The organism is Curtobacterium sp. YR515 (assembly GCF_900113095.1).
Lineage (GTDB): Bacteria > Actinomycetota > Actinomycetes > Actinomycetales > Microbacteriaceae > Curtobacterium.
Genome location: NZ_FOOD01000001.1, coordinates 968404 through 1022249 on the forward strand (window position 1 = coordinate 968404; position 53846 = coordinate 1022249).

The 53846-nt window shown below is 72.1% G+C and carries 56 protein-coding genes (1 of these 56 running past the window's edge); 21 read left to right on the top strand and 35 right to left on the bottom strand.

The features are described 5' to 3' along the window. Nucleotides 1–465 carry the 5' portion of a phosphatase PAP2 family protein gene (locus BM028_RS18440; RefSeq protein WP_175495985.1) on the bottom strand. 330 nt of this gene lie to the left of the window's left edge, so only the first 465 of its 795 coding nucleotides appear in the window; the start codon lies at nt 463–465; the stop codon falls past the left edge of the window. 340 nt (nt 466–805) lie between these two features. On the opposite strand from BM028_RS18440, the gene BM028_RS18445 reads away from it, so the two are divergent. Beyond that, entirely contained in the window at nt 806–1258 is a 453-nt protein-coding gene (locus tag BM028_RS18445; RefSeq protein WP_175473751.1) for a DUF4383 domain-containing protein, read from the top strand. Nucleotides 1259–1369: 111 nt separating this feature from the next. Here BM028_RS18445 and BM028_RS04475 read toward each other — a convergent pair whose 3' ends face one another. The 12 genes from BM028_RS04475 to BM028_RS04530 form a co-directional block, all read right to left on the bottom strand. After that, complete coding sequence (locus BM028_RS04475) at nt 1370–2692, bottom strand: ATP-dependent DNA helicase (protein ID WP_070417142.1); 1323 nt, start codon at nt 2690–2692, stop codon at nt 1370–1372. Continuing rightward, nucleotides 2689–4623 carry a bifunctional copper resistance protein CopD/cytochrome c oxidase assembly protein gene (locus tag BM028_RS04480; RefSeq protein WP_092384772.1) on the bottom strand — a complete coding sequence of 645 codons (1935 nt, stop codon included), beginning with the start codon at nt 4621–4623 and terminating at the stop codon, nt 2689–2691. Before BM028_RS04480 ends, BM028_RS04475 begins: the two co-directional genes overlap by 4 nt. 166 nt (nt 4624–4789) lie before the next feature. After that, nucleotides 4790–5077, bottom strand: a complete 288-nt coding sequence (locus BM028_RS04485; RefSeq protein ID WP_022908191.1) for an HU family DNA-binding protein — start codon at nt 5075–5077, stop codon at nt 4790–4792. Between the two features lie 288 nt (nt 5078–5365). Next, nucleotides 5366–5671: a 30S ribosomal protein S14 gene (rpsN, locus tag BM028_RS04490; protein ID WP_070417144.1), complete on the bottom strand. Its 306-nt coding sequence runs from the start codon at nt 5669–5671 to the stop codon at nt 5366–5368. Nucleotides 5672–5673: 2 nt separating this feature from the next. Next, on the bottom strand, nt 5674–5844 hold the full coding sequence (rpmG, locus tag BM028_RS04495; protein WP_022908193.1) for a 50S ribosomal protein L33: 171 nt from the start codon (nt 5842–5844) through the stop codon (nt 5674–5676). After that, nucleotides 5844–6080: a 50S ribosomal protein L28 gene (gene rpmB, locus BM028_RS04500; protein ID WP_022903747.1), complete on the bottom strand. Its 237-nt coding sequence runs from the start codon at nt 6078–6080 to the stop codon at nt 5844–5846. The genes rpmG and rpmB overlap by 1 nt, the downstream gene beginning before the upstream one ends. Before the next feature lie 425 nt (nt 6081–6505). Next, the gene (locus BM028_RS04505; protein WP_092384774.1) at nt 6506–7201 is read right to left on the bottom strand and encodes an alpha/beta fold hydrolase; all 696 of its coding nucleotides are present in this window, start codon (nt 7199–7201) and stop codon (nt 6506–6508) included. A 10-nt stretch (nt 7202–7211) separates the two neighbouring features. Next, on the bottom strand, nt 7212–7625 hold the full coding sequence (locus BM028_RS04510) for a Fur family transcriptional regulator (protein ID WP_070417146.1): 414 nt from the start codon (nt 7623–7625) through the stop codon (nt 7212–7214). Next, nucleotides 7622–8569: a metal ABC transporter permease gene (locus BM028_RS04515; protein ID WP_092384776.1), complete on the bottom strand. Its 948-nt coding sequence runs from the start codon at nt 8567–8569 to the stop codon at nt 7622–7624. The genes BM028_RS04510 and BM028_RS04515 overlap by 4 nt, the downstream gene beginning before the upstream one ends. Further along, complete coding sequence (locus BM028_RS04520) at nt 8569–9450, bottom strand: metal ABC transporter ATP-binding protein (RefSeq protein ID WP_092384778.1); 882 nt, start codon at nt 9448–9450, stop codon at nt 8569–8571. The genes BM028_RS04515 and BM028_RS04520 overlap by 1 nt, the downstream gene beginning before the upstream one ends. Continuing rightward, entirely contained in the window at nt 9447–10358 is a 912-nt protein-coding gene (locus BM028_RS04525; protein ID WP_071303397.1) for a metal ABC transporter solute-binding protein, Zn/Mn family, read from the bottom strand. Before BM028_RS04525 ends, BM028_RS04520 begins: the two co-directional genes overlap by 4 nt. Nucleotides 10359–10473: 115 nt before the next feature. Continuing rightward, complete coding sequence (locus tag BM028_RS04530) at nt 10474–11739, bottom strand: PTS transporter subunit EIIC (protein WP_070417148.1); 1266 nt, start codon at nt 11737–11739, stop codon at nt 10474–10476. A 178-nt stretch (nt 11740–11917) separates the two neighbouring features. On the opposite strand from BM028_RS04530, the gene BM028_RS04535 reads away from it, so the two are divergent. Both BM028_RS04535 and BM028_RS04540 read left to right on the top strand, forming a co-directional pair. Further along, the gene (locus BM028_RS04535; protein WP_022907163.1) at nt 11918–12154 is read left to right on the top strand and encodes a PTS sugar transporter subunit IIB; all 237 of its coding nucleotides are present in this window, start codon (nt 11918–11920) and stop codon (nt 12152–12154) included. After that, nucleotides 12151–12603 (top strand): PTS sugar transporter subunit IIA, encoded by a 453-nt coding sequence (locus tag BM028_RS04540; protein WP_071295527.1) that lies wholly within the window; start codon nt 12151–12153, stop codon nt 12601–12603. The genes BM028_RS04535 and BM028_RS04540 overlap by 4 nt, the downstream gene beginning before the upstream one ends. A gap of 81 nt (nt 12604–12684) precedes the next feature. Here BM028_RS04540 and BM028_RS04545 read toward each other — a convergent pair whose 3' ends face one another. Next, complete coding sequence (locus tag BM028_RS04545; RefSeq protein ID WP_092384780.1) at nt 12685–13431, bottom strand: GntR family transcriptional regulator; 747 nt, start codon at nt 13429–13431, stop codon at nt 12685–12687. Between the two features lie 115 nt (nt 13432–13546). Between BM028_RS04545 and BM028_RS04550 the strand changes: the two genes are divergently transcribed. From BM028_RS04550 to BM028_RS18450, 5 genes are all read left to right on the top strand, one after another. Further along, nucleotides 13547–14170, top strand: a complete 624-nt coding sequence (locus BM028_RS04550) for a response regulator transcription factor (RefSeq protein WP_217647220.1) — start codon at nt 13547–13549, stop codon at nt 14168–14170. Beyond that, nucleotides 14163–15365: a sensor histidine kinase gene (locus tag BM028_RS04555; RefSeq protein WP_092384782.1), complete on the top strand. Its 1203-nt coding sequence runs from the start codon at nt 14163–14165 to the stop codon at nt 15363–15365. The genes BM028_RS04550 and BM028_RS04555 overlap by 8 nt, the downstream gene beginning before the upstream one ends. 97 nt (nt 15366–15462) lie before the next feature. Beyond that, the gene (locus BM028_RS04560) at nt 15463–17502 is read left to right on the top strand and encodes a bifunctional lysylphosphatidylglycerol flippase/synthetase MprF (RefSeq protein WP_139219745.1); all 2040 of its coding nucleotides are present in this window, start codon (nt 15463–15465) and stop codon (nt 17500–17502) included. After that, a complete protein-coding gene (locus tag BM028_RS04565; protein ID WP_139219746.1) occupies nt 17499–18779 on the top strand; it encodes an alpha/beta hydrolase in 1281 nt (426 codons plus the stop codon). The genes BM028_RS04560 and BM028_RS04565 overlap by 4 nt, the downstream gene beginning before the upstream one ends. Then, nucleotides 18776–18937: a hypothetical protein gene (locus tag BM028_RS18450; protein ID WP_175495987.1), complete on the top strand. Its 162-nt coding sequence runs from the start codon at nt 18776–18778 to the stop codon at nt 18935–18937. Before BM028_RS04565 ends, BM028_RS18450 begins: the two co-directional genes overlap by 4 nt. Nucleotides 18938–18978: 41 nt before the next feature. Here the strand turns inward: BM028_RS18450 and BM028_RS04570 are convergent, their stop codons facing one another. The 5 genes from BM028_RS04570 to BM028_RS04590 form a co-directional block, all read right to left on the bottom strand. After that, entirely contained in the window at nt 18979–19554 is a 576-nt protein-coding gene (locus BM028_RS04570) for a GNAT family N-acetyltransferase (RefSeq protein ID WP_092384788.1), read from the bottom strand. Between the two features lie 79 nt (nt 19555–19633). Then, on the bottom strand, nt 19634–21223 hold the full coding sequence (locus tag BM028_RS04575) for a dihydrolipoamide acetyltransferase family protein (protein ID WP_092384790.1): 1590 nt from the start codon (nt 21221–21223) through the stop codon (nt 19634–19636). A gap of 41 nt (nt 21224–21264) precedes the next feature. Then, nucleotides 21265–22224 carry an alpha-ketoacid dehydrogenase subunit beta gene (locus BM028_RS04580; protein ID WP_070419276.1) on the bottom strand — a complete coding sequence of 320 codons (960 nt, stop codon included), beginning with the start codon at nt 22222–22224 and terminating at the stop codon, nt 21265–21267. Between the two features lie 86 nt (nt 22225–22310). Beyond that, on the bottom strand, nt 22311–23447 hold the full coding sequence (locus tag BM028_RS04585) for a thiamine pyrophosphate-dependent dehydrogenase E1 component subunit alpha (protein WP_071295537.1): 1137 nt from the start codon (nt 23445–23447) through the stop codon (nt 22311–22313). A gap of 23 nt (nt 23448–23470) precedes the next feature. Continuing rightward, nucleotides 23471–24550: a histidinol-phosphate transaminase gene (locus BM028_RS04590; protein WP_092384792.1), complete on the bottom strand. Its 1080-nt coding sequence runs from the start codon at nt 24548–24550 to the stop codon at nt 23471–23473. Nucleotides 24551–24600: 50 nt separating this feature from the next. Between BM028_RS04590 and BM028_RS04595 the strand changes: the two genes are divergently transcribed. From BM028_RS04595 to purB, 3 genes are all read left to right on the top strand, one after another. Continuing rightward, complete coding sequence (locus tag BM028_RS04595) at nt 24601–24999, top strand: phage holin family protein (RefSeq protein ID WP_070417157.1); 399 nt, start codon at nt 24601–24603, stop codon at nt 24997–24999. 119 nt (nt 25000–25118) lie between these two features. Continuing rightward, entirely contained in the window at nt 25119–25631 is a 513-nt protein-coding gene (locus tag BM028_RS04600; RefSeq protein WP_070419277.1) for a low molecular weight protein-tyrosine-phosphatase, read from the top strand. Further along, the gene (purB, locus tag BM028_RS04605; protein WP_070417158.1) at nt 25628–27013 is read left to right on the top strand and encodes an adenylosuccinate lyase; all 1386 of its coding nucleotides are present in this window, start codon (nt 25628–25630) and stop codon (nt 27011–27013) included. The genes BM028_RS04600 and purB overlap by 4 nt, the downstream gene beginning before the upstream one ends. A 121-nt stretch (nt 27014–27134) precedes the next feature. Here purB and BM028_RS04610 read toward each other — a convergent pair whose 3' ends face one another. Beyond that, complete coding sequence (locus tag BM028_RS04610; RefSeq protein ID WP_092384794.1) at nt 27135–28049, bottom strand: LysR family transcriptional regulator; 915 nt, start codon at nt 28047–28049, stop codon at nt 27135–27137. Between the two features lie 72 nt (nt 28050–28121). Between BM028_RS04610 and BM028_RS04615 the strand changes: the two genes are divergently transcribed. Next, nucleotides 28122–29219: an EamA family transporter gene (locus BM028_RS04615; RefSeq protein WP_092384796.1), complete on the top strand. Its 1098-nt coding sequence runs from the start codon at nt 28122–28124 to the stop codon at nt 29217–29219. Here BM028_RS04615 and BM028_RS04620 read toward each other — a convergent pair. After that, nucleotides 29188–30165: an epimerase gene (locus BM028_RS04620; protein ID WP_092384798.1), complete on the bottom strand. Its 978-nt coding sequence runs from the start codon at nt 30163–30165 to the stop codon at nt 29188–29190. The genes BM028_RS04615 and BM028_RS04620 overlap by 32 nt on opposite strands. A gap of 129 nt (nt 30166–30294) precedes the next feature. Further along, entirely contained in the window at nt 30295–30840 is a 546-nt protein-coding gene (locus BM028_RS04625) for a DUF4166 domain-containing protein (protein WP_092384800.1), read from the bottom strand. Nucleotides 30841–30887: 47 nt separating this feature from the next. Here BM028_RS04625 and BM028_RS04630 point away from each other — a divergent pair, with 47 nt between their 5' ends. Next, on the top strand, nt 30888–31808 hold the full coding sequence (locus BM028_RS04630) for a cation diffusion facilitator family transporter (protein WP_070419278.1): 921 nt from the start codon (nt 30888–30890) through the stop codon (nt 31806–31808). Between the two features lie 37 nt (nt 31809–31845). Here BM028_RS04630 and BM028_RS04635 read toward each other — a convergent pair whose 3' ends face one another. Both BM028_RS04635 and BM028_RS04640 read right to left on the bottom strand, forming a co-directional pair. Continuing rightward, nucleotides 31846–32457 carry a hypothetical protein gene (locus tag BM028_RS04635; RefSeq protein WP_092384802.1) on the bottom strand — a complete coding sequence of 204 codons (612 nt, stop codon included), beginning with the start codon at nt 32455–32457 and terminating at the stop codon, nt 31846–31848. A 156-nt stretch (nt 32458–32613) separates the two neighbouring features. Then, nucleotides 32614–33888, bottom strand: coding sequence for an MFS transporter (locus tag BM028_RS04640; protein WP_092384804.1), 1275 nt, complete (start codon nt 33886–33888; stop codon nt 32614–32616). A gap of 48 nt (nt 33889–33936) precedes the next feature. On the opposite strand from BM028_RS04640, the gene BM028_RS04645 reads away from it, so the two are divergent. Continuing rightward, the gene (locus tag BM028_RS04645; RefSeq protein ID WP_175495988.1) at nt 33937–34866 is read left to right on the top strand and encodes a LysR family transcriptional regulator; all 930 of its coding nucleotides are present in this window, start codon (nt 33937–33939) and stop codon (nt 34864–34866) included. A 73-nt stretch (nt 34867–34939) separates the two neighbouring features. Here BM028_RS04645 and BM028_RS04650 read toward each other — a convergent pair whose 3' ends face one another. The 7 genes from BM028_RS04650 to BM028_RS04680 all read right to left on the bottom strand — a co-directional run bounded on the left by BM028_RS04650 (nt 34940) and on the right by BM028_RS04680 (nt 42520). Continuing rightward, on the bottom strand, nt 34940–35701 hold the full coding sequence (locus BM028_RS04650; protein WP_139219747.1) for a superantigen-like protein SSL4: 762 nt from the start codon (nt 35699–35701) through the stop codon (nt 34940–34942). Then, entirely contained in the window at nt 35691–36230 is a 540-nt protein-coding gene (locus tag BM028_RS04655; protein ID WP_083403343.1) for an RNA polymerase sigma factor, read from the bottom strand. The genes BM028_RS04650 and BM028_RS04655 overlap by 11 nt, the downstream gene beginning before the upstream one ends. Nucleotides 36231–36334: 104 nt before the next feature. Beyond that, on the bottom strand, nt 36335–37831 hold the full coding sequence (locus BM028_RS04660; RefSeq protein WP_254789388.1) for a DHA2 family efflux MFS transporter permease subunit: 1497 nt from the start codon (nt 37829–37831) through the stop codon (nt 36335–36337). Beyond that, nucleotides 37803–38066: a hypothetical protein gene (locus BM028_RS04665; RefSeq protein WP_070417166.1), complete on the bottom strand. Its 264-nt coding sequence runs from the start codon at nt 38064–38066 to the stop codon at nt 37803–37805. Before BM028_RS04665 ends, BM028_RS04660 begins: the two co-directional genes overlap by 29 nt. Then, nucleotides 38063–38704: a DUF308 domain-containing protein gene (locus tag BM028_RS04670; protein WP_254789389.1), complete on the bottom strand. Its 642-nt coding sequence runs from the start codon at nt 38702–38704 to the stop codon at nt 38063–38065. Before BM028_RS04670 ends, BM028_RS04665 begins: the two co-directional genes overlap by 4 nt. Before the next feature lie 118 nt (nt 38705–38822). Continuing rightward, on the bottom strand, nt 38823–40784 hold the full coding sequence (locus tag BM028_RS04675) for a lectin-like domain-containing protein (protein WP_092384812.1): 1962 nt from the start codon (nt 40782–40784) through the stop codon (nt 38823–38825). Between the two features lie 98 nt (nt 40785–40882). Continuing rightward, on the bottom strand, nt 40883–42520 hold the full coding sequence (locus BM028_RS04680) for a glycoside hydrolase family 13 protein (RefSeq protein WP_092384814.1): 1638 nt from the start codon (nt 42518–42520) through the stop codon (nt 40883–40885). Nucleotides 42521–42623: 103 nt separating this feature from the next. Between BM028_RS04680 and BM028_RS04685 the strand changes: the two genes are divergently transcribed. The 5 genes from BM028_RS04685 (at nt 42624) to BM028_RS04705 (ending at nt 46444) form a co-directional block, all read left to right on the top strand. Further along, nucleotides 42624–43181, top strand: a complete 558-nt coding sequence (locus tag BM028_RS04685) for an NADPH-dependent FMN reductase (protein ID WP_070417170.1) — start codon at nt 42624–42626, stop codon at nt 43179–43181. Between the two features lie 138 nt (nt 43182–43319). Continuing rightward, nucleotides 43320–43832, top strand: a complete 513-nt coding sequence (locus tag BM028_RS04690) for a MarR family winged helix-turn-helix transcriptional regulator (protein ID WP_070417171.1) — start codon at nt 43320–43322, stop codon at nt 43830–43832. Between the two features lie 92 nt (nt 43833–43924). Continuing rightward, nucleotides 43925–44431: a Dps family protein gene (locus BM028_RS04695; RefSeq protein WP_070417172.1), complete on the top strand. Its 507-nt coding sequence runs from the start codon at nt 43925–43927 to the stop codon at nt 44429–44431. Between the two features lie 10 nt (nt 44432–44441). Beyond that, nucleotides 44442–45242 carry an SDR family NAD(P)-dependent oxidoreductase gene (locus tag BM028_RS04700; RefSeq protein WP_092384816.1) on the top strand — a complete coding sequence of 267 codons (801 nt, stop codon included), beginning with the start codon at nt 44442–44444 and terminating at the stop codon, nt 45240–45242. Nucleotides 45243–45250: 8 nt separating this feature from the next. After that, entirely contained in the window at nt 45251–46444 is a 1194-nt protein-coding gene (locus tag BM028_RS04705) for an NAD(P)/FAD-dependent oxidoreductase (protein ID WP_092384818.1), read from the top strand. Between the two features lie 92 nt (nt 46445–46536). On the opposite strand, the gene BM028_RS04710 is transcribed toward BM028_RS04705, so the two are convergent. The 4 genes from BM028_RS04710 to BM028_RS04725 all read right to left on the bottom strand — a co-directional run bounded on the left by BM028_RS04710 (nt 46537) and on the right by BM028_RS04725 (nt 50753). After that, on the bottom strand, nt 46537–47616 hold the full coding sequence (locus BM028_RS04710) for an alpha/beta fold hydrolase (protein ID WP_092384820.1): 1080 nt from the start codon (nt 47614–47616) through the stop codon (nt 46537–46539). 89 nt (nt 47617–47705) lie between these two features. Continuing rightward, entirely contained in the window at nt 47706–48581 is an 876-nt protein-coding gene (locus BM028_RS04715) for an SMP-30/gluconolactonase/LRE family protein (protein WP_092384822.1), read from the bottom strand. A 48-nt stretch (nt 48582–48629) separates the two neighbouring features. Further along, on the bottom strand, nt 48630–49463 hold the full coding sequence (locus BM028_RS04720; RefSeq protein ID WP_175495989.1) for a DUF1206 domain-containing protein: 834 nt from the start codon (nt 49461–49463) through the stop codon (nt 48630–48632). Nucleotides 49464–49586: 123 nt separating this feature from the next. Beyond that, nucleotides 49587–50753: an RtcB family protein gene (locus tag BM028_RS04725; protein ID WP_092384826.1), complete on the bottom strand. Its 1167-nt coding sequence runs from the start codon at nt 50751–50753 to the stop codon at nt 49587–49589. Between the two features lie 460 nt (nt 50754–51213). Here BM028_RS04725 and BM028_RS04730 point away from each other — a divergent pair, with 460 nt between their 5' ends. Together BM028_RS04730 and BM028_RS04735 are read left to right on the top strand one after the other, a co-directional pair. Next, a complete protein-coding gene (locus BM028_RS04730; RefSeq protein WP_092384828.1) occupies nt 51214–53043 on the top strand; it encodes a glycoside hydrolase family 15 protein in 1830 nt (609 codons plus the stop codon). A gap of 13 nt (nt 53044–53056) precedes the next feature. After that, nucleotides 53057–53659 (top strand): DnaJ family domain-containing protein, encoded by a 603-nt coding sequence (locus BM028_RS04735; RefSeq protein WP_092384830.1) that lies wholly within the window; start codon nt 53057–53059, stop codon nt 53657–53659. Nucleotides 53660–53846 lie beyond the last annotated feature (187 nt).

The following is a 53846-nucleotide window of genomic DNA, read 5'->3' on the forward strand; positions in this document are numbered from 1 at the left end:
GCCGATGATGTCGCTGACCCGGTGCCAGCCGTAGACCACGGTCTGGTTCGCGACGAAGACCGCGTAGGCTGCGCCGACGATCACGACGAGCGGGCGGAACCGACGCGGCGTGACCATGAGCACGGCGAACAGGGCGGCGAGGGCGATCGTGGCGTGACCGGACGGGAACGAGTTCGGCGTGGTCGACTGGGCGATCTCCGGGCGCTCGGCGATACGCTTGACGAGCGTCGAGGTGGCCGCCGAAGCGAGCACGACGACACCGGCTCCGAGCCCCACTGCGAGCCGGCGCCGCGCGAGCGCGACGGCGGCGATCACGACCACGAGCAACAGGATCACCGGTACCGAGATGACGTTCAGGGCAGTGTCCGACGAGAACAGGTCGGATTCCCGGACCCCGCCGAGTGCGGCGTCCTCGACCCGCTGCCCCACCGGCGTCAGCACCGCCACCGCGTAGACGAGAGGCACGATCACGAACCCCAGAGCCGACAACAGTCCCCACCGCAACCGCCGTGAGACGCTCGGTCCACGCGACTCGGGTGCGCTGCGTTCGGGCGTTCGGGTCACCGGGCTGGTCCTCCTCGGGGTGCTGTTCGTCGGTGTCGTGGCACGCCTGTTCACGCGCGTGCGATTCGGACGGTCGGGGTCCGACACGATACCGTTGGGACGCCGGTCGGAGCCTGGGAACCGCGGGACAGCGACCTTCGGATCCGGCAACGCACCGACCGGCCGCGCGCGGGCGAACGCACCGGCGCGCATCGCCGGACCGACGTACACGGCGTCGGCTGCGTACGAGGAGGAAACCGAAGTGGCCATCAAGGAACCGAGCATCACCGCTTCCCCGAACCGCGGTCTCGCGCTCACCGTGGGCGCGCTGCTCCTCATCTGGGGCATCCTCGGGTTCTTCTTCGCCGCCGACGGCGACCCCGGCTTCTTCAGCCGCAAGGGCGGCATGCTCTGGAACGCGTTCGGCGTCAACCCGCCGCTGGCACTGCTGTGGGTCCTGCTCGCGGCCGTGCTGCTCATCGTCGGGCTCGGAAACACGATCGGGTCGCGGAACGCGAACGTGCTCGTGGGCGCCGTCCTCGTAGTGCTCGCGGTCTACGGCTTCGTGTTCGTGAACACCTCGGCGAACGTGTTCGCGCTCAACACGACCGACAACGTCTTCCACGCGATCGTCGGTGTCATCCTGCTCCTCACGGCGTTCGGCGCCGACAAGGAGAACCTCCGCGCGCTGCGTGCGGACACCGCTCGCGCCTGATCCCGCGCGTCCCCGACGCCCCGCCCGCCCCTCGTGGCCGGCGGGGCGTCGTGCGTCCGGGCCGTCGCGCGCCCGGGCCGCCGCGCGCCTGGGCCGTCGCGCGGGGGCGGGTCAGTCGCCGTCGTCGGCGTCCGGGGCGGGAGCGGGAGCCGCCTCGAGCTCCGTCGCCACCACCCGCGGCGCCTCGGACATGAACCGCCGGACGTCGAGGTCCACGATGATGTCCTGCGGCCGCAGCGGACGCGTGAGGTACAGCCCCTCGAGCGAGGTCAGCCGTGACAGCGCCACGTACGTCTGCCCGGCGCTGAACACCCGGTTGCCGAGGTCGACCACCGCCCGGTCGTAGGTGCTGCCCTGCGACTTGTGGATCGTCACCGCCCACGCGAGCCGGAGCGGGAACTGCTGGAACTCGCCGACGGTGTCCTTCTTGAGTTCCTTCTTGTCGGCGTCGTAGGAGTACTTGAACTTCTCCCACACCGACGGCTGGACCTCGAACGACTCCCCGTCGACGTCCACCCACACGGTGTCGCGGATCGTCTGCACGACCCCGAGGGTGCCGTTCACCCAGCGCTGGTCGGGGTCGTTGCGCAGGAACATCACGTGCGCGCCGGGCTTCAGCTCGAGGGCTTCGTCCGCCGGGAAGTTCCGTCCGCCGAAGTCGCCGTTGACGTCGGCCCGCGCGGTCCGCACCTTGCCGGGCAGCCGGTCGAGCGCGGCCTTGTTGATGCGCGCCACGGTGTCGTTCCGGGTCGCCAGGGTGATCGCGTCGTCCGGGGCGGGTCGGGCGCCCGCCGCGTTGAGCTGCCCGGCGACGTCCGCTGTCACCCGCCCGTGCCGCACGGCTGTCAGCATCGCGGCGAAGGCATCGTCGCGCTGCCGGTGGACGGTCGCGAGCTCGACGATGTTGAGCTCCGCCTCGAGCCAGACCTTGGCGTCGAAGAACCACATCGAGCGGTAGTGGTCGGTGAAGTACGCGCGCTCGTCCCCGTCGCCCGGCACCGGCGGCAGCTGGTACGGGTCGCCGAACATGACCACCTGCACGCCGCCGAACGCCTCGAACTGACGCCCGCGGGCCTTGCGCAGCGAGCGGTCCATCGCGTCGAGGAGATCGGCGTTCACCATCGAGACCTCGTCGATCACGAGGGTGTCGATCGTGTTGAGGAGCTTGCGGGTGTCCGGCCCCTGCCGGAGTTCAGCGTCGGCGATGAGCCCGATCGGCAGGCGGAAGAGCGAGTGGATCGTCTGCCCACCGACGTTCAGCGCCGCGACACCGGTCGGCGCGCAGATCACGACCTGCTTCTCGGTGTTCCACGAAAGGTGGTTCAGGAGCGTCGACTTGCCCGTCCCCGCACGCCCGGTGATGAACACGTGGTCGCGGGTGTGCTCGATGTACTCGAAGACGGCCCGCTGCTCGGCACTGAGCTCGACGCTCATCGGGTCGCCACCCGGTCGTCGCTGCGCGGTCCGTCGACGGCGGGCTCCGCCACGGCGCGGCGCACCCGGACCAGCACCACCACGACGACGGTCACGACGACGGCGACACCGGCGACCACGAGCAGCGCGCCCGCGCGGGCCTGGTCGACGAGCGGATCCGGTCCCCACGTCCGGCCCATCGCACCGAACCACGACGCCTGCAGGAGCCCGAGCGGCCCGCGCATCGCGATGCCGAGCGACACCAGACCGGCCGCGACGACGACCGCCCCGGCGATCCGGACGAGCGCCGCGGGCATCGAAGCGCGCCGGGCGCCGACCGCGATCGGCGTGAGCAGGGTGGGGACGGCGAGGAGCCCGACGAGCAGGAACCCGACGTCGATCACGGTGCGGCCCGTCGAGTCGCTGACCGACCACCGGAGTGCGTCGGTCACGAAGAACGCCCACCACGCCGCCGCCAGGAACAGGAACGCCGGGAACGGCTGCACGAGGTACCGCACCGCCTGGTTGTCGACCAGGACGCCCGTCCACTCGCGGACACCGGTGCTGCCGTCGTCGCGGGGGTGCACGGCGGCACGGATGAGCTGCACGGGTGCCGACGCCCAGACGAGCGCCGGCACGACGAGCCCGAGGAGCACGTGCGACCCGACGTTGGCGGACACGAGGAAGCGGTCGTAGGTGTGCAGCGAGCCCGACGTCGCGACGACGAGCGAGACGATCGCGATGCCGGCGGCGACCGTCCGACGCACGGGCCAGCGCACACCGGCGCGACGCAGGCGGACGATGCCGGCGGTGTACGTCGCTGCGAGCAGGACAGCGGCCATCAGCCAGAACAGGTCGATGTTCCACGCCGTCAACCATCCCCAGGCACCCGGAGCGTGCGGCAGGGCGTCGTCGGTCAGCAACTCTGCCGGCGACGGGTTCGTGGTCTTGCTCAGCGCGACCTGGTCGACGGGGGTCGCGGTGCGGCCGAGTGCCGCGGCGAACCCGCTGGCGACGCCCATCACGGCGAGCTCCGCCACGACGAGGAACCAGAACGGACGACGGCGCTCGGGGGCGGTGCTGAGCGCGCGGATCGCCCGTCGACGCTGCACGACCCCGAGCACACCCATCGCGACGATGGCCGCGATCTTCACGAGCACCAGGACCCCGTACGCGGTGAAGAGGTTCGAGAGCGCCCCGACCCGGATCTGCGCCGAGGCCACACCGGACACGGCGACGAGCACGAAGCACCCGAGCGCGATGCTCGAGTAGCGCCCGACGACGACGGCCAGGCGGTCGCCGTCGATCACCGGGCGCAACAGCACGAGCATCACGAGTCCGCCGACCCAGAGTGCGGCGCCGACCAGGTGCAGCCCGAGTGCGGTGACGGCCGCGTCGTGGCTCGCCGTGCCCGCGGCGTGCCCCTGCTGGGCGAGCGGGACGAGCCCGATCATCGCGACGCCCGCGGTCAGGGCGACCATCCCGCGGGAGCGCACGGCGAAGCACAGCACCGTGACGGCCGCGGCGACGAGGACGGTGACGAGCCACGCGAGGCCGAGGTCCGTCCCGGTGAGGAACACCCCCATCGACTGCCCGAACTGCTCGTCGATGCTGATCTTCGAGCCGGCGACGCTGAGGAAGGTGAAGAACGTCGTCACGGCCGACGACACGGTCCAGACACCCGCCGCACCGGCGGCCACGTCGATCGCGCGGTTCCACTCGGGCGCGGTGCGGGACAGCCCGACGGTCGCGAGTGCGAGACCACCGATCGCGGCCGCGGCGGAGAGGTCGACCACCAGTCGGGCGATCGGCAAGCCGAACCGGACGACGGCGCCGGGGTCGGCGATGAGCGCAGCGTTCGCGCCGCCCCCGATGACGAGGGCGACGAGGAGTGACACGAACCCGACGAGCAGCAGCACGGCGGGGCCGGCGATGCGCGCGATCCGATTCACCCGTCAAGCCTAGGCGCTGCCCCACCCGGCCACGGAATCGAGCGGGGGGACCTGTGGAGGGCGATCCGCGCCTCCTGGATGTGGAGGACCGACCACGGACCCAACGCAGGCCGGGAACGACGAAAGGGACGGCCGAAGCCGTCCCTTTCGTGGCGCGGGAGCAGTCTTACTTGACGGCAGCCTTGAGCTTCGAGCCGGCGCTGACCTTGACCGAGTCGCTCGCGGCGATCTCGATGGCCTCGCCGGTCTGCGGGTTGCGGCCGGTGCGGGCGGCACGGTGGGTCTTCTCGAAGGCGATCCAACCGGGGATCGTGACCTTGGTGCCGTCGGCGACCGAGCCGGAGACGACGGAGAAGAGCGCGTCGACGACGCCGTTGACGGTGGCCTGGCTCTGGCCGGACTCAGCGGCGACGGCAGCGACGAGCTCGGTGCGGTTCAGGGACTTGTCAGCCATGGATGTCCTCCTCGGACTTCTTGCAGTATCGGTCGGACGACTTCTCGTCCGGCGCCCGGAGCGGGTGCTCCGTGCCACGGTGCCGGTGGGCGCGAGACCCTGCGGAACCGGAGTCGAACGTACCAGCCACCAGGGACGAAACCAGCCGACTCGCCCGGATTTCCGGGGTTGTCGGGGTACTGGAGGGGCGGAAGTGACCGATGTGACGAAGATGTCCCCCGAAACGGCCCGGGAACGGCGAACGCCCCGCCACCACTGGGGTGACGGGGCGTCCGCGGAAGCTGGTGCTTACCAGGAGCTCTTCGTGATGCCCGGCAGCTCGCCACGGTGGGCCATGTCGCGGAAGCGGACACGGCTGATGCCGAACTCACCGAGGTGGCCACGGGGGCGACCGTCGATGGCGTCGCGGTTGCGGTAGCGGACCGGCGACGCGTCGCGCGGGAGCTTCTGCAGGCCGACGCGGGCGGCCTCACGCGACTCGTCGGAGCCGTTCGGGTCCACGAGGGCCTTCTTCAGCTCGAGACGACGCTCGGCGTAGCGCGCGATGATCTCGGCGCGCTGGTTGTTCTTCGCGATCTTGCTCTTCTTCGCCATGCTTAGCGCTCCTCACGGAAGTCGACGTGCTTGCGGATCACCGGGTCGTACTTCTTCAGCACGAGGCGGTCCGGGTTGTTGCGACGGTTCTTCTTGGTCACGTAGGTGAACCCGGTGCCCGCCGTAGAGCGGAGCTTGATGATCGGACGAACGTCCTGACCCTTCTTGGCCATCAGATCTTCTCCCCACGGGCGAGGAGATCCTTGACGACGGACTCGATGCCGCGTGCGTCGATCACCTTGATGCCCTTCGCGCTGAGCGTGAGCGTGACGTTACGACGAAGCGAGGGCACGTAGTACGTCTTCTTCTGCACGTTCGGGTCGAAGCGACGCTTCGTCCGGCGGTGCGAGTGCGAGATGTTGTGTCCGAAGCCGGGGGTGGCTCCGGTCACCTGGCACACTGCTGCCATGGTTTCCTCCTGAGGTACCGTGCGACCGGACGGCCGCACCCAAGGTCACTTGCCTGGCGCGCACGCGCTGCGTCGCCGAGCGACGGAGCGAGGGGGTTGTGCGCACCGCCCAGGCCCGCGATCCCTGTCGAAGGGGCCGTGGACACCGCGCGACCGCGGCGTACGCGACGGTCGGAGGGCTTGGAACAACTGGGCTCGCCGCGCGGACGCGGAGAACCAAGGGTCAAGACTACGCGACGACCGGGCGTGTCGCAAACTGCCGCAGCTGCGTGGGTCGCCCTGGAGGCGCGCCCCACCCCCGGCGGGCGCGTTCGTGAGCAGAAATGGTCGGGTCACGGTCGGCCACCCGACACCTTCTGCTCACCAAGTGAGCGCGGCGCCCCGCGGGCGCGCCGGCGCGCAGGGCGCCCCGGGGGCGCCCCGCGCTACGGCGCCTCGGCCGGCCTCGGCGCCAGCGCCTGCACCATGAGCTCGCCGAGCTCCCGCGGCGCCGTGAACATCGGCCAGTGCCCCGTCTCGAGCCCCAGGATCGCGAGCTCCTCCGTCGCCACGAGCTCCGCTGCCCAGGCCTGGTGGTCGGCCACCATCGTCGCGAGGTCCGCCGCCGGGATCTCGCACGTGATCACCGTCGCCGGGATCGTGTGCCGCGCGGCGTTGGCGTAGTGGAACCGGTCGGACGGCACCGCGGCGGGCTCCGGGATCGCGCGGTGCTCGAACTCCGACCGCAGTGCCGGTGTCATCCCCCGCACGGTCGCCGGCTCCCACACGTCCCACGAGGGCAGCGGCACGACACCGTCGACCACGGGCAGCTCGTCGTTGACGCAGCCGCCCTCGGGCCCCGGGAAGGTGTCGACGTAGAGCAGGTGCGCGACGAGCGAGGGCCGCTGGTCGGCCGCCATGTACGCGATCGGCCCCGCGCCGGAGTGTCCCGCCAGCACCACGGGCTCGTCCGGCGTCGCGACGTCGTCGAGCAGCTCGACCAGGGCGGCCACCTGCTCGTCGAGCGTGTCGCCGTCGCGGGTGACCGCCTCGACCGAGTGGCCCGCTGCTCGGAGCACCGGGGCCACCTCGTCCCAGGCGCTCGCGTCGAGCCAGAAGCCGGGCACCAGGATCACGTGCATGAGGCGGAGACTACGCGCCGGTGCGCGCGGCCGTGCAGGACGCGCACTCCCCGAAGATGTCCACCACGTGGCTGGCGTTCGTGAACCCGTTCGCCGCCGCGACCTCCTGCGCCCACCGCTCCACCGGGTCCGCCTCGATCTCGACCGTGCGGCCGCAGTTCCGGCAGATCAGGTGGTGGTGGTGCGCGTCGGTCGTGCACGCGCGGTACAGCGATTCACCGTCCTGCTGCAGCGAGTCGGCGTCACCCTCGGTCGCCAGGTCGGAGAGCGCCCGGTAGACGGTTGCGAGTCCGATCGTGGAGCCGTCGTCCCGCAGGTGCTGGTGCAACGCCTGCGCGCTGACGAACCCCTCGGTGCTGGACAACGCGGTGCGCACCGCTTCGCGCTGCCACGTGTTCCGCTTCGGCTTCTGCACGGCGTTCATGCGGTCGCTCCTTCCTTCCGGCCGGCGGTGGACCGGTGGTCCGCGTCGTCGGCCTGGAGGCGCGGTGCGCCTCCGTCACGCTGGTCACGGCGCACGATCCGGTCGCGTCCGCGCTTGTCCTTGCGTCCGCCGACGATCCGGCAGACCACCCAGATCACGAACGAGATCGTCGTGACGTACGGGCTGATGGGGAGCCCCCCGCCGAGGGCGAGCAGGATGCCGCCGACGACCGAGACGACGGCGAACACCGTCGACAGGACCGGGACGACGACCGGGTGGGAGCTGAGGCGCAGTGCAGCGGCCGCGGGGGTGACGAGCAGCGAGAGCACGAGCAGCGCGCCGACGATCTGCACCGACACCGCGGTCGCGAGTCCGAGCACGAGCATGAACACGAGCGCCAGCGTCCGGACCGGCACCCCGGCGGCGGCGGCCACGTCGGGGTCGACCGACGAGAACATCAGCGGGCGCCAGATCACGAGCAGCGTCACGACGACGATCGCGGCGACGACGACGAGGAACGTCAGCTGCGGGTTGTCGACCGAGACGATCTGCCCGGTGAGCAGGCCGAACTTGTTCGCGGCGCGGCCCTTGTAGAGCGCGAGGCAGAGGATGCCGAGGCCGAGGCCGAACGGCATGAGCACGGCGATGATCGAGTTGCGGTCCCGCGCCCTCGACCCGAGCAGCCCGATGAGCAGCGCCGCGATCACCGACCCGACGAGCGACCCGGTCACCACGTTCACCCCGAGCAGCAGCGATGCCGAGGCGCCCGCGAACGAGAGCTCCGAGATGCCGTGCACGGCGAAGGGCATGTTCCGGGCGACGACGAACGGCCCGATGAGCCCGCCGACGATGCCGAGCACCGCGCCGGCCCAGATCGAGTTCTGCACGAGCACGACGAGCTCGCCGTAGTCCTGGAAGGAGAAGACCTGCGACCAGATGTCCATCAGATCCGCCCGTCGTCCGGCGTCACGGCGTTCGGGTCCGCGTCGCAGTGGTGGTCGTGCGCGTCGTTCGCGCCCACGATGACGATCCGCCCCATCGTGCGGACGACGTCGACGGGGGTGCCGTACAGGTCGGAGAGCACGTCCGTGCGGAGGACCTCGTCGGGGGATCCGATCCGGAACCGCCCGCCGGCGATGTACAGCACCCGGTCGACGACGTCGAGGATCGGGTTCACGTCGTGGGTGACGAACAGCACGGCAGCGTCCTGCTGCCGACGCTGCCGGTCGATGAGCTCGGTGACGCCGCGCTGGTGCCGGAGGTCGAGCGAGATGAGCGGCTCGTCGCACAGGAGCAGCGCGGGGTCGGCGGCGATGGCCTGCCCGACGCGGGTGCGCTGCTGCTCGCCGCCGGACAGCTCGGCGACCGGGGCGTCCGCGAACGCGGTGGCGCCGACCTCGTCGAGGATGCGATCGACCCGGGACCGTTCGGCACGGCTCGCGGGCTTGATGCCCCACCGGGAGCCGGTCACGCCCTGCGCGATCATGTCCCGCGCCCGGAGCGGGGTCCCCGCGTCCATCAGGCGCTGCTGCGGGATGTACCCGATCTTGCGGTGCCCGCGCCGGACGGGCTGGCCGAGGAACGACATCGTGCCGCTCGTCAGCCGCTGCTGCCCGAGGACCGTGCGGAGGAGCGAGGTCTTGCCCGCCCCGTTCGGCCCGAGCACCGCGACGAACTCGCCCGGCGCCAGGTCGAGGTCGAGGTGCGACCAGAGTGCACGGGAGCCGTACGACAGCCCGGCGTCGCGGAGTTCGAGCACGGCGGAACCGCCACTGCCCGGGGCAGTGGCGGTCCGCTCGGTCGTCGGGTGGGAGACGGTCGTCACTTCTGGAGCGCCGCCTGCACCTGGTCGATGTTCGCCTGCTGCCACGAGACGTAATCCTCCCCCTTCGGGAGCGTCTCCGTGACACCGACGACCGGGACGCCGTTCTCGTCGGCGGCCTTCTTGACCTCCTCCGTCTCCGGGCTGGAGGTCTGGTCGTTGTAGGCGAGGAGCTTCACGGTCTTGTTCGTGAACAGCTTGAGCGTGTCGTTGAGCGCCGCCGGCGGCACGTCGTCGCCTTCCTCGATCGCCTCGGAGAAGGCGTCGGGCGTGACGTTGTCGAGGCCGATCGCGTCGAAGAGGTACCCCGGGACCGGCTCGGTGTACGCGACCTTCTCGCCGCCGTACGTCTTCTCGAGCTCGGCCGTCTTCGCCTCGAGCCCCTCGAGCTTCGTCGTCAGCGCGTCGGCGTTCTTCGTGAAGGTGTCCGCGTCCGCCTGGTCGAGGTCGCCGAGGCGCTTCGCCACGTCGTCGGCGAGCTTCACCATCGTCGGGTAGCTGTAGAACACGTGCTCGTTGAACTCGGCGTCGCCACCCTTGTCGAGACCGGAGAGCTCGACGACGTTGATCGTGTCCGCCTTCGTGCTGGACGCGTCGGCGAGGGTCGTCATGAAGTCGTCGTACCCGCCGCCGTTCTCGATGAGGAGGTCGGCCTTGGACACCGCGAGCTGTGTCGTGGCGCTCGACTCGAACGAGTGGGGGTCCTGCGACGGGTCGTCCAGGATGCTCGTGACGGAGACGTGGTCGCCGCCGATCGCCTCGACGATCGAGCCGTAGACGTTGGTGGAGGCGACGACCCGGACGGTGCCGTCGCCCGAGGCGTCGCCGGAGGCGGAGGACGTCGCGCAGCCCGTCAGGGCGAGCGCGGCGGCGCCGACGACGAGCGGCAGGGCGAGGAGACGGTTGTGCATGTCGACGAGCGTAGGGCTAGTTGATAACGGTTGTCAAAACCAGTATCAGCCGGTTGACGGACGGGAGGCGCGGTGCCAGCCGGCACCGCGCCTCCAGTCCGTTGCATGGTGACGACTACGGCTTCGTGGCCGCCTCGATCGTGTTCTCCGCGATCGTGTCGTCCTCACGCCCGGGCGTGCGGAGGTTCCACTTCTTGATCACGAAACTGAACAGGAAGTAGTAGATCACCGCGTAGCCGAGGCCGATCGGGATGAGCCAGATGGCTCCGTCCGCCTTGCCGAAGTTCAGCACGAAGTCGATCGCGCCGGCCGAGAACGAGAAGCCGTCGTGGATCCCGAGCGCGTTCACCAGCGCCAGCGAGGTACCCGTGAGGACCGCGTGGATGATGTAGAGCGGGAACGCGACGAACATGAACGAGTACTCGAGGGGCTCGGTGATGCCGGTCACGAACGAGGTGAGCGCGGCCGAGAGCATGATGCCGCCGACGAGCTTGCGGTTCTGCGGCTTGGCGTTGCGCCAGATCGCCAGGGCGCCGGCCGGCAGGGCGAACATCATGATCGGGAAGAAGCCGGTCTGGAAGATGCCGGCGGTCGGGTCGCCGGCGAGGAACCGAGCGATGTCGCCGTGGTAGGTCGTGCCGCCGGTGGTGAAGCTGCCGAGCTGGAACCACGGGAAGAAGTTCAGCAGCTGGTGCAGCCCGATCGGGATGAGCATGCGGTTGACGAACCCGAAGATGCCACCGCCGATGACGGCGTTGTCCGCCACGGCCTGGCCGGCAGCGGTCAGGGCGATGTCGAAGTACCGGTAGAAGAACGACATCACGACGGCGATGAGGAGACCGGCGACCGCGGTGAGGATCGGCACCAGGCGGCGCCCGGAGAAGAAGCCGAGGAAGTCGGGCATCTTCGTCCGGTGGAACTTCTCCCACAGGAACGCCGACACGAGCCCCATCACGATGCCGCCGAGGACACCGAAGTTGATCGTGGCCTGGTTGCCGTTCGCGTCCTTCACGCCGTCGAGCACGATCGGGGACATGGCCGCGAACACCTGGTACATGACCATGTAGCCGACGACCGCGGCGAGCGCCGTGGTGCCGTCCGACTTCTTCGCCCAGCCGATCGCGATGCCGACGGCGAAGAGCAGCGGCAGCCAGGTGAAGACACCGTTGCCGGCGGCGGCGATGATCGTCGCGCCCTTCTCGAAGCCGGGGATCGCTCCGAGCATGTCGGCCTGGCCGAGGCGGAGCAGGATGCCCGCTGCCGGCATGACCGCGATCGGCAGGAGCAGGCTCCGGCCGAGGCGCTGGGCATTGGCGAAGACGCGCGACTGCTTCTTCGGGGTCTTCTTCTCCGGCACATCCGTGGCAGTGGTGGTGCTCATCGGAGGTCCTCTCGTCGTTGGGTGGAGCTGTCGGGGTGAGTTGAGTCGTACAGTCAGCGCAGGTAACCTCGGCGGTGTCGCCAGGTCCGGTCCTGTCCGGTCATGACCAGTTCCGTAGTCTGAACCGCGACCACACGCCTGTCAACCCGGCACGCGTTTTCGTAACGAGGAGGAAACGATGGCTGACATCAAGGCCGCTGACATCATCGCCGCGCTGGGTGGCGCCGAGAACATCGACGAGGTCGAGGGCTGCATCACGCGCCTGCGCGTCGAGGTCGAGGACGGGGACCTCGTCGACAAGGACGCACTGAAGGCCGCTGGCGCACAGGCCGTCGTCGGTGGCGGCACGGGCTGGCAGGTCATCGTCGGCCCGATCGCCGACAACCTCGCGCAGGACATCCAGGACGAGCTGTGACCGCCGTCCGGACCCCGTTCCAGGGCCCGGTCGTCTCGCTCGCCGACGTGCCGGACCCGGTGTTCGCCGGGCAGCTCGTCGGCGCCGGCGTCGCGGTGGACCCGACCGGGGTCGAGGGTGCCGTCACGGCGGTCGCGCCGGTCGACGGCACGATCGTGAAGCTGCACCCGCACGCGTTCGCGCTGCAGGGCGCCGCGGGCACCGACGTGCTCGTGCACGTGGGCATCGACACCGTGAAGCTCTCGGGCGAGGGCTTCGAGCTCGTCGCGGCCGAGGGTGACACCGTCGTCGCGGGCGACCCGGTCGTCCGGTTCACCCCCTCGGTGATCTCGGCCGCCGGCTACTCGCCGATCTGCCCGGTCGTCGTGCTCGGCTCCGCGCCGGACTCGATCGCGCAGGACGCGGTCGGCACCACGGTGCGCGACGGCGACACCCTGTTCGAGGTCTGAGCCGGAGCGTTCCCACGCGCTGAGCGACACCTCACGGCCGCGACGAGCCGTGAGGTGTCGCTCAGCGCGAAGAACTGCGCTCTACGCGACCGCGACCGCGTGCGCCGCTGTCGCCGTGACCTCCATCTGCACCCGGTACCGGTCCGAGCGGTACCAGCTCCGCGTGTGTTCGACGGGGCGCTCCCCCGCGTAGGACACCCGGTCGAACTCCAGCAGCGGCGCCCCGGTCTTCGTGCCGAGCAGCGTCGCCACGTCATCCGCCGCCGGGTTCGCCGCGACGGTCTGCTGCGCGCGGTCGATCGGCGTGCCGTACTCGGTCGCGATGATCGAGTAGACCGACCCGGACAGGTCGTGTTCGAGCAACCCGGGGAACGCGTCCGCGACGAGCCAGGCGTCGTCGATCGACACCGGCGCCCCGTCTGCCATGCGCAGGCGCTTCACGTGGAAGGCCGCGACGTCGGGGTCGAGTCGCAGGGCCGCGGCGGTGTCGGACGGCGGGACCCGCTCCTCGCGCACGAGCACGACGGTCGTCGGCACGTGCCCCATCGCCCGCATCTCCTCGGTGAAGGACGCCAGGTGCAGCGTCGACTGCACGGGGCGGTGCGCCACGAAGGTGCCCTTGCCGCGCACGCGTTCGAGGTAGCCCTCGTTCACGAGCTGGCCGAGGGCCTCGCGCACGGTGATCCGGGACACCCCGTACTCGGCGATGAGCTGGCGTTCCGAGGGGATCGCCGCCCCGGGTGCGAGCCGGACCGTGGCGAGCTCGAGGAGGATGCGCCGCAGCTGCTGGTGCTTCGGTTCGGCACCCTCGGTGATCCGGCTCGTCATGCGGTCCTCGTGCTCCGTCGCTGGTCGTGCGGGTGGTCATGCGCGGACATGACCAGTGCCTGCCACAGTAGCGAGTCCCCCTCGGAACGCCAACGTGCATGACAAGATGACGCGCGTGACAACCGTGGTGATCGTCGACGACGAGACGCTCGTCCGCTACGGCTTCGAGCTGATCCTCGGCGCCGCACCGGACATCGACGTCGTCGCCACCACCGGGGACGTGGACGCCGTGCAGGTCATCCGGTCGCACGCGCCCGACGTCGTGCTCCTCGACGTGCGGATGCCGCGGGTGAACGGCCTCGAGGTCCTCCGCGAGCTGCAGGCCTTCCCCGAACCACCGGCGGTCGCGATGCTCACGACCTTCGACACCGACGAGTACGTCGGCCGGGCGATGGAGCTGGGCGCCGCCGGGTTCCTGCTCAAGGACACCGACCCCGAGGGCCTGGCCGAGTACGTCCGGGTCCTCGCCCGCGGCGGGGTCGTCCTGGCACCGGGCGTCGACCGCACCCGGCTGTTCGCGGCACGTCCGGCAGCCCCCGCGCCGTCCGTCAGCGATCGCGAGCACGCGGTGCTCCGGCTCGTCGCGGACGGCGTCAGCAACCCGGACATCGGCCGACGGCTCGGCGTGAGCACCGGGACCGTCAAGGAGGACATCCGGTCGCTGCTCGCCGCGTTCGGCGTCCCGACGCGCGTCCAGCTCGCGCTGCGCGCGGCCGAGGCGGGACTCCTGGATGGCTGACGCGCAGCGGTCGGGGCGCGTCCGGCGGGTGCTCGCGGCGACCGACGGGAGGCTCGACCGCCTCGTCGACGTCGGCCTGCGGTGGGCGCGCACCCACCGTGCACCGTGGTGGCTGGTCGACGCCCTGTTCATCGCCGCCGCCGTCGCGGACGCCGTGCTCGACATCTCCGGAGCGACCGCCCTCGAGACGTGGTTGTCGCTGCTCGCGGCGGCCGCCCTGTTGCTCCGTCGTCGCTTCCCCGTGCTCGCGTTCGCCCTGACGGTGCCCGGGTTGTTCGTCGGTTCCGCGGTGGTGGCGGCGAGCGTGGCGCTGTTCACCCTCGGGGAGCGCACGAGCCGCCGGTGGCTGATGCTCCTCGCCGCGCTGGTCCAGTTCGTCGGCTTCAGCGGGTTCGTCGGGCCACCGCAGACCCTCGACGAGATCGTCGTGTCCGTCGTCTACGCGCTCATCTTCGCGCTCGGACCGCTCGCCGTCGGGCTGCTCGTGCAGACCCGTGCGCGGCTGACCGACCAGCTCGTCGAGTCCCGACGGGCCCGCGAGGACGAACGCCGGCAGGCCGCGGCCGTCGCCCTGTCCCGCGAGCGGGCGCTGCTCGCGCGGGAGATGCACGACGTCGTCTCGCACCAGGTGACCCTGATCGCGGTGCAGGCCGGCGCGATGCAGATGGCCGGCCGCGACGAGGCCGAGCGCGGGTTCGCCCGGACGATCCGGCAGCTGTGCGTGATCACCCTGCAGGAGCTCCGCGAGATGGTGCAGGTGCTCCGCGCCTCCGGCGGCACCGACCGCGAGATCGCGCCCCAGCCGGTGCTCACCGACCTCCCCCGGCTCATCGCCGAGAGCGGGCTCGAGACGAGCACGACCGTCGACCTGCCGGACACCCTCGCCCAGCCACTCCAGCGCGCGGTCTACCGGTTCGTGCAGGAGGGGCTGACGAACGTCCGCAAGCACGCCCCCGACGCGACCGTGCGGGTGAGTGGTCGGATCCACGGCGAGCACGTCCTCGTCGACGTCGTGAACGGCCCGGCGCGATCCGAACGCCTCGAACTGCCGGGGTCCGGGCTCGGGCTGATCGGGCTCGGGGAGCGGGCGTCGCTCCTCGGCGGGAGCATGGAGTCGGGCCCGCAGCCGGACGACGGGTTCGCGCTGCACCTGCGGCTGCCGGTGGAGCACGTGCCGGCTGCCCGGGCGGTCTGACGGTCATCCTCGGAGCCAGCCCGGCCTGGCCGATCGGCCATCGCGGTTCACGCCGTGGAGCGATGCCCCGGCGGGGGCGATCGGCTGGGATGGGACCGTGGCACCAGCAGCGCTCCTCGGACGACTCCGTCGATCCCCCGTCTCCGTCGCCGTGGCGGTGGTCGCGGTCGCGCTCGTCGTGACCGCACGGATGGCGCACTCCGAGCCGGACTTCCCGCACCACCCGCCCGTCGCGTGTCTCGCCCTCGTGGCGGTGGTCCTGACGACCGTCCTCGCCGAGCGCTCCCTCGGATCGATCCGGACCCTCGTGATCGGGGTCGGCGCGCCGCTGCTCGGGGTCCTCGCGACCCTCCTCACCGTCACGATCGGTTCGGCGCTGGGCGAGGCGCACGCCGAGTTCGCCGTCGGACAGCCGCTCTTCGCCCCCTCCGTCGTCGCCGCCGCGTTGCTCGGGGCCGCGTCGGCGGCGGTGCCCGCGCAGCGCCGCTGGCGAACGCGCGCCGCGCTCTGGACCGTGGTGCTGACCCTCGTGCTCTTCGCGGGCCACGGGTCGGACCTGGCCCGCGCCCTGGCGACCCTGCTCGGGACCGCAGCCGGCGCGTGGATGGTGCGCCGCGCCTCCAGGCCCCAGAGCCGCACCACCCGCGTCCCCGCACGGACGGTCGTGGTGAGCGCCCTCATCGCGCTCGGTGCCGGCACCCTGGTGACCCCGATCGTGCCGGACCCGGACGGCGTGCTCTCGCCGTTCGCCGACGCGATGCCGGACCGTTCCGTGGTCGTCGTCGGGGTGCTGCTGCTCCTGGCCGCGTGGCTCGTGCACCGCGGTCGCCGGACGGGCATCGCGCTGGCGATCGGCGTGCTCCTGACGCTCACGGTCGTGCTCGCCGACGTCTTCCTCATCGAGCCGGTCAAGGACGACGCGGTGCAGTGGCAGGGGCTCGGACTCGACGCGATCGAGTGGCAGGTCACCCTGCTCGGCGCGTGGATCGTGCCAGCCGCCGTGCTGCTCGCCGTGCTCCTCCTCCGACCGCGGCTCGTCCGGGCGCGGTTCCGGGCCGCCGGTGCCCGCCGTGACGACCTCGTCGAGATGCTCCGCGACGGCGACGCCGGGACCCTCGGGCACATGGGGACCTGGCGCGGGAACGCGACCTGGACCCACCCGGACGGAAGCGGCGCCGTGGCCTACCGGGTGCGCGGCGAGGTCGCCCTCGCCGTCTCGGACCCGGCGTGCGCCACCGCCGACCGCGCCGATGTCCTCGCCGGCTTCACCGCGTTCTGCGAACGCAACGGCTGGGTGCCCGCGTTCACGAGCGTCCACGAACCCGTCCGCGCCATCCTCGGCGCGGAGGGGTGGACCGCGCTGCCGGTGGGGGTCGAGTGCGTGCTCGACGTGACGACGTTCGACCTGCGCGGCAAGAAGCGGCAGGACCTCCGGACCGCGTCGAACCGGGCCGACCGCGAGGGTGTCCGCGACGAGTGGACCACCCTCGACGCGCTCGACGCCGGCCGTCGTGCCGAGGTCGAGGCGATCTGCACGCGGTGGGCCGCCGATCGGCGTCTGCCGGAGATGGGCTTCACGCTCGGCGGGTTCCGCGAGCTCGACGACCCGGACGTCCGGCTCATGCTCGCCGTCGACGCCGACGGGCACGTCACCGCGGTCACGAGCTGGCTGCCCGTCCACGAGCGGGGAGCGCTGACCGGCTACACGCTCGACGTCATGCGCCGCGGTGACGACGGGATGCCCGGGGTGATGGAGTTCCTCATCGCCCGGACCGCGCTCCGTGCCCGTGAGGCCGGCCTCACCACGATCAGCCTCTCCGGCACGCCGCTGGCCGCCCACGCCGGGGCCCGGTCGCTGGTCGTCCGTGGGTCGGTGCTCCTCGCCCGCGTGCTCGAGCCGGTGTACGGGTTCCGGTCGCTGCAGCGCTTCAAGGAGAAGTTCGGCGCGCGGCACGAGCCCCTGTGGTTGGTCGTCCCGACGCCGTTGCACGTGCCGCGGGTCGCCCGGGCCCTGGCGTCGGCCTACGTGCCGGGCCTGCGGCCGAAGCACCTGTGGGCGCTCCGGCAGGCGCACCGTGCGGCGGCGGACGCCCGAGCGGTGGCCGAGGCCCGTGCCGCGGGTGCGGCGCGCTCGTGAGTCCGACCGAGTGGCTGCTCGCCACCCAGCTGCAGGCGCCGTCGAAGCTCGTCCCGGTGGACATCGCGTTCGCGGTGCTCGCCGTCGCGGTGCTGATTCCCGGTCTCCGGCACACCCGGTCCGGGTCCGCCTGGCGGGCCGTCCGGCTGCGCGCGGTGGTCGCCGTCGGGGCCGCCGTCGCCGTGCTCCTCGTCTGCTGGGTCCTGAGCGACGTCCTGAACCTGTTCGGCGTCGCCCTGAGTCCGGTCACGCGGATGTGGGTCGCGATCGCCACCGCCGCACTCGCCCTGGCGGTCACCGGCATCGTGCAGGGCGGTCGCGGCCGCCGGGTGCTCGCCGCCGTGCTCGTCCCGGCGGCGCTGCTCGTCCCCGCACTCGGGGTGAACGTCGAGTTCGCCAAGTACCCGACCCTCGGCACCGTGGTGCAGAGCGACCCGTACCCGGCGCTCGACCTGCACGCGGCCCCAGCAGCCGCGCTCCCGGCGCACGGCGAGGTCCGGACTGTGGACATCCCCGGGACCCGCTCCGGCTTCCCGGCCCGCCCCGCCGTCGTCTACCTGCCGCCGGCCGCGCTCGTCCGCGACCCGGCACGCCTGCCGGTCGTCCTCGCGTTCGCCGGGCAGCCCGGGGCGCCGAGCGACATGTTCACCGCCGGGCAGATGGGGACCGTGCTCGACGCCTACGCGGCCGCGCACCACGGATCGGCACCGATCGTCGTGTCCGTCGACCAGCTGTCGGCTCCCGGTCGGAACCCGATGTGCGTCGACTCGACGCTCGGGAAGTCCGCGACCTACGTCACCGAAGACGTGCCCGCCTGGATCGCAGCGCACCTCCCCGCGACGCCGGACCCGCACGCCTGGGGCCTCGTCGGGTTCTCGCAGGGGGCGACCTGCGCGATGCAGTTCGTCACCGCCCACCCGGGGTCGTTCGGCGCCGCACTGGCGATCTCCAGCGAACTGCAGCCGATCGACCAGAACCCACGGCACAGTGCCGACCTGGCGTTCGGTGGGTCGGTGGACCGCTGGAAGGCCGCCGCCCCGATCGCGCAGATGCGGGCGAACGGCCTCGGCGGTCACGCGCTCTGGCTCACGGCCGGGTCCGCCGACCACCAGTTCAGCCGGAACGCCCGGGCACTCGGCAGTGCGGCCCGGACGGCCGGCGCGGACACCGTGGTCGCGTTCGCGCCGGGGAGCGGGCACGACTGGAACACCGTGCAGTGGTCGCTGCGCACGGAGCTGCCGCACGAGGCCGACACCCTGTTCGGGGCCCTCGGGTGAGGCCCGTCGTGCTGGCGGTGGTCGCCCTCGTCGCGGTGCTGTTGCTGACGGTGGGGCCGGTCGCCGTGACGCCGGTCGCCGCCGTGCTCCTGCTGCTCTGCGTGGGGGCTGCTGCACTCGCGACCGGGGACGACGGCTCGGGGCCGTTGGGCTCCTGACCGGTGCGGCTCGGGGCCGTCGGGCTCCTTGCCGGTGCGGGTCAGGCGTTCGCGACGAGCCAGGCCCGCTGCGTCCGCGACAGCGCCCGGTCGGCCCAGACCTGCCGCTCGACACCGTCCGGCAGCGTCGACGACGTCGAGCCCTGCCACACCAGCTGCAGCCCCGCACGGTCGAGCACGGCCGCCGAGGCCGGGTTGTTCGTCAGCACCCGCCCGGTGACGGCGACGTCGGGAGCGACGTCCGCCGCGGCAGCCACCGCAGCGAGCGCGATCTCCGTCGCGTAGCCGTTGCCCCACGCCGCCGGTGCCAACCGGTAGCCGAGGTTCCACACCCCAGCCGCGGTCATGTCCACGCCACCGACGCCGAGGAACGCGTGGTCGGCCACGGCGCGGACCGCCCACGAGCCGAGCCCGTGTCGTGCCCGGCCGCCGATCTTGCGCTGGACGAGGTCGACCGTCGAGGCCCGCACCGCGTGCCGTCCCGCGGGGAGGTGGGTCCACGTCCGGGCGTCGGAGAAGACCGCGTGCACGTCGTCGATGTCCGCCGGTGACAGCGGGGTGAGCAGGAGGCGATCCGTTCGGATCTCCTGCGAGGGCATCAGGAGCTGGTGGACCATGCCTCGATCATCCCGCCGCCCACCGACATCCGTGTGAACACCACGCGACGAATGCGGGAGTCCGCAACGGCGGTGGCGGTCAGTCGAGCAGCAGCGCCGGCTCCTCGAGCACCGAGGCCACGTCGTGCACGAAGCGCGACGCCACGTCGCCGTCGACGACCCGGTGGTCGAACGAGGCGCCGATCGTCGTCACCATGCGCGACCGGACCTCGCCGTCGACGACCCACGGCTTCGGCTTGATCGTGCCCATCGCCACGATCGCGACCTCGCCCGGGTTGAGGATCGGGGTGCCGGTGTCCATGCCGAACACGCCGATGTTCGTGATCGACACCGTGCCGTTCGCCATCTGCGCCGGGGTGGTCTTGCCGTCGCGGGCGGTCAGGGTGAGCTGCTCGAGGGCCTGGGCGAGCTCGAGCAGGGACATGTCCTGCGCGTCCTTGATGTTCGGCACGATGAGGCCGCGCGGGGTGGCCGCGGCGATGCCGAGGTTCACGAAGTGGTGGACGATGATCTCGCGGTCGGTCCAGGTGGAGTTCACCGAACGGTTGCGGCGGACCGCCCAGATCACGGCCTTCGCCACGAGGAGCAGCGGCGACACCTTCACGCCCGCGAACGTCGGCGAGGACTTCAGCCGCTTGACGAACTCCATCGTGCGGGTGGCGTCCACGTCGACGAACAGCGAGACGTGCGGTGCGGTGAACGCCGACGTGGTCATGGCGGTCGCGATGGCCTTGCGGACACCCTTGACCGGGATCGTCTCGCTGCGGACGTCGCCCCACTCGGGCGTCTCGATGTTGCGGAAGACGCTGGCCTGCTTCGCGTGCCGGATGACGTCGTCACGGGTGACCTCGCCCGCGAGGCCGGTCGCGACGATCTCGCTCAGCTCGACGCCGAGGTCCTTCGCGAGCTTCCGGATCGGGGGCTTCGCGAGGACGTTGGTCGCCACGCCGTGCTTGCGCGCCGAGCCGGACCCGAGGGCGGAGATCGCCTCGGCGGTGGTCTCCTCACCGGGATCGGTGGCGGCTTCGGCCGCTGCAGCGGCGTCGGCACTGGAGGCGCGGCTCGCCTCGGCCGCGAGCGCTGCGGCCCGGCGGGCGCCCGGCTTCCGGCGGGACGGCGACGAGGTCGCGGAGCCGTAGCCGACGAGGACGGCACCGGAGGACTCGTCCGTTCCGACGACGGAGGCGTCGACGGCGACCGGCTGGGCGGGCGCGACTGCGGGCTGCGCGGGAGCGGGCGCCGGCGCCGCGGCCCGCGGCGGGGTCGGCACGCTGACCGGCGCGGGTGCGGCGGGGGTCTGCGTGACCGGGGCGGCGGGGGCGGCCGGTGCCGGCGGGGTGGCGGTGACGTCCGGCGAGGTCGGGACGCTCTGGTCGACGTGTGCCGCGCCTCCTGGGCCGGCGACCGGCGCACCGGACGCGACCTGCGCGTCGGACTCCACGCGGATGATCGGCTTGCCGACCTCGACGGTGTCGCCCTCGGAGACGAGCAGGCCGGTGACGGTGCCGGAGAACGGCGACGGGAGCTCGACGAGGGACTTCGCCGTCTCGATCTCGACGAGGACCTGGTCGACGGTGATCTCGTCACCGATCGCGACGCGCCACTGCACGATCTCGGCCTCGGTGAGGCCTTCACCCACGTCGGGCAGGGGGAATTCGGCGACGGCCACTACGGCTCCTTCGGCGTTCTGGTCGAGCTCGGACAGGGAGGTCAGTAGGCGAGGGCGCGGTCGACGGCCTCGAGGACGCGGTCGGCGTCCGGCAGGTGCAGGTGCTCCAGCTTCGACACCGGGAACGGGACGTCGAACCCGGAGACCCGGAGCGGGGGTGCCTGCATCGTGTAGAACGCCTTCTCGGCGACGGTCGCGGCGATCTCGCTGCCGACGCTGACGAAGCCGGAGGCCTCTTGCGCGATGACGAGACGACCGGTCTTCCGGACCGACGCCAGGAGCGGCTCCCAGTCGATCGGCGAGATCGAGCGGAGGTCGATGACCTCGCAGCTCGTGCCCTCGCCCTCGGCGATCTCCGCCGCCTGCATGAGCGTGGCGACCATCGCGCCGTGGCCGACGAGGGTGACCTCGGTGCCGGTGCGGGCGACGCGCGTGGTGTGCATCGGGACGTGCCCGTCGACGAGGTCCACCTGACCCTTCGGCCAGTAGCGCGACTTCGGCTCGAGGAAGACGACCGGGTCCTTCGAGGCCACTGCTTCCTGGATCATCCAGTAGGCGTCGTTCGGCGTGCTCGGGCTGACCACGCGGAGACCCGGGGTGTGCGCGAAGTACGCCTCGGGCGACTCCTGGTGGTGCTCCACGGCGCCGATGTGGCCGCCGTAGGGGATGCGGATGACGACGGGCAGCGACATGTGCGCCGGCAGCCGGTTCGCCATCTTCGCGAGCTGCGAGGTGATCTGGTCGAAGCCCGGCCAGACGAAGCCGTCGAACTGGATCTCGACGACCGGGCGGTAGCCGCGCAGGGCCAGGCCGATCGCGGTGCCGATGATGCCGGCCTCGGCGAGCGGGGTGTCCCGCACGCGCTCGGGGCCGAACTTCTCCTGCAGGCCCTCGGTGATGCGGAACACACCGCCGAGTGCGCCGATGTCCTCGCCCATCAGCAGGACCTTGTCGTCCGCCTGCATCGCGGCGGCGAGCCCGGCGTTGAGCGCCTTGGCCATCGTCAGGGTCGGGGTGGGGTCGCTCGGGACCTCGCCGGCGCCCGGGTGGGAGCGCAGGGTGTAGTCGAAGAGCTGCTCGGTGGTGCTCATGCGTGGGCGCCCCCTTCGAAGCCGGCCTCGTACTGTTCGAGCCAGGCCTTCTGCTCGGCGATCAGCGGGTGTGGCTCGCGGTAGACGTTGTCGAACATGACGTCGACGGACGGCGGTGTCAGGGCCACGGTGCGGCGGCGGACGTCGGCGGCGATGTCCTCGCCCTCTTCGTCGAACGCGGCGAACTGCTCGTCGGTCGCGCCCTTGGAGCGCAGGTACGCCTCGGAGCGGACGATCGGGTCGCGGCGGACCCAGTCCTCGAGCTCGCCCTCGGCGCGGTAGCGGCTCGGGTCGTCGGAGCTGGTGTGCGCGCCGATGCGGTACGTGTCGGCCTCGATGAACGCCGGGCCCTGGCCGCTGCGGGCGTGGTCGGTGGCGACGACCGAGGCCGTGTACGAGGCGAGGATGTCGTTGCCGTCGATGAGGACGCTCGGGATCCCGAAGCCGCGCGGACGGTCGACGAGCGGCGTCGGCGACTGCACCGACACCGGTACCGAGATCGCCCAGTGGTTGTTCTGCAGGAAGAAGACGACGGGGGCCTTCGTCGAGGCCGAGAACACGTACGCCTCGTTCACGTCGCCCTGGCTCGTCGCGCCGTCGCCGAAGTACACGATCGAGCACGCGTCGCGGTCGGGGTCACCCGTGCCGACGTCGCCGTCGAGCTTCTGCCCGAGCGCGTACCCGGTGGCGTGCAGGGTCTGCGAGCCGATCACCAGGGTGGAGATGTGGGTGTTGCCGCGCTCGTCCGGGTCCCACCCGCCGTGCGTCTGGCCGCGGTACATCGCGATGATCTCCATCGGCTCGACGCCGCGGTGCATCGTGACCGCGTGCTCGCGGTAGGACGGGAAGACGTGGTCCTGTGCACGGAGGGCGAAGGCGGAGCCGGTCTGTGCGGCTTCCTGCCCGTGGCTCGGCACCCAGAGGCCGAGCTGACCGGTGCGCTGGAGGTTGTGACCGGCGTGGTCGAACCGACGGGTGAGGACCATGCGACGGTGCATCGCCAGCAGGGTCTCGTCCGGGATCGCCCGCGCGGCGGCGGCGAACTCGGCGTTCTCGTCGGTCTCCACGAACCGGCCCTCGGGGTCGAGGAGCCGGACGGTGGTCGTCGCGGGGGCCGCGGCGCGGAATGACATGCGGGCCAGCGTAGCGGCAGCGACTACTCGGCTGCCTGGAGGTCCCCCACAAGCGACCGTGCTGTTTCGAGGAGCGTTCCCACAGCCTCGTGCTCCCCGATCGAGATGCGGATGCCCTCGTTCCCGAAGGCCCGGACGATGATGCCGGCCTGCTCGAAGCGCTCCGTCGCGTGTGCCGTCAGCTCGCCGGTCGGCAGCCACACGAAGTTGCCCTGGGCGTCGGGTACGTCCCAGCCCTGCTCGCGGAGCGACGTGACGACGCGGTCCCGCAGGACGGCGATCTCGGACACGCGCTCGAGCAGTTCGGACTCGCGCTCGAGGCTCGCGAGTGCCGCCGCCTGGCCCTGCGCCGTGACCGAGAGCGGGATGGCGCAGGCGCGTACGGCATCGAGCACGTACGCCGGGCCGAGGGCGTACCCGACACGGAGTCCGGCCAGCCCGTACGCCTTCGAGAAGGTGCGGAGCACGACGAGGTTCGGGTACCGCTCGAGCAGCGGGGCGCCACGGACGGCGGTCGGCTCGGTGACGAACTCGGCGTAGGCCTCGTCGAGGACCACGAGCACGGTGGCGGGCACCTGCGCCATGAACGCCTCGAACTCCGCGCCGGTCACGATCGGGCCGGTCGGGTTGTTCGGCGTGCAGACGATCACGAGGCGGGTGCGCTCGGTGACGGCGGCGGCCATCGCGTCGAGGTCGTGACCGCCGTCGGGGCGGTTCGGCACCTGCACGCTCGTGGCGCCGGCGACCGTGACGACGCCGGGGTAGGCCTCGAAGGAACGCCACGCGTAGACGATCTCGTCGCCGGGGCCGGAGGTGGCCTTGGCGAGTTCGTGGAGGATCGCGACGCTGCCGGGGGCGACGTGGACCTCGTCGACGGTGGTGCCGAAGCGGTTCGCGAGCACGGCTCGGACGGCGAGGGCGGTGGCGTCGGGGTAGCGGTTGAACGCGGTCTGCGCCTGCACGGCCTCGACGACGCCGGGCAGCGGCGGGAACGGGTTCTCGTTGCTCGACAGCTTGAAGGCGTCGGCCGCGGCCTGGCGCCCCTGCTTGTAGGCGGGGAGAACGGCGATCTCGGGCCGGATGTGCACGCGCTCGTCAGTCACGGGATCAGGCTACCGGCCCGTCCGCGGGTACCGGAGGGCATCATGGACGCATGCGATTCCTCGTCCGCCTCGTCGTCAACGCCGTCGCCCTCTGGCTCACCACGCTGATCGTCAGCGGCGTCTCCGTCACGCCCTTCGGCGACGGCGGCACCACGGCCACCGTGCTCACCTACCTGCTCGTGGCGTTCGTGTTCGGCCTCGTGAACGCGGTCATCGGCACGCTCATCCGGATCGTGGCCTTCCCGATCTACATCCTCACGCTCGGACTCATCTCGTTCGTCGTGAACGCGATCCTGCTGCTCATCGTCGCCGGGATCTCGGACGCCTTCGGCTTCGGGCTGCAGGTCGACTCGTTCGGCTGGGGCATCGTCGGCGCCTTCGTGCTCGCGGTGTTCGCGTGGCTGATCGGGCTGTTCGTGCGGCCGGTGCTGAACCGCCCGCGCGCGTGACGCTGGCCGACGACCCGTCGGCCAGCACCCCGTCGGGGTGGGCCGACGACCGGACCGGCACCGCGCCTCCCGACGGCAGCAGCGTCGCGGACGGACGCTCCCTGCGCCATGATGTCCCCATGACCCCGGACGCCGACGCCCCTTTCCGGGTCTCGTTCGTCTGCAGCGGCAACATCTGCCGCTCCCCCATGGCCGGCATCGTCTTCGCCCAGCTCGCGGCGGACGCCGGCATGGCCGACCGGTTCCAGGTCGAGTCCGCCGGCACCGGCGACTGGCACGTCGGCGAGCCCGCCGACGAGCGCACGATCGCAGCACTCGCAGCGCGCGGATACGATGGCAGCAGGCATCGCGCCCGTCAGTTCGATCCGGACCGGTTCCCGGACCTCGATCTGGTGGTCGCACTCGACCGCTCCCACGAACGCATCCTGCGCTCGTGGGCACCGACCATGGACGACGCCGCGAAGGTGACGCTCCTGCTGCGGTACGACGACGCCTGGCCCCAGCAGACCGACGTACCGGATCCGTACTACGCGGACCGGCACGAGTTCGACCGAGTGCTCTCGACCGTCGAACGGGCCTGCCGGGCGCTCTTCCGCCAACTCGAGCCGGCAGTCCGTCAGGGAGCCCCATGACCCCCCTTCCCCCGCAGCCGATCAGCCCGCTCGACGGGCGCTACTACCCGATCGTGCACACGGTGGGCGAGCACCTCTCCGAAGCCGGGCTCAACCGCGCGCGCATCGTGGTCGAGGTCGAGTGGCTCATCTTCCTGACCGACCACGCGATGTTCACCACGTCGCCGCTCAGCGTCGACGACAAGGCCGCGCTCCGCCGGGTCGTGGAGACCTTCGGCCAGGAGCAGATCGCCGAGCTCGCCGAGATCGAGGCCACGACGCGGCACGACGTCAAGGCGGTCGAGTACTTCGTCCGTCGTCGTCTGTCCGAGCTCGGGCTCGACGCGATCGCCGAGCTCACGCACTTCGCCGCGACGAGCGAGGACGTGAACAACCTCTCGTACGCGCTGACCGTCCGCGACACCGTCGACCAGGTGTGGCTGCCGGCGTACCGCGCCGTCGTGGCGAGGCTCCGCGAGCTCGCCGACGAGCTGAAGAGCGTCCCGATGCTCTCGCACACGCACGGGCAGCCGGCGACGCCGACGACGCTCGGCAAGGAGCTCGCGGTCGTCGTCTACCGCCTCGAGCGCGTGCTGTCCCAGATCGAGGGCGGCGAGTACCTCGGCAAGTTCTCCGGCGCGACCGGCACGTTCTCGGCGCACCTCGCGGCCGACCCCGAGGCCGACTGGCCCGCACTCTCCCGCGAGTTCGTCGAGGGTCTCGGGCTCACCTGGAACCCCCTCACGACGCAGATCGAATCGCACGACTGGCAGGCCGAGCTGTACGACCGGGTGCGCCACGCGAACCGGATCCTGCACAACCTCGCGACGGACGTGTGGACCTACATCTCGATGGGGTACTTCACGCAGATCCCGGTGGCGGGTGCCACGGGCTCGTCGACGATGCCGCACAAGATCAACCCGATCCGGTTCGAGAACGCCGAGGCGAACCTCGAGATCTCGTCGGCGCTGTTCTCCACGCTGTCCGAGACGCTCGTGACGTCGCGGCTCCAGCGTGACCTCACCGACTCGACCACGCAGCGGAACATCGGCGTCGCGTTCGGGCACTCGCTGCTCGCGCTCGACAACCTGCGCCGTGGCCTGGGCGAGATCGCCGTGAACGAGGTCCGTCTCGCGGAGGACCTCGACCGCAACTGGGAGGTGCTGGCCGAGGCCATCCAGACGGTCATCCGCGCCGAGGTCACCGCCGGGCAGTCGAACATCGAGGACCCGTACGCGATGCTCAAGGAGCTCACGCGCGGGAAGCGCATCGGGCAGGCGGAGCTCGTCGCGTTCGTGAACGGCCTGGACATCTCGTCCGGCGCGAAGGCCCGGCTGACGAACCTCACCCCGGCGACCTACACGGGCCTCGCCGACGAGCTCGTCGACCACCTCGACGTGTAGCGCGCCGCGTCGCGAGTTTCGTGAGCAGAAATGGTCGGGTCCCGAGCAGGGACCCGACCCCTTCTGCTCACCAAGTGCCGGCCTGGAGGCGCGGGGCGGCCCCGCCGGCAGCGTCACCGGCTCAGGTGGTGACGTCCAGGGCCTCGGCGACCAGCGCCTCCAGGACCGTCCGGACCACGGGGCGGACCGCACGGTCCGGCCGGACGAGCGCCTCGATCCGCCGCCCCGCGCGGACGTCGGCGAGCTCGGCGAGGCGGAAGCGACCGGACGCCCGGGTCCCCGAGGTGTACCGCGGCACGAGCGCCACCCCGTGTCCGGCGGCGACGAGGTTCTCGATGACGGGCAGGTGGATCGTCCGGAAGCCGACGCTCGGCGGGGTGTCCGTCGCCGCCGCCATGGCCGTGAGCACCCGGTCGATCGGGTAGCCCTCCGGCACCCCGATCCAGGACTCCCCGACGACGTCGTCGATGCGGACGCGCTCGCGGGCGGCCAGCCGGTGGTCGAGCGGGAGCGCGACGTCGAGCGGCTCGCGGAGGAGCGGGACGGTCTCGAGCGCCTCCCGGCCGGCCGGTGGGGCGCCGTCCGGCCGGTGCCCGATGACGACGTCGTGGTCGGCGGCGAGGGGGCCGAACGCGTCCTCGTCGACGTCGACGTCGACGAGGACCAGGTCGATGCCGGGGTGCTCCCGCATCCGGGTGAGCAGGCCGGGCAGCAGGAGTTCCGCGGCCGACGGGAACACGGCGAGGTCCACCCGTCCGGTCGCGCCGCCGAGGTGCTCCTGCCACGCCGCGTCCACCGTGGCGATCGCCGTCGCGACGCCGCTCGCCAGCCCGGCGAGCACCCGGCCGTGCTCGGTGAGCTGGACCCCGCGGCCGACCCGTTCGACGAGGGGGACGCCGACCTGTCGCTGCAGGGTCTGGAGCTGCTGCGAGACGGCGCTGGGCGTGCGGTGCGTGGCCTCGGCGACGGCGGTGACGCTCCCCCGCTCGGCGAGTTCGCGGAGGACGGCGAGCAGCTGTACGTCGAAGCCGACCATGCAGGGAGCCTACAACGTCGGTACGGAACTCTTCGCTGGTGCTGAACGGTGCGGCTGGGTCACGATCGACCCGTGCGCACCCGTGACCGCCTCCTCGCCGTGGTCGTCGCCGTCGTGTGGGGGCTCAACTTCCCCGCGACGGCCCTCGCCCTCGAGCACTTCCCGCCGTTCCTGCTCGCCGCGCTGCGGTTCACGCTGCTCGCGGTCCCGACCGTGCTGCTCGTCCCGCGCCCGAGGCTCCCGTTCGGCCGGCTCCTGCTCGTCGGCTTCGGGCTCGGGGTCCTGCAGTTCGCGTTCCTGTACCTCGGCATGGCCGCGGGGCTCCCGTCCGGGTTGGCGTCGCTCGTCCTGCAGGCGTCGGCGCCGTTCACGGTGGTGCTCGCCGGGGTGTTCCTGCGCGAGCGGCTCACCGGCCGGCAGGTGATCGGGGTCACGATCGCGGTGGCGGCGCTGGCGGCGATCGCCGTGCACCGGGCGCAGGCGGCCGCGCTGCTGCCCGTCGTGCTCGCGCTGTGCGGGGCCCTCGGGTGGGCGATCGGCAACGTCGCGACCCGTCGGGCCGGGGCGGCCAACCCGCTGCACCTGACGCTGTGGTGGTCGATCGTGCCGCCGGTGCCGATGGCCGTCCTGTCGTTCGTCGTCGAGGGGCCGTCCCGCATCGGGAACGCGCTCGGGACGGCGTTCACCGCGGAGGCGCTGCCGGCGGACCTCGGACTGCTCTACATCGTGCTGGTGGCGACCCTCGTCGGGTACGGCATCTGGTCGCGGCTGATGGCGGCGTACCCGTCGAGCACCGTCGCGCCGTTCTCGATGCTCGTGCCCGTGGTCGGGGTGTTCGCCTCGTGGGTGGCGTTCGGGGAGGTGCCGGACGCGGTGGAGATCGCGGCCGGGGTCGTCGTGGTGGCCGCCGTGCTGTGGTCGTCCCGGCCCGCGCGGTCGCGCCCGGCGCGGGTCCGCCCGACACGGGCCCGCCCTGCGCGGGTCCGCCCGGCGTCGTCGCCGGTCGAGGTCGCACCACACGCCGCGGACGCTCCGCCGAGGTCGCACGACGTGCCGTCCGCCGACGGCCGGGGCGGCAGTTCGAGCGACCTCGGCGACCCGCCCCCGCCGACGCCCGCGCCGGCGCCGGCGCCGGCGCTCAGCCCCGGTGCTGCCGACGCTCCGCGATGATCCCGGCGAGTGCGCCGCGCAGGTGCGGGTAGCGGAACTCGTACCCGGCCTCCACCAGGCGCGTCGGCACCACCCACCGGCTCTTCAGCACGAGCTCGGTCTCGGTCCGGATCGCGAACGACCCGAGCTCGAGCATCCACCTCCACGTCGGGATCCCGAAGCGTCGCCCGACGGCGTCCCGGATGGTGGCCATCACGGTGCGGTTGTCCGACGGGTTCGGGCTCGACACGTTGACCGCGCCGTCGATGTTGTCGTGGTCGCGGACGAAGCGGATCGCCCCGAGGACGTCCGCGATGTGCACCCAGCTGAACCGCTGCCGGCCCCGGGTGTGGCGGTTCACGTGGTACGTGCCGGCACGGAGCCGGGAGCGCGTCGGGAACCACGGGCCGTCGTACTGCGGCCCGCCGAGTCCCGCCTGCGCCAACCGGAGCAACGGCACGAGGGCGCTGCCGTCGCCGAACACGATCGCCATCCGGAGCGCCACGCGGCGGGTGCCGGGCAGGTCGACCGCGGACAGGGCGTCCTCCCACGCCTTCGCGACCGAGACCGAGAACCCCTCGCCGAGCTCGCCCGTCGCCTCGTCCTGGGGGCGGTCGTCGGCGTGCCGGTAGATCGTCGCCGTCGAGGCGTTCACCCACAGCGGCGGCGGGTGCTCGCTCGTGCGGATCGCCTCGGCCAGTTCGAGCGTGGTGTCGACCCGGGAGCGGATGATCTCCGCCCGGTTCCGGCGCCCGTACCGGCAGTTGACGCTCTTGCCGGCCATGTTCACGACGAGTGCGGCCCCGTCCACGAGCTCGCGGATCCGCATGGTGTTGCCCCACACAGCGTCGCCGGTGCGGCCGATCGTGACGACCTCGTAGCCCTCGTCGCGGAAGGCGTCCTGCAGGTACTGCCCGACGAAACCGCTCGCCCCCGCGATCACGGCGCGGCCCTTGTGGTCGCTCATCTCATCCCCGTCCTGTGTCCGGCGCGATCTCGTACCGGAACGCCCCCTCGTACCGGTACAGCGTGCCGACCAGCGGGGCCGAGAGCACCAGGGACACGCGCTGCTGGTCGGCATCGTCATCGAATCGTTCTACGCGCCCCGCTCGGCGGCAACGCGCCAGCGTTGCGCGGGGTGCGCCGGGCGAGCCTGCGAGTCCGGGTCCCACGCCCGAGTTCGGACCAGGCGCAGGGCGCCCGCGTCCGGCCCCTGCGCGTCGACCTCCGCCCGGAGCAGGGCGCTGACGCGCCCACGGCGACCGAGGTGGTCGACGAGCCCGTCGGGTCCGGCGGTGATGGCGTCGACCATCGTGCGGGAGCCGGAGCGGAAGCGGAAGGTGCGGTGCGCGCGGACGGCGACCCGGACCTCCTGGACCGCATGCCCGCGACCGACGCGAGCCGGGCGGTTCTCGACCGTGAAGGGGACGTCCCGTTCCCAGACCGGGAACATGACGGCGTCGCGGGCGAACCACGCGAGTACCGGCCAGAGCCAGCGGCGGGGCGTGCCGACGACGTCGAAGAGGCCCTCGCCACGGCCGACGTGTCCGGGCGGGATCGCGCCGAAGTAGGTCGACAGTCGCGGGTGCAACCGGGCCAGCACGTCGGGCGGTGTGGACAGCTCGTATGGCGACCGGGTCACGTCCCGATCCTGGCATGTCGTCGGTGCGGATCCCTACGATGATGCGCATGGGACACGACCACGGAGCAGGGCACTCGCACGGGCACGCGTCCGAGCGCGCACTGCTCATCGCGTTCTGCATCTCGGCGACGATCCTGCTGGCCGAGGTCGTCGGTGCCGTCGTGACCGGATCGCTCGCCCTGCTCGTCGACGCCGGGCACATGGTCGTCGACACCGGCGGGCTCGGCATCGGCCTCGTGGCGACGCGGCTCGCACGACGCTCGCCGACCGCGCAGCGCACGTGGGGCTTCCAGCGCGCCGAGGTGCTCGGGGCCACGGCGCAGGCGGCGATCCTGCTCGCCGTCGGCGTCTACGTGATCATCTCGGCGATCCAGCGGCTGTTCGTGCCGGCGGAGATCCACTCCGGTCCGCTGCTCGTGTTCGGGATCATCGGCCTCGTCGGCAACCTCGTGGCGTACGCCGTGCTGCTCCGGGCCTCCGGCGAGGGGTTCACCTCGCGGGCCGCCCGGCTCGAGGTCCTCAACGACACCCTCGGCTCCGTCGCGGTCATCGCCGCCGCGGTCGTCCTCATGCTGACCGGGTGGGAGCGTGCGGACTCGGTCGCGGCGATCCTGATCGGGCTGCTCATCCTGCCGCGGGCGATCCGGCTGCTGCGCGAGACCGCCAATGTGCTGCTCGAGTCGACGCCCCCGGGGCTCGACCTCGACGACGTCCGGGGGCACATCCTCGAGCTCGACCACGTCATCGCCGTGCACGACCTGCACGCGACCCTCGTGGCGACCGGGGTGCCCAACCTGACCGCGCACGTGGTGGTGGACGACGAGTGCTTCTCGACGGCGCACGCCCCGCGGATCCTCGACGAGCTGCAGCAGTGCGTGGCGGAGCACTTCGACGTCCCCGTGGAGCATTCGACGTTCCAGCTGGAGCCGGCATCGCACCGGCGGCACGAGCACGAGGTGCACGCCTAGGCGGTGCCCGCCGCGCCACCGTCGCCCGGGGACGAGGTCAGCAGCCGCCGTCGCTCGTGGGGAACGCCGTGATCACGCGGTCGGTGGTGGCCGACACGATCACGCGGACGAACGGCTCGGCCGCGGGGCGAGACCCGTCGTCGAACCGCACGGGAGCGGCGAAGCAGACCTTGCCGTCGCCGGCGTCCTGCGGGTACCCGGTCGCCGGTGCCTCGAGGGCGGACTGCACCGCGGTGAGCATCGCGTCGTCCCAGTCCCGGGAGCCGTGGCCGGTCACGACGTCCTCCCAATCCGCGGTGTGCCGGACCCGGATGTGCTCGTAGCCCTGGCCGGAGTTCCCGCACTGCAGCACGACCGTGCCGAGCGCATCGGTGTCGTACCGGGCCACGGTCTCGCGGGTGCTCCGGTCGCAGCGGGCGAGGACGTCGTCGCCGGGCAGGTCCGGGCCGGTGCGGGTGATCGTCACCGTGCCGTCCTTCGTCGCGCCCCCGCCGGCGGTCGCACTCGGGACGACGCTGGCCGCCGTGCCCCCGAGCACCGGGTCGTCCGCACCGCGCTGCGCCGTCAGCGCGACGCCACCGGCCACGAGGCCGGCGGCCAGCACGGCGGCGACGCCGGTGATGACGGAACGGTTGCGCTTCTGGGACACGCGCCCAGTATGCCGGACGGGTGTCGCGCCTCCTGGACCGGCCGCGGGACGCAGTCGAACCACGTTCCCGACATCGCGCCGCGCCCCAGCGGTGGTGCGAAGTCGGAAACGTGGTTCGACGTGGCCGAACGCGCAACGCGGGACGCGGACCAGCGCTCAGGCCCGCGCCGCCAGGCGGGTCCCGGCGACGACGGCCAGTGCGACCACGAACACGACGTACCCGAGCAGCACGGGCAGCGTCGGCAGCACGAGGAGCGCGGCACCGACCGCCACCACCGGCACGGTCAGCCCGGCGTAGGCGATGAGGAAGGTCGCGGCGAGGACGCCGCCGCGACGTTCCGGGCCGACGAGGGCGCCCGCGCTGCCGATCGACGCGCGGAACAGCAGCCCGACGCCGGCTCCCGCGACGACCCCGCCACCGATGAACCCGGCCACCTGCAGCACCACCGCGGCACCGGCCAGGACGACCAGACCACCGACGAGCAGGACCATCCCGAGGCGGATCTGCGCCCGCTGCGACAGCCGGGCGAAGACGATCTGCGACACCGCGCTCGCGGCGAACACCCCGAACGTCGTGGCTCCGGCGGCGAGCCGGTCGGTCACGTGGAAGGTCGTCCCGAGGAACGTCGGCGCGACCGAGGTGAAGAGTCCCTGCACCGCGAGCGCGGCGAACGCGGCGGTGCCGGCGGTCCAGAACGCGCCGGCCTGCCCCTCCGGCGCCTGCAGTCGCTGCGGGCGGTAGGGCACGGGCGACGTGGGACGGTCGACGGTCTCCGGGGCGGCGAGCACCACCACGAACGCGACGGCCAGCGCCACGACGAACACGACGTACGGCACCATGAGCGGCTGCCCGACGAACTCCGCGAGCGCTCCACCGACGAGGGCGCCGAGCGACAGCCCGCCGAGGTTCACGACCCCCGCAACCACGCCCGCCCCACCGGCCGACGACTGCGAGCCCGTCGCCCGGACCCGCAGCTCGCCGAGGTGCGCGGTCGCCGTCGCCGTCAGGAGCCCGACCCCGAGCCCGGTCACGAGCCGGGCGACGATGAGGCCGCTGACGTCGTTCCAGAGCAGGAAGAGCACCGCTGCGACGAGCTCGAGCGCCACCGACACGAGGATGAGCGGGCGCCGTCCGTGCACGTCGCTGAGGTGTCCGGCGAGGTACAGGGACCCGACGACGCCCACGCCGTACGCCGCGAAGACCACGGTCGTCGTGAAGGTCGGGAAGCCGTCGCGTGCCTGGTAGATGACGTAGAGCGGTGCGGGCACGGTCGCGAACGCCATCACCGCGAGGAACGCGAACGCCACGGCCCAGAACCCGACGCCGTGCCGACGGCGCGTGTGCGCTCGTCGTCCACGCGGGGCGGCGACGCGCTCGCTCGCGGTGGCGACGGTCGACGACGTGGGAGCGGATGCGGTGGCGGTTGACATGCTCCGATCGTGCCGCCGAACACCCATCGAGTCCAACGGATGCTCTTGATGTCGTCCATCGACCTGATCGATACTGAACCGGTGGAGACCCGCCTGCTCGAACAGTTCGTCACCGTCGCCGCCGAGGGCAGCGTCACCCGCGCCGCCGAACGGCTCTGGGCGGCGCAGTCCACGGTGTCCGCGGGGATCGCGTCACTCGAGCGGAGCTTCGGGGTCCGGCTGTTCGACCGCACCGGACGGCACCTCGTGCTGACGACCGCTGGTGAGGACCTGCTCCCCCACGCCCGCGGCGTGCTGGAGTCCCTCGACCGGATGCACGACCTCGCGACCGTCGACGACGCCGACCTGCGGGGACGGGTCCGGCTCGGCATCTTCACGAGCATGGACATTGTCGACCTCACGGGCGTACTGCGGCGGTTCCGGCAGCGGCACCCGCTGGTCGCGGTGGAGCTCATGACCTCGCCCTCCGGGACGACCGGGCTCGTGCAGGATCTGGTCGCCGGGCGGCTCGACATCGCCTACACGGGCCTCCCGGCGGTCCCGGCCGGGGTCGAGGTGGCGCCGCTCCGAGAGATGCCGTTCCGGGTCTTCACCGCCGCCGACCACCGGTTCGCCGGTCGTCGGTCGGTCTCGCTCGCCGAGCTCGCCGACGAGCCGTTCATCGACACGGCGCACGGCTTCGGCAACCGGATCATCCTCGACACCGCGCTGGAGCGACTCGGGATCCGGCGGCGGATCGTCGCGGAGATGAACGACATGCCCGCGGTGATCCGGTTCGCGTCGGCCGGCCTCGGTGTCGGCGTCGTCCCGGACTCCGGGGTGCGCCACGACGGTGCGGTGCTCGAGCTCGAGGACGAGGTCGACCCCCTGCGCATCGGCCTCGCGATGCGGACGAGTCCGGAGCCGAACCGAGCGGTGCGCACGCTGGCGCGCGACATCGTGGCGGCGCGCGTCGACGTCGCTGCGCAGCCGGGCTGAGCGGCCGGATTCCCGTCGTACCCCACCGACGGCCTGGAGGCGCGGGTCGTCCCCGCCACGCGCCTCCAGGCCGTCAGTCCCCCCAGATCTCCCCGACGATCGCACCCAGCAGGTTGTCGGTCGGGAAGTTGGTCTGGTCGATCACGACCCATGCCGTGCCGCGCGTGTAGTACGTGTACGCGCGGTCGACGTCGTACGGCTCGACGTTGGACACGGTCTGGCAGACGGTCCCGTGATCGCGCTCGCTGCAGGTCCCACCCTCGCCCCGGATGACGGCGAGGTTCTCGCTGATCGCCTCGGGGGTCGACTCACCGGCCATGATCCCCAGCCCGGTCACGTCTGCCTGGGGGTCCCGCCAGACGCACCGCAGCGATATGTCGTCGCCCGTCTCCCGCTCGAGGTCGCGGTACTCCTCCGGGGTGTCCGGGAGCGACGGCTTGATCTGCACGAGCGGTGTCTCACCGAAGAACCGGTCGTAGTCGGACGACGGGACGAGTGCACGGCAGTCGGTCGGGATCGTCGCCGTCGTGTTGACCGGGGTCGGGCGTGGTGTCGGGCGCTGGGTGATCGGCGCGGACGTCGGGGTCGTCGCGGAGGGCGACGGCTCCGGCTGTTGCGTCCGGGTGGGCGCGGCGACGGGCGTCTCCTGCTGCGACAACGACAGGGCCACGGCGCCCGTTGCGGTCCCGATCGCCAGCAGGCCGATGACGCCGAGCGCGATGCCCGGACGGAACCGACGCCGCTTCGGACGCGGGGTGGCACGTTCGAGGACGTTCTGCTTCATCGAGACGAGCATGCGCTGCAGGTCGTCTCCCTCGGGGGGCTCAGTGTTCATCGTGCATCACCACCTTCTTGAGTCGGCGTCGGGAGCGGGAGACCCGCTGGGTGACCGCACCGACGCTGAGGCCCAGCATCTCGGCGGCCTCGGCGTAGGAGTGCCCCTCGAGGAGGCACAGTTCGCAGATGCGTCGGTCGGTCTCGGGCAGCGCGGCGATCTCGTCGCGGACCCAGCGGAGGCGCTCACGGGCCTCGGCGTGGTCCTCGGGTGCGGCGAGCTGCTCGGGGAGTTCGTCGGCGCGACGGCGGGCTTGCTTCCGGCCGGTGTTGAACGCGTGGTTCCGGCAGACGACGAGCAGCCACGGGAGCATCGTGTCCGCGGGGAGTTCGAGGGTCTCGGCACGCTGCCAGAGCGTCAAGAAGGCGTCCTGCACGATCTCCTCGACGTCCTGGCGGTCGTCGACGAGTGCCCAGGCGTAGCGGGTGAGGGTCGCGGCGTACCGGTCGAACGCCCGGGCGAGCGCGCTCTTGTCGCCCCGTGCCATCGCACGGACGATCGCCTCGTCCGTGTCGGTGCCGGTCGTCACGTCCACATCCCACCTCCTTCACTCCAGAGGTGTCGGCTGCACGCGCGATCGTGACAGGACCGTGGCGAAAACGTGATCCCGGGCGTGTCGGTCGCCCGAGCGGCTCAGGCGTCGAGCAGGTGCGCGATGCCGGCGACCGAGCGCTTCGCCGCAGCCGAGGTCGACAGGTACCCGACGAGGACGATCCCAGCTCCGATCCCGACGACGATCCACCACATCGCGTGCGTGGCCACGGCGAACCCGGCGCCGACGGTCGCGACCGCACTCGCGCCGGTCACGGTGCCGGCGAGTGCGACCCCGAGCGACACCCCGGTCTGCCGGCTCGTCGACGCGACGGCCGCAGCGGACCCGGATTGCGCGCGGGGCATGCCCGAGACGGCCGTGTTCGTGATCGGCGCGTTCACCATGCCGAACCCGAACCCGAACAGCACGAAGGCGACGACGAGCACCCACATCGGTGTCGTGGCGTCGATCGTCGTGAGGATCGCCCCGGCGCCGCCGACGCCGATGCCGGCGAGGACGAGCGGGACCCGGGTGCCGATCGAGCCGACGAGCCGCCCGGACAGCGGCGAGACGAGCATCGTCGCGACCGCCGCGGGCAGCGTCCACAGGCCGGCCTGGAACGGCGACATGCCCCGGACCTCCTGCAGGTAGAGCGCGTTGAGGAAGAGGAACGCCCCGTTGGCGCCGAACGCGCCGATCGCGGTGACGACCGCGGCCGAGAACGGGATGCTCCGGAAGAACCGGACGTCGATGAGCGGTTCGCGGCGACGGCGCTCGACGGCGACGAGCACGACGAGGGACGCCGCGGCGAGGACGAACAGCCCGAGGGCGGCCGGTGACGTCCAGCCGAGCCGCGGCCCCTCGATGAGCCCGCCGACGAGCGTCGCCAGGAGCACGATCACGAGCACCTGGCCGACGGGGTCGAGGCGGCGGGGCTTCGGCGACTTCGACTCGGGGACGAACAGGAACGTCAGCACGATCGCCGCGATGCCGATCGGCACGTTGATCCAGAAGATCGCGCGCCAGCCGACGGTGTCGGTCAGCGCGCCGCCGACCAGCGGCCCGAGCCCCATCGACACACCGACGACGGCACCCCAGACGCCGACGGCACGGGCACGCTCCTTCGCGTCGTCGAAGGTGGCGGTGATGATCGACATCGCGACCGGGTTCATCATCGAGCCGCCCACCGCCTGGACCATGCGGAAGACGACGAGCCAGCCCACCCCGGGCGCGAGCGAGCAGAGCAGCGACCCGACCGTGAAGAGCGCGAGCCCGATCTGGAAGGTGGTGCGGCGGCCGATGCGGTCGGCGGCGGAGCCGGAGAGCAGCAGCAGGCTGGCGAGGACGAGCGTGTAGGCGTCGATCGTCCACTGCAGCCCGGAGATCGAGCTGCCGAGTTCACGCCCGATCGAGGGCAGGGCGACGTTCACCACGGTGGCGTCCATCGAGACGATGAAGAGGCTCATGCAGCAGACCGCGAGGATGAGGTACCGGTGCCGGTACCGCTGCGGCAGGCCCGGGTCGCCCTGGAACGGCCGCCGTGACAGCACCGCGGGGGCGGTCTCCGACTCAGTGGAAGTCGTTGCCGTCTCCTTCACCCGGGGTCTTGTGACCACCGAGCATGTCGTTGTCGTCCTGGTCGCTCGTCGAGGCGAGCTGCAGCATCGCGAGGACGACCACGACGACGATGAACGCGATGCCGAGGAAGATCGCGGCGAGCTGGAGCTCACGCGTGGCGAGCAGCACGACGAGCCCGGTGAAGACCGCGACGATCGCGGAGATCCCGAGGAGCTCGACCGGGCGCAGGCGGTCGCGACGGCTGGGGGTGGTCATGCGTGTGGTGCTCCGTCCGGGGTTGCGGCCGGGGCCGCCGTTCCCCACTTGTGCGAGAGGCCGGCGATCACGTGGAAGACCGCGGTGATGGCGAGGTAGGCGCCGAGCAGGCCGACGAGGACGATCGAGGCGTCCAGCGTGCCGGTGACCCGCTCGACACCGCCGAGCTCCTGCGAGTAGTCGGGCGGCGTCACCAGGAAGGCGACGGCGAGCAGCAGCGTCAGGCCGCCGACGGTCGTCCAGTCGCGCGCGAACGGCGAACGCTCACGGGCGCGGAGCCCCTGCGTGAGCTCGAGCGCCCCGGTGAGGACGGCGAAGGCGACGACGACCGCGATGAACGCCGGCAGGCCGAGGCCGTTGCACGCGAACGCGGCGACCGCGGCGACGAGGGTGATCACCGCCTGCAGGAGGGTCGTCCGGCGCGACCGTCCGTCCGCCGGGAGCCGCGTCGTGCCCGCGAGCAGCAGCACGAGTCCGTCCACCGCCGCGAACCCACCGAACAGCAGCAGGCCGTAGCCCGCCGCGTGGTTGGACGAGAAGGTGATGACGATGGCCACGATCGCGGCTGGCACGGCCCGGAGGACGGGGATCGGCCAGTACCGCGCGCGCTGGCCGGAGTCGTCCACGGAGTCGGACACGAGACCTCTTTCGGGCATGCGGATCGTGGTTCGATCCTACCGCCGCACGGTGCAGCGGCCGACCGCGCGGGGCGATCGGCCGCTGAGGATGCTCGAACCAGCAGGCGTCAGCGAGGGGTCAGCGGGGCCTCGACCCGACCTCGTCCTCCGCCGCACGTCGGCGCGCACGCCGCCGCGCGAGCCACCAGCACGTCGCCCCGGCCGCCACACCGACGGCGGCCACCGCCGCGACCACGCCGAGGTCCTCCGTGCCGGTGTAGGCGAGCGCTCCGGTCCGGGCTGGCCTGGCGTCCCCGCCGTCTCCACCGTCCCCGGCGGGACGGGCCCCGCGGTCGTCGGGCGCCCGGTCGCGCGGACCCGTGTCAGCGTCCCCGCCGTCACCCGGCCCGTCGGGGCCGCCGTCGCCACCGCCGTCGCCGCCGGGGACCACCACGATCCCGACGCCCGGCGAGGGGTCGCCGCCGTCCGGATCGCTCGGCGACGTCGCGGTCGCGACGTTCACCACGTCCGACCCGTCCCCGGAGTACGCCGGGTCGAGCTGCGCGCGGACTCGGAACGACACGGTCTCCCCCGCGGCGAGCGCGGCACCGGAGCGACAGGTCACGTCCTGCCCCTCGGCCGTGCAGTCGTCCGGCGACCCGACGAACCGCATCGCACTCGGCAGCTCGTCGACCGCCCCGACGTCCTCGGCGGTACCCGGGCCCCGGTTGCGGGCGGTGATCGTGTACTCGACCTCGTCACCGGGCTCGACCGCGGTCGAGGGGGACACGGACTTGTCCGTCTCGACGTGTGCGTCCACCCGGGCGGCGACCGTGGTGCTCGCCGCCGAGGTGTTGTCGTCCTCGTTCGTGTCGGCGGTGCGGGGCGCCGGTCGGATCGTGGCGACGCTCTCGAGCGTGCCCTCGGCGTCGTCGGCGGTGCGGCCGCGGATCGTCACCGTGGCCGTCCCGTCGCGCGGCAGGCCGAGATCGGTGGCGACGTCGCCGGTGCCCGATTCGGTCCCGCACGACGACCCAGCGGCCGCCGAGCAGGTCCACGTGACGTCGCGCAGGGCGTCGGGCACGTCGACCTCGAGCGCGCTCGGGTCCGACGCGTTCACGCCGGCGTTCCGTGCGGTCACCGTGTACTCGACGTCGGCACCCGCCGGGACGCTCGGCGCGAGGTCGTGCGTGACGGCGACGTCCGTCGGGGTCCAGACGCGCAGGGCGTCGACCTCGTGCACGTTGACGTGGCTGCCCGTCGCCCCCGCGAAGCCGAGGCGGAGCGTGCTCGGCAGCGGTGCCTGGCCGTCGCCGTGCAGGGGGACCCGGTCGAGCACGGTCCGCATCCGGTCCCCGTCCTGCAGCCGGACGGTGACCGCGAGTTCTCCGGCGTCACCGGGGAGCAGGGTCACGCGGACCTTCCGGAGCGTCGCCCCGGCGGTCTCCGTGCCACCGGGAGCGGGGGCAGCGCCGACCCAGCGGTAGCCGAGCACCCCGTCGCCGGAGCCACGGATCGACACGGTGTCCGGGCGCGCCCCGGGACCGGAGTAGTTGATCGGCGTCGAGAAGTTGCCGTAGTGGTCGACCGCGATGCCCGCGAAGCCGCCGGGCACCCCGGGCAGGTCGCAGGAGAGGCCACCGCCCTGGGACGTCTCGCGTCGGCACGCGTACCCGAGCCCGGCCCCGAACGACCCGACGCCCTGCTCGGCGGCGCCGTCCGCGAGGAACAGCAGCAGGCCGTCGGCACCCGGGTCGTCCACGTCGCGGTACATCGCGTAGCTGAACTCGATCTCGAGCCCGAGGTCGGACGGGAACGTGTCCTGCATCGACCACGCTCCCGCCTGGTCCTTGACGTCGTCGGTCAGCCGGAGCCGACCGTCGACGATCGCCGCGTCGCCGTGCAGGGCGCCGCCGGCAGCGGTGGAGAACTGGTTCTCGTAGGGGAAGGCGAGCTCGTCGGCCGAGGAGGCCGACGGCACGAGGCCGGGTGCCGCGAGGACACCGAGCGCGGTCAGGACGGACGCGACGGCCGCGACGCGGCGGAGCCGGCGTGACCTGGCGGGCGGTCGACCGCCCGGCGGGGTGTTGGGAGCTGTCATGCCCCGATCGTCGCGACCGGAGGGTCCCCGTCAGGCGGGCATCGGCCGATCTGTGGAACGCGTCCCCGCGCCTCCTGGCTGTGGAGGAAGAGTCCGGCTCAGCGCAACCAGACGGTGGTCTCCCCGGGGAGCACCCCGTCGCCGAGCGGACCGGACGACACGACGACCTCGCCGGCGGGCAGCTCCACCGGCTCGGTCCCGAAGTTCGTGACGGAACGCCACCCGTCGTGCCGCGCGAACGCCACGACCCCGTCCGGCGCCTCGATCCACGCGAGGTCCTCGCCCCGCTGCAGGTCCCGTCGGGCAGCGGTCGCCGCGCGGTACAGGGAGAGGGTCGACGCGGGGTCGCCGTCCTCCGCCTCGACCGAGGACGCCCCGAAGTCGGCCGGTTGCGGCAGGTGCGGTGCGACCGCCCCGAACCCGAACGACGGCCCGGACGTCGTCCACGGGATCGGCACGCGACACCCGTCCCGCCCCTTCACGGTGTGCCCGGTGCGGATCCACTTCGGGTCCTGCAGCACCTCGTGCGGGATCGCCGCGGCCTCCTGCAGCCCGAGCTCCTCGCCCTGGTAGACGTACGACGAACCGGGCAGCGCCAGCATCAGCAGCGTCGCCGCCCGCGCCCGCCGGAGCCCCCGTGCACGATCGAGCGACGGTGTCGTGCCGTCGGTCATGAGCCACGCGTCGGTGTCCGTGCCGTCCGGCAGGCCGTACCGGGTCGCGTGCCGGACAACGTCGTGGTTCGACAGCACCCACGTGCTCGATGCCCCGGACTGCGCCGACGCCGACAGGTTCCGGTCGATGATGCCCCGGAACGCCGCGGCGTCGAACGGCGCCTCGAGCAGGTCGAAGTTGAAGGCCTGCCCGAGCTCGGTCGGCCGGGCGTAGAGCACGCGGCGCGGCGCGGGCGCCCAGGCCTCCGCCACGGCGGCTCGCGGCGGGTCGTACTCGTCGAGCACCCGGCGCCACGCCGCGAAGATCTCGTGCACCTCGTCGCGGTCGTAGAGCGGGTCGGAGCCGTCCAGCGGCAGGTGGTGCTCGTCGGACGGACGGTACGGGGTCGACAGGTCCTTCGCCAGGCCGTGCGCGACGTCCACCCGGAAGCCGTCGACCCCGCGGTCGGACCAGAAGCGCAGCGTGTCCTCGAAGTCGGCACGGACCTCCGGGTTCGACCAGTCGAGGTCCGGCTGCTCGGGCGCGAACAGGTGCAGGTACCACTGGCCGTCGGGCACGCGGGTCCAGGCGCTGCCGCCGAAGTTCGACACCCAGTCGCTCGGCGGGAGCGACCCGTCGGCACCGGCACCGTCCCGGAACACGTACCGAGCGCGTTCGGGCGAGCCGGGGCCCGCGGCGAGCGCGGCACGGAACCACGCGTGCTCGTCCGAGGTGTGGTTCGGGACGATGTCCGCGATCAGCCGGATGTCGTGCTCGTGGAGGGCACGGACCAGTGCGTCGAAGTCGTCGAGTGTGCCCAGGCGATCGTCGACGTCCCGGTAGTCGGCGACATCGTAGCCGCCGTCCGCCAGCGGCGAGGGGAAGAACGGCGACAGCCAGACCGCGTCGACGCCGAGCGACGCCAGGTAGGGCACGCGGCTCGTCACGCCCGCGAGGTCGCCGAGCCCGTCGGCGTCCGTGTCCGCGAAGCTCCGCGGGTAGACCTGGTAGACGACGGCGTTCCGCCACCAGTCCGGGTCGGTCGTGCGGGGCGTGCTGGCCGGCGTCCGAAGCGTGCTCACGTCGCCAACGTACCGACGATCCACCGGACCGGGAATAGGGGTCCACGCGCACGCATTGGTTGTCGATGACACCTTTCCGTCACAGAACCAGTAAGGATCCCCGATGACGAACGTCCTCGCCCTCGTCGGCAGCCTCCGCGCCGAGTCCATCAACCGCAAGCTCGCCGAGGCGGCTGCGCACCACGCCCCGGAGGGCATCGAGCTGTCGACCTTCGACGGCATCGTCGACCTGCCCTTCTACAACGAGGACATCGACGGCGACACCCCGCCCGCCTCGGCCGTCGCCTTCCGCGACGCGGTCGCCGCCGCCGACGCCGTCCTGCTCGTCACCCCCGAGTACAACGGCACCATCCCGGCCGTCCTGAAGAACGCGCTGGACTGGGGCTCGCGTCCGTTCGGCGCCTCGCCGCTGTCCGGCAAGCCGCTCGCCGTCATCGGGTCGGCCTTCGGCCAGTTCGGCGGCGTCTGGGCGCACGACGACGCCCGCAAGGTCGCCGGGATCGCCGGCGCGAAGGTGCTCGAGGACGTCAAGGTCGCCATCCCGCAGTCGGTGGTCCGGTTCGCCGAGACCCACCCGCGCGAGGACGCCGAGGTCACCACGCTCGTCCAGGGCGCCCTCACCGCGCTCGCCGAGGCGACCGAGGAGCAGGCCGCAGCCTGACGACGTCACGTACGTGACGACGGACGGGAGGCGCGGTGCCGGCCCGCACCGCGCCTCCCGTCCGTCCACGGGTGCGGGAGACCGCATCCCGTGAGATCCCTAGACGCTCTAGCAACGAGACGGGCTACCCTGAACGCCATGTCCACGCAGGAGATCACGGAAGCGTCCGGGTACTGGTTCCCCGATGACGACGCGACCCAGCGGGGCGTCACCGTCCTGAACGCCCTCCGCCGGTACCGCGCCGCCGAGACCGCGATGCGTCGACGCACCCGCGACTCGATGGGCATGGGCGAGACCGACCTGCTCGCGGTGCGCTTCCTGTTGCAGGCGCAGCGCGCCGGGCGCACCGTGAAGCCGAAGGACCTGGCGGCGTACCTCAAGATCTCGTCGGCCTCGACCACGATCCTCATCGACCGCCTCGTGAAGTCGAACCACGTCCGCCGCGACCCGCACCCGACCGACCGCCGCGCGCTCGTGATCACCCCGACCACCGAGACCGACGAAGAGGTCCGTGCGACCCTCGGCATCATGCACCGTCGGATGATGGGCATCGCCGAGGGACTCTCCCCCGAGGACGCCCGCGTCGTCGCCGTGTTCCTCGAGCAGATGCGCTCCGCCGTCGACCAGGTCGACCCCGCCGTCACGCACTGATCGGACCACGGGGGACGCGTCCTCTGAGCGGACGTCCTGCCGCACCGCGTAGACCGGTCTGGTACCGGTCACCAACGCGGAAGGAACCGATCATGCACGCATCGGACAAGCTCGCCAAGAACCTCCAGGCGGTCCTCGTGGACCTCATCGACCTGCACCTGCAGGGCAAGCAGGCACACTGGAACATCCTCGGGACCAACTTCCGGGACCTCCACCTCCAGCTCGACGAGATCGTCGACGCCGCCCGTGAGTTCGCCGACGACACCGCCGAGCGCATGCGCGCCCTGTACGCGGTCCCGGACGGCCGCTCGAGCACCGTCGCGGCGTCGAGCCACCTCGACCAGTTCCCCGAGGGTGAGATCACCACGCACGACGCCATCGACCAGGTGACGCTCCGCCTCTACCAGGCGACCGGCACCATGCGCGACGTCCACGACGAGGTCGACGAGGAAGACCCGACGACGGCCGACCTGCTGCACGGCTTCATCGAGCGCCTCGAGCAGCTCGCGTGGATGGTCTCGGCCGAGAACCGCGCACCGAGCACCCCGCTCGCCTCGGCCACCACGCCCGCGGTCGCGGACGCCTCGGCGCACGCGTAGCGGCCACCAGGTGGACCTCGGGATCCAGGGCAAGACCGCCCTGGTCTTCGGCGCGGACTCCGGCATCGGCTGGAACACGGCTCGCATCCTCCTCGCGGAGGGTGCGACCGTGGTCGTGTCGGACCTCGACCAGTCGCAGCTCGACAACAGCGCCGACCAGCTCGAGGCGCCGTACGGCAGGCTGCACGCCTTCGCCGCGGACGTCACGAGCGCCGCGAGCCTGGCCGACCTGCACACCAGGGTGCGCGACGCCGTCGGCGAGATCGACATCCTCGTGCAGTCCTCCGGCGTCACGGGCGCCCAGGGCCTGTTCCACGAGATCGACGAACAGGGATGGCTCGACACCATCGACGTCGACCTGATGGGGCCGGTGCGGATCACGCGTGAGTTCATCGGCGACCTGCGCCAGGGCGGCTGGGGTCGCATCGTCTACCTCGTGTCCGAGGACGCGTCGCAGCCGTACGACGACGAGCTCCCCTACTGCGCGGCCAAGGCCGGGGTGCTGTCCTTCGCGAAGGGCCTCTCCCGCACCTACGCGAAGGAGGGCCTGCTCGTGAACACCGTGTCGCCGGCGTTCATCCACACGCCGATGACCGACGCGATGATGAAGAAGCGTGCCGAGGAGACCGGCCAGACCTTCGACGAGGCGATCGCGTCGTTCCTCGACGACGAGCGCCCGTACATGGAGCTGCAGCGTCGCGGCGAGCCGGAGGAGGTCGCGAACGTCATCGCGTTCCTCTGCTCCGACCTCGCCAGCTTCGTGAACGGCCCGAACTACCGGGTCGACTCCGGCTCGGTCGCAACGATCTAGGAGACGCCATGACCGACTTCCGCTACCTCGTCGTCGGCGGCGGGATGGTCGCCGACGCTGCTGCCCGTGGCGTCCGCGAACTCGATGCCGATGGCTCGATCGGCATCATCAGCGAGGACGTCGACCGGCCGTACGCCCGGCCGGCGCTCTCGAAGAAGCTGTGGACCGACCCGGACTTCAGCTGGGACGAGAAGGTCGACCTGCACACCGAGGAGACCGGCGCGACGTTCGTGCTCGGCACCGCGGTTACGGCGATCGACCGCGCGGCGAAGACCGTCACGACCTCGGACGGGCACACCCACGGCTACGAGCGACTGCTCCTCGCGACCGGCGGCAAGCCCCGCGGGCTCCCCGGGCTGTCGCCGTCCGACCGGGTGCTCGACTACCGGAGCGCCACCGACTACCGACGCCTCCGCGAGCTCGCCGACGCCGGGGCCCACGTGGCCGTCGTCGGTGGCGGGTACATCGGCACCGAGATCGCGGCCGGCGTCGTGCAGAACGGCGCCCGGGTGACGCTCGTCGACCCGGACGAGGTCGTCGGCGGCCGGATGTTCCCGGAGGACCTCGCCCGGGCGTTCCAGCAGCGCTTCGTCGACCACGGCGTGGAGCTCCGGCTCGGGCGCCGGGTGGACCACGGGTCCGAGCACGGGGGTGGCGTCACGCTGACCCTCGACGACGGGTCCGGGGTGTCCGCCGACGCGGTCGTGGTCGGACTCGGCATCGAACCGGCGACCCGGCTCGCCGCCGACGCCGGGCTCACCGTCCGGGACGGCATCGTCGTCTCCTCGACGCTCCTCACCGACGACGACTCGGTGTTCGCCGCCGGCGACGTCGCCGAGTACCCCGACCGGATCCTCGGCACGCGCCGGGTCGAGCACGTCGACAACGCGCAGCAGCAGGGCCGGCAGGCGGGGCGCAACCTCGCCGACGCCGACGAGACCTACGACCACACGCCGATGTTCTACTCCGACGTCTTCGACATGGGGTACGAGGCCGTCGGGCAGGTCACCACGAAGCTGCGCACGGTCGAGGACTGGCAGGACCCGACGGTCACAGGTGTCGTCTACTACCTCGACGACGACGACCTCGTGCGCGGCGTCCTGCTCTGGAACGTCTGGGACAAGACCGACGAGGCCCGCAAGGTCCTCGCCGAGGCCCACGCGCTCACGCCGGACATGCTGATCGGGCGCATCACGCCGTAGCGTCGCGTCCACACTGGAGGCGCGGTGCCGGCTGACGAGACCGGCACCGCGCCTCCAGTCGGTCGCGTCCGCCCGCGGGCCGGTCCGCGGGATCAGCCCGCCTTGCGGGTCTCCGGAGCCACCTCGTCGACGATCTCGCGGCGATCCGCCGGGTCGACCGGCAGGTCGTCGCCGTCCGCCATGGCGACCGCGTGCGCGGACTTCGCCGCCTCGAGCGTCTCGTCGTCGTTCTTCGCCATGCCGAGCAGTTCGACGAAGCGCGACTTGACGAGCATCCAGGCTTCGCGCGGGCCGAGCCGCGACAGGTCCGACGCCGTCGAGTCGTCGCGGACGCGCTGCAGCGAGGACACGCCGCGGTCGGGGAGCCGGCCGGCGACGTGGTCCACCGCGAGCCGCGCAACCGCGTCCGCCTGTGCGTGCATCACCGAGTGCGCGCCGTCGACGACCTCACGCAGCACCGCGTACGGGAACACCCGGGCGAGCCGACGCACCCAGTCCCGCGGGACCATCGCGTCGTGCTCCCCGCGCACGATGAGCGTCCGTGCCTGCACGTGGGCGGCGCGCTCCTCGATCGGGAAAGCGATCATCCGCGGCAGCACCTTCGAGAACCAGTGCCAGCCGCACAGGGCGTACGCCGTGATGCCGTGCCAGCGGACGGCCGCCGGCTCGTGCAGCGTGGACCGGAGGAACCGGAACGCCGACTGCCGGACGGTGCGCGCGTGCGAGTCGACCACCGGGCTGATGAGCACCAGGTCGGAGATGTCCGGACGACGCGCTGCCACCTCGGTCACGACCTGGGTGCCCATCGAGTGACCGACGAGCACCGGGTCGACGAGCCGGAGGCCGTCGATGACCTTCTCGACCGCGTCGGCGTACCGCTCGATCGAGACCTTCCCGCGGAATCGCGGGACACCGGCGAACCCAGGCAGGTCGAGGGCGTGCACGGGGCCGTTCTCGTTGAGGTGCGGGGCGAGCCGCTCGTAGTAGGTGGCGGCGATGCCGAGCCCCGCGACGAGCAGGAAGGCGCGGTCGCCGGGTTCGCCGACGGAGCTGACGCGCACGTACGTACCGTCGACCGCGACCCGGTCGACCTCGACCGTGACGTCGGCGTTCTCGGCCTCGCCCAGTCGCTTCGCGGGGTCCGGTGTCGCGTCCGTGCGCTCGTCGTCCACTTCGGTCTCCTCGGGTCGGGCGTCGCTCCTCGGTTCGGGCGATCGCCCAGGATACCCGCGGCGCCCCCGATCCCGCCGTCGGCGCCCCGTCAGCCGCTGAAGGTGTTCGCGGGGAACCCGTGCACCCGCGTCGGCACCGCGAGGACGGCACCGGAGTGCGGGTGCGCGACGAGCTGCTCCTCGGTGAGGTTCTCCCGCGCCGAGGCGACGAACAGCGTCGACATGTCCGGGCCGCCGAACGCCACCGACGTCACGTTCGGCACCGGGAGCTCGACGGTCTCGAGGTGCGACCCGTCCGGACCGTACCGCTCGACCCGACCGCCGCCGTAGACCGCGCTCCACGAGCAGCCCTCGTCGTCACGGACGAGTCCGTCGTGGGCGGACCCGACGACGAACGGCTCCAGCTCGCCGAGCTCCCCGTCGGGGCCGTACGACCCGCGGTAGATCGTCGACGCGCTCGTGTCCGTGACGTACATGACCGTGCCGTCCTCCGACCACTCGATGCCGTTCGTCACGCCGAAGCCGCCGCGGAGGAGTCTCGTGGTGCCGTCCGGCTCGATCGAGTACAGGGCACCGTCCGGCTCCCCCGTGGTGAGGTTCATGCTGCCCACGAGGAACCGGCCGAACGGGTCGCACTTGCCCTCGTTGAACCGGAGGCCGGCCGTGGCGTGCTCGACCCGGGCGATCTCGCGCTCGACGACGCCCTGGGCGTCCGTCACGACGACGGAGTCGCCGAGGGCCGCGACGAAGCCACCACCCGCGCGGGGCTGGAAGCTCGCCAGCGGGGGCGGCAGCTGCACGGTGGACGTGGTCGTGCCGTGGGCGTCCGCGGTGGTGAGGGTGCCGAGGGTGATGTCGACCCACCGCAGCTCGTTCGTCCCGGGGTCCCACACGATGCTCTCCGCGAGGACGGCTCCGGCGTCGGAGAAGACGGTCACGGGTCCGGTCGTCGCGCTGCTGCTCATGACACCGGTCTACCGGTGCCGCCTCCGCGCGCGTCCACCGTGTCCGTGTCAGAGGCGGGCGTAGCGGGCGCGGAAGAAGCTGAAGACGCCGAACGCGAGGAACCCGATGCCGATCGCGACGAGCACGAACACCCCGCCCGGCATCGAGCGCAGCGCGTCGAACGCACCGTCGAGCCCGGTCGCCTGGTCGGGGTCGCTCCGGAAGCCGGCGACCGCGATGAGCACGCCGACGACCACCACGGCGATCCCCTTCAGCACGTACCCCACGACGCCGAGCACGGTGACGACACGGTCGAGGGGCTGCCGCGGGCGCACCAACTGCTTCCAGAACGAGCGCCGGCAGCCGATCACCACGAGGCCGATGCCGATCGCGATGGCGACCGCGGCGACGAGCAGCAGGAGGAACACGCCGCCGGGGGTCGCGAGGGCCTTCGCCGCAGCGCTCCGCGACGACCCGCTCGAACTCGTGCCGGCTCCGACCGCGTAGGACGCTGCCGAGTACGCGATGAGCCCGTAGACCACGGCCTTGCCGACGTTCTTCACCCGGTTGCCCCAGGCACGGGCGCTGTCCGTCCGCCCGCCGACCACGGCCTCGACCACGAGACGGATCGTCAGCGCCGCGCAGCCGACGGCCACGATCCACAGGAGGACGACCCCGCCGGGGACCGCGGCGAGCTGCTGCAGCGCCCCCGACTGGTCGGTCTCGCTGCCCGAGGACGCGTTGCCGACACCGAGCAGGATCGCCAGGTAGCCGATCAGCAGGTGCACGATGCCGCTGCCGACGAACCCGGCGCGCGCCGTCAGCTCGAACCACCGGCTGTCGGCCACGCGCTTCGCCCCACGACCGGTCTTCCGGGCCGCCTGTTCCGCCTGTTCACTCACGCCATCGAGCGTGCCCGACGGAACGGGCCCTGTCCGGCAGGGGCGGTGACACCCGGCCGTCTGGCAGTCGGGAGGCGCGGTGCGGGCCCGCACCGCGCCTCCCGAACCGGCGTGACGGCGACGTCAGTCACCCTTCACGTTGACGACCTGCCGCAGCGTGTGCCGTATCGACACGAGCTCCGAGGCGTCGGCCATGACCTGGTCGATCGGCTTGTACGCCGCCGGGATCTCGTCGAGGAACGCGTCCGTGTCGCGGTACTCGATGCCGACCATCGCCTCGCGCAGCTGGTCGTGCGTGAACGTCCGCCGGGCGGCGCTCCGCGAGAACAGCCGACCGGCACCGTGCGGCGACGACTCGAGCGACGGCTTGTTGCCGAGGCCCTCGACGACGTACGACGCGGTGCCCATCGACCCCGGGATCAGACCGGGCTGCCCCGCCCTCGCCTGGATCGCACCCTTCCGGGACACCCACACCGACTTCCCCCAGTGCGTCTCGCGCTGTGTGAAGTTGTGGTGGCAGTTGATCCGCTCCCGCTCGTCGACCGGCGTGCCGACGACCTCGGACAGCTGCCGCACGACGCGGTCCATCATCTCCTCGCGGTTGAGGAGCGCGAAGTGCTGCGCCCACCGCAGCTCGGCGATGTACCGGTCGAACTCCGGGGTCCCCTCGACCAGGTACGCCAGGTCGGGGTCGGGCAGCTCGATCCACCAGCGCTGCATGGCCTTCTTGGCGACCGCGATGTGCCGCTGGGCGATCTTGTTGCCGACGCCCCGCGACCCGGAGTGCAGGAACAGCCAGACGCGGTCCGCCTCGTCGAGCGACACCTCGATGAAGTGGTTGCCGGACCCGAGCGTGCCGAGCTGGTTGCGCCAGCCGCCGTGTGCCCCTGCGGGGTCGAACCCGGCACCCTCGGCCATCGTCTCGAGCTCCGCGATCCGGGGCTCGGCCGTGGCGACGATCTTCCGGTTCGACGCACCGGCCGACAGCGGGATCGCCCGCTCGATCTGCTCGCGCAGCTCCTGCAGGTCGTCGGGCAGGTCGGCCTCGGTGAACTGGGTCCGGACCGCGATCATGCCGCAGCCGATGTCCACGCCGACGGCTGCCGGCATGACCGCGCCGAGGGTCGGGATGACCGACCCGACGGTGGCGCCGAGGCCCAGGTGGGCGTCCGGCATGAGGGCCAGGTGGGGGAACACGAACGGCATGCGCGCGGTCGTGCGGGCCTGCTGCTCGGTGTTGTCCTCGAGCATCGAGGCCCAGCTCAGCAGCCGGTCGGTGATCTTCTCCATTGCTTCGTCTCGCTTTCGTGACGGTCTTCGGTGACGGTCCGGGGCGAGGTCCTGCTGTCGTCCGGCACCACGAGGCGTGGCGTTCGGAGGGCAGCGTCGTGGAGAGGACGCCCCGGGCCGGGTGGGCACGGGGCGTCGGGTGACGTCGCGTGCCTACGCGGGATAGCGGTCGGACTGCTGCTGGTTGCGCTGTTCGGGCAGCACGAGGAGCGTGTCGAGCTGGAGCTCGACTCGCTGTTCGTGGTGCTGCACGGTGCGCACGCGCGGTCCTTCCGGTGGTGCCCGGGACGGGCGGTCCTGCCGATGGGCAGGAGGACGACAGTAGTGCGACACGCCCGGGGTGCACAAGTCACCCCGGGCGTGTCGCCGGTTCTCCACAGCCTGGAGGAACGGCGGGCGTCCTCCACGGCGGGGTACGCCCGCCTGATGGTCGGGCCCAGGGCGCGGGCAGGCTGGGAGCATGACCGAGCGGACCCGAGACACCCCTGACGTGATCGACGACGAGGAGCGCACCGACGGCTACGCACCGCTCCGGTCCTACGGCGCGATCGGCGACGGTCGGACGGTGGCGCTCGTCGCACGGGACGGCCGGATCGACTGGCTGCCCATCCCCTCGATGGACTCGCCGCCGGTCTTCGCGAGCATCCTCGACGCCGAGCACGGCGGACACATCGCCCTCCGGCCGGTCGACGCCGACGCCGAGGTCTCGCGCGAGTACCTGCCGGGCACGAACGTGCTCGTCACCACCTGGACCACGGCGTCGGGCTCCGTGACCGTGACCGACGCGATGGTGACCGGCGTCGCGGGACGCCTGCCCTGGGCCGAGGTCGCCCGGTGCGTGCAGGGCGTCGACGGCACGGTCGAGCTGGAGTGGGCGGTGGTGCCGGGGACCCTGCTCAACACGGCCGAGCCAAGACGCCTCGACACCGCGAACGGCGCCGTGATCGGCATCGACGGCATCACGATCGCCATCGTCGAGCAGGGTTTCGAACCCGTGCACGACGACGGGCCCCGGTTCTCCGGCCGCTTCACCACGGCCGAGGGCTCGAAGCACATCCTGACCATCGTCGGGACCCACGACGAGCCGATCTTCATGCCCCGGCCGGAGAGCGCGCTCCAGGCGATGGACCGGACGATCGACAACTGGGCGACCTGGTCGGAGGAGTTCTCGTACGACGGGCCGTGGGCCGAGCCGGTGCAGCGGAGCGCCCTCGCCCTCAAGCTGCTCATCTTCTCGCCGACCGGCGCGATCGCAGCGGCTCCGACGACGAGCCTGCCCGAGGACCGCACCGGCGGCAAGAACTGGGACTACCGGTTCGCCTGGGTACGCGACCTGTCGTACACGGTGCACGCGCTGACCCGCTTCGGGCTGCGCGAGGAGACCCACGCCGCGGTGTCCTGGGTGATGCGCACGATCGCCGAGCACGACGAGGACATGCCGATCTTCTACGAGCTCGACGGCTCGAAGAGCGACGGCGTCGAGGAGCGCGACGTCCCCGGCTGGAACGGCATCGGCCCCGTGACCATCGGGAACCGCGCCGGCGACCAGCTGCAGCTCGGGGTGTGGGGCGACGTCTTCGAGATCCTGCGCCAGTACGTCCGCGCCGGCAACGTCCTCGACCGGAAGACCGCCGCCGTCCTGCAGGAGCTCGCCGACGACGCCTGCCACCGGTGGGAGGAGCCGGACTCGGGCATGTGGGAGCTCCAGGACACGCAGCACTACGTCTCGAGCAAGATCGGCTGCTGGCAGGCGCTCGACGCCGCGGCCGAGCTGCACGAGGCCGGGATGATCGACGGGCCGCGCGACAAGTGGATCGAGAACCGCGAGCTCATCGAGCAGTGGGTCGCCGAGCACGGGTGGGACGAGGAACGCGGGTACTACGTGATGTACCCGGGCTCCGACAAGCTCGACACGTCGATCCTGCTGCACGCGATGAGCGCCTTCGACCGGGGTCCCCGCATGGAGTCGACCATCCGGGCGATCGAGGAGCAGCTGCAGCACGGCCCGCTCGTGTACCGGTACTCGGGCATGGAGTCCGAGGAGTCGCCGTTCGTGGCGTGCTCGTTCTGGCTCGCGGCCGCGATGGCCTGTGTCGGACGGGTCGACGACGCCCGCGACCTCATGGACGAGATGGTGGAGCAGGCGAACGACGTCGGCATGTTCAGCGAGATGATCAGCGAGGACGGCACGTTCATGGGCAACATCCCGCAGGGGCTGTCGCACCTGGCGCTCATCCAGGCAGCGCTCACGATCGAGGAGGTCGCTGGCGAGGAGCGCTCCGGGGAGTGATCATGGAGGGGTCATGAACGACGTCGATGCACGCATGGACCGGTTGCGACGGGCCGCCCGCTACCGGTACCAGCAGCTCGTGGACAGCGAGATCGAACGCGGCTCCCTCGACCCCGACGAGGTGCGCGAGGAGCGTCGGCTCCTGAAGGCCGCCGACGTCGCGGCGCACGCTCGGGCCCAGATCGAGGAGGCCGAGCGTCGGGGTGTCTTCGAGGGCAACCCGTACCACGGCAAGCGGCTCCCGGGGAACGACGGACGCCACGACCCCGACTGGTGGATCAAGGCGAAGATCGAGCGCGAGGAGATCACCGGGATCGCCCCGCCCGCCCTGGCGCTGCGGAAGGAGGACGCCGAGCTCGACGAGCACCTCGACGCCCTCTCCGCCGAGCCCGACGTCCGTGACGTGCTCGAGGACTTCAACGCCCGCGTGAAGGAGGCCCGCCGGCAGCTCCTCGGTGGGCCGCCGGTGGTGACCCCGCTCCGAGACGTCGAGACCGAGGTCGCCGGCTGGCGAGCGCGTCGGCAGGAGCGACTGGCGACCGAGGCGCAGGCGGCCGCGGACCGGGCCGCTGCCGAGGCGGACCGACCCCGGCGGTGGTGGCGCCGACGTCGGTGAGGTGACCCGCGCCTCCTGGACCGCCCCCGGACACGGGAACGACCGCAGCACCGCTCGTGGCGCGGTGCTGCGGTCGTCCCTGGCGTGGAAGCGTTACTTGATCTTGGCGGTGATGGTGGCGGTGCCGACGAGGAGGCCGGACTTCACGGCGTCGGTCTTGAAGGTGCTGTTGAGCAGCTTCGCGGCG

Bases quoted from the DNA above. Each gene is read 5' to 3' on its own strand.
- BM028_RS04735 (WP_092384830.1), top strand. From the start codon at position 53,057: ATGAACGACGTCGATGCACGCATGGACCGGTTGCGACGGGCCGCCCGC.
- BM028_RS04570 (WP_092384788.1), bottom strand. From the start codon at position 19,554: ATGGTCCACCAGCTCCTGATGCCCTCGCAGGAGATCCGAACGGATCGC.
- BM028_RS04715 (WP_092384822.1), bottom strand. From the start codon at position 48,581: ATGAGCAGCAGCGCGACGACCGGACCCGTGACCGTCTTCTCCGACGCC.
- BM028_RS04585 (WP_071295537.1), bottom strand. From the start codon at position 23,447: ATGTCATTCCGCGCCGCGGCCCCCGCGACGACCACCGTCCGGCTCCTC.
- BM028_RS04505 (WP_092384774.1), bottom strand. From the start codon at position 7,201: ATGCACGTGATCCTGGTGCCCGGCTTCTGGCTCGACGCGAGCGCCTGG.
- BM028_RS04725 (WP_092384826.1), bottom strand. From the start codon at position 50,753: ATGGAGAAGATCACCGACCGGCTGCTGAGCTGGGCCTCGATGCTCGAG.
- BM028_RS04475 (WP_070417142.1), bottom strand. From the start codon at position 2,692: ATGAGCGTCGAGCTCAGTGCCGAGCAGCGGGCCGTCTTCGAGTACATC.
- BM028_RS04650 (WP_139219747.1), bottom strand. From the start codon at position 35,701: ATGAACACTGAGCCCCCCGAGGGAGACGACCTGCAGCGCATGCTCGTC.
- BM028_RS04705 (WP_092384818.1), top strand. From the start codon at position 45,251: ATGACCGACTTCCGCTACCTCGTCGTCGGCGGCGGGATGGTCGCCGAC.
- rpsN (WP_070417144.1), bottom strand. From the start codon at position 5,671: ATGGCGAAGAAGAGCAAGATCGCGAAGAACAACCAGCGCGCCGAGATC.
- purB (WP_070417158.1), top strand. From the start codon at position 25,628: ATGACCCCCCTTCCCCCGCAGCCGATCAGCCCGCTCGACGGGCGCTAC.
- BM028_RS04525 (WP_071303397.1), bottom strand. From the start codon at position 10,358: ATGCACAACCGTCTCCTCGCCCTGCCGCTCGTCGTCGGCGCCGCCGCG.
- BM028_RS04555 (WP_092384782.1), top strand. From the start codon at position 14,163: ATGGCTGACGCGCAGCGGTCGGGGCGCGTCCGGCGGGTGCTCGCGGCG.
- BM028_RS04510 (WP_070417146.1), bottom strand. From the start codon at position 7,625: ATGAACGCCGTGCAGAAGCCGAAGCGGAACACGTGGCAGCGCGAAGCG.
- rpmG (WP_022908193.1), bottom strand. From the start codon at position 5,844: ATGGCCAAGAAGGGTCAGGACGTTCGTCCGATCATCAAGCTCCGCTCT.
- BM028_RS04645 (WP_175495988.1), top strand. From the start codon at position 33,937: ATGTCGTCCATCGACCTGATCGATACTGAACCGGTGGAGACCCGCCTG.
- BM028_RS04515 (WP_092384776.1), bottom strand. From the start codon at position 8,569: ATGGACATCTGGTCGCAGGTCTTCTCCTTCCAGGACTACGGCGAGCTC.
- BM028_RS04610 (WP_092384794.1), bottom strand. From the start codon at position 28,049: ATGGTCGGCTTCGACGTACAGCTGCTCGCCGTCCTCCGCGAACTCGCC.
- BM028_RS04535 (WP_022907163.1), top strand. From the start codon at position 11,918: ATGGCTGACATCAAGGCCGCTGACATCATCGCCGCGCTGGGTGGCGCC.
- BM028_RS04630 (WP_070419278.1), top strand. From the start codon at position 30,888: ATGGGACACGACCACGGAGCAGGGCACTCGCACGGGCACGCGTCCGAG.
- BM028_RS04600 (WP_070419277.1), top strand. From the start codon at position 25,119: ATGACCCCGGACGCCGACGCCCCTTTCCGGGTCTCGTTCGTCTGCAGC.
- BM028_RS04640 (WP_092384804.1), bottom strand. From the start codon at position 33,888: ATGTCAACCGCCACCGCATCCGCTCCCACGTCGTCGACCGTCGCCACC.
- BM028_RS04730 (WP_092384828.1), top strand. From the start codon at position 51,214: ATGACCGAGCGGACCCGAGACACCCCTGACGTGATCGACGACGAGGAG.
- BM028_RS04595 (WP_070417157.1), top strand. From the start codon at position 24,601: ATGCGATTCCTCGTCCGCCTCGTCGTCAACGCCGTCGCCCTCTGGCTC.
- BM028_RS04695 (WP_070417172.1), top strand. From the start codon at position 43,925: ATGCACGCATCGGACAAGCTCGCCAAGAACCTCCAGGCGGTCCTCGTG.
- BM028_RS04620 (WP_092384798.1), bottom strand. From the start codon at position 30,165: ATGAGCGACCACAAGGGCCGCGCCGTGATCGCGGGGGCGAGCGGTTTC.
- BM028_RS04530 (WP_070417148.1), bottom strand. From the start codon at position 11,739: ATGAGCACCACCACTGCCACGGATGTGCCGGAGAAGAAGACCCCGAAG.
- BM028_RS04690 (WP_070417171.1), top strand. From the start codon at position 43,320: ATGTCCACGCAGGAGATCACGGAAGCGTCCGGGTACTGGTTCCCCGAT.
- BM028_RS04485 (WP_022908191.1), bottom strand. From the start codon at position 5,077: ATGGCTGACAAGTCCCTGAACCGCACCGAGCTCGTCGCTGCCGTCGCC.
- BM028_RS04580 (WP_070419276.1), bottom strand. From the start codon at position 22,224: ATGGCCAAGGCGCTCAACGCCGGGCTCGCCGCCGCGATGCAGGCGGAC.
- rpmB (WP_022903747.1), bottom strand. From the start codon at position 6,080: ATGGCAGCAGTGTGCCAGGTGACCGGAGCCACCCCCGGCTTCGGACAC.
- BM028_RS04675 (WP_092384812.1), bottom strand. From the start codon at position 40,784: ATGACAGCTCCCAACACCCCGCCGGGCGGTCGACCGCCCGCCAGGTCA.
- BM028_RS04665 (WP_070417166.1), bottom strand. From the start codon at position 38,066: ATGACCACCCCCAGCCGTCGCGACCGCCTGCGCCCGGTCGAGCTCCTC.
- BM028_RS04685 (WP_070417170.1), top strand. From the start codon at position 42,624: ATGACGAACGTCCTCGCCCTCGTCGGCAGCCTCCGCGCCGAGTCCATC.
- BM028_RS04545 (WP_092384780.1), bottom strand. From the start codon at position 13,431: ATGACGAGCCGGATCACCGAGGGTGCCGAACCGAAGCACCAGCAGCTG.